Origin of the sequence: Pseudomonas sp. PA-6-3C, from assembly GCF_021605825.1 — a bacterium.
Taxonomy (GTDB): Bacteria; Pseudomonadota; Gammaproteobacteria; order Pseudomonadales; family Pseudomonadaceae; genus Aquipseudomonas; species Aquipseudomonas edaphica.
Map to the genome: position 1 here is coordinate 1 of NZ_WKDV01000018.1, position 56,068 is coordinate 56,068.

At 60.3% G+C, this 56,068-nt stretch carries 53 protein-coding genes (1 of these 53 cut by a window edge); 37 read left to right on the forward strand and 16 right to left on the reverse strand.

The window, feature by feature from the left end:
• Window positions 1-203 precede the first annotated feature (203 nt).
• The gene (locus GIW48_RS14055; protein ID WP_003213894.1) at window positions 204-1,580 is read right to left on the reverse strand and encodes a glutamine synthetase family protein; all 1,377 of its coding nucleotides are present in this window, start codon (window positions 1,578-1,580) and stop codon (window positions 204-206) included.
• Between the two features lie 278 nt (window positions 1,581-1,858).
• Here GIW48_RS14055 and GIW48_RS14060 point away from each other — a divergent pair, with 278 nt between their 5' ends.
• The 8 genes from GIW48_RS14060 to GIW48_RS14095 all read left to right on the forward strand — a co-directional run bounded on the left by GIW48_RS14060 (window position 1,859) and on the right by GIW48_RS14095 (window position 11,015).
• Entirely contained in the window at window positions 1,859-2,638 is a 780-nt protein-coding gene (locus GIW48_RS14060) for a gamma-glutamyl-gamma-aminobutyrate hydrolase family protein (RefSeq protein WP_017139535.1), read from the forward strand.
• A 39-nt stretch (window positions 2,639-2,677) separates the two neighbouring features.
• Complete coding sequence (locus GIW48_RS14065) at window positions 2,678-4,036, forward strand: glutamine synthetase family protein (RefSeq protein ID WP_017139534.1); 1,359 nt, start codon at window positions 2,678-2,680, stop codon at window positions 4,034-4,036.
• A 59-nt stretch (window positions 4,037-4,095) separates the two neighbouring features.
• Window positions 4,096-5,460 (forward strand): aspartate aminotransferase family protein, encoded by a 1,365-nt coding sequence (locus GIW48_RS14070; RefSeq protein WP_236460568.1) that lies wholly within the window; start codon window positions 4,096-4,098, stop codon window positions 5,458-5,460.
• Between the two features lie 195 nt (window positions 5,461-5,655).
• A complete protein-coding gene (locus GIW48_RS14075; protein WP_026013874.1) occupies window positions 5,656-6,750 on the forward strand; it encodes a polyamine ABC transporter substrate-binding protein in 1,095 nt (364 codons plus the stop codon).
• 164 nt (window positions 6,751-6,914) lie between these two features.
• The gene (locus GIW48_RS14080) at window positions 6,915-8,009 is read left to right on the forward strand and encodes a polyamine ABC transporter substrate-binding protein (RefSeq protein ID WP_017139531.1); all 1,095 of its coding nucleotides are present in this window, start codon (window positions 6,915-6,917) and stop codon (window positions 8,007-8,009) included.
• Between the two features lie 65 nt (window positions 8,010-8,074).
• On the forward strand, window positions 8,075-9,217 hold the full coding sequence (locus GIW48_RS14085; RefSeq protein WP_236460566.1) for an ABC transporter ATP-binding protein: 1,143 nt from the start codon (window positions 8,075-8,077) through the stop codon (window positions 9,215-9,217).
• Complete coding sequence (locus GIW48_RS14090; protein WP_017139530.1) at window positions 9,214-10,134, forward strand: ABC transporter permease subunit; 921 nt, start codon at window positions 9,214-9,216, stop codon at window positions 10,132-10,134. The genes GIW48_RS14085 and GIW48_RS14090 overlap by 4 nt, the downstream gene beginning before the upstream one ends.
• Window positions 10,131-11,015 (forward strand): ABC transporter permease subunit, encoded by an 885-nt coding sequence (locus GIW48_RS14095; protein WP_056860728.1) that lies wholly within the window; start codon window positions 10,131-10,133, stop codon window positions 11,013-11,015. The genes GIW48_RS14090 and GIW48_RS14095 overlap by 4 nt, the downstream gene beginning before the upstream one ends.
• Window positions 11,016-11,146: 131 nt before the next feature.
• Here GIW48_RS14095 and GIW48_RS14100 read toward each other — a convergent pair whose 3' ends face one another.
• On the reverse strand, window positions 11,147-11,788 hold the full coding sequence (locus GIW48_RS14100; protein ID WP_053258547.1) for an HD domain-containing protein: 642 nt from the start codon (window positions 11,786-11,788) through the stop codon (window positions 11,147-11,149).
• A gap of 256 nt (window positions 11,789-12,044) precedes the next feature.
• On the opposite strand from GIW48_RS14100, the gene GIW48_RS14105 reads away from it, so the two are divergent.
• Entirely contained in the window at window positions 12,045-13,010 is a 966-nt protein-coding gene (locus GIW48_RS14105; protein ID WP_017139527.1) for a GlxA family transcriptional regulator, read from the forward strand.
• On the opposite strand, the gene GIW48_RS14110 is transcribed toward GIW48_RS14105, so the two are convergent.
• Window positions 12,988-13,341 (reverse strand): carboxymuconolactone decarboxylase family protein, encoded by a 354-nt coding sequence (locus tag GIW48_RS14110; protein WP_017139526.1) that lies wholly within the window; start codon window positions 13,339-13,341, stop codon window positions 12,988-12,990. The genes GIW48_RS14105 and GIW48_RS14110 overlap by 23 nt on opposite strands.
• Before the next feature lie 99 nt (window positions 13,342-13,440).
• On the opposite strand from GIW48_RS14110, the gene GIW48_RS14115 reads away from it, so the two are divergent.
• Window positions 13,441-14,349: an AraC family transcriptional regulator gene (locus tag GIW48_RS14115; protein ID WP_236460565.1), complete on the forward strand. Its 909-nt coding sequence runs from the start codon at window positions 13,441-13,443 to the stop codon at window positions 14,347-14,349.
• A gap of 106 nt (window positions 14,350-14,455) precedes the next feature.
• Here the strand turns inward: GIW48_RS14115 and GIW48_RS14120 are convergent, their stop codons facing one another.
• Window positions 14,456-16,810: a penicillin acylase family protein gene (locus tag GIW48_RS14120; protein WP_236460564.1), complete on the reverse strand. Its 2,355-nt coding sequence runs from the start codon at window positions 16,808-16,810 to the stop codon at window positions 14,456-14,458.
• 158 nt (window positions 16,811-16,968) lie between these two features.
• Between GIW48_RS14120 and GIW48_RS14125 the strand changes: the two genes are divergently transcribed.
• Window positions 16,969-18,075: a GNAT family N-acetyltransferase gene (locus GIW48_RS14125; protein ID WP_236460563.1), complete on the forward strand. Its 1,107-nt coding sequence runs from the start codon at window positions 16,969-16,971 to the stop codon at window positions 18,073-18,075.
• Window positions 18,072-18,950, forward strand: a complete 879-nt coding sequence (locus tag GIW48_RS14130; RefSeq protein ID WP_236460562.1) for a hypothetical protein — start codon at window positions 18,072-18,074, stop codon at window positions 18,948-18,950. The genes GIW48_RS14125 and GIW48_RS14130 overlap by 4 nt, the downstream gene beginning before the upstream one ends.
• Here the strand turns inward: GIW48_RS14130 and GIW48_RS14135 are convergent.
• The 4 genes from GIW48_RS14135 to GIW48_RS14150 form a co-directional block, all read right to left on the reverse strand.
• A complete protein-coding gene (locus GIW48_RS14135; RefSeq protein WP_236460561.1) occupies window positions 18,928-20,145 on the reverse strand; it encodes a DegT/DnrJ/EryC1/StrS family aminotransferase in 1,218 nt (405 codons plus the stop codon). The genes GIW48_RS14130 and GIW48_RS14135 overlap by 23 nt on opposite strands.
• On the reverse strand, window positions 20,142-20,555 hold the full coding sequence (locus GIW48_RS14140) for a DMT family transporter (RefSeq protein WP_017139520.1): 414 nt from the start codon (window positions 20,553-20,555) through the stop codon (window positions 20,142-20,144). The genes GIW48_RS14135 and GIW48_RS14140 overlap by 4 nt, the downstream gene beginning before the upstream one ends.
• On the reverse strand, window positions 20,555-20,911 hold the full coding sequence (locus GIW48_RS14145; protein WP_026013873.1) for an EamA family transporter: 357 nt from the start codon (window positions 20,909-20,911) through the stop codon (window positions 20,555-20,557). Before GIW48_RS14145 ends, GIW48_RS14140 begins: the two co-directional genes overlap by 1 nt.
• Window positions 20,912-21,005: 94 nt before the next feature.
• Window positions 21,006-21,584, reverse strand: a complete 579-nt coding sequence (locus tag GIW48_RS14150) for a DUF6436 domain-containing protein (RefSeq protein ID WP_017139518.1) — start codon at window positions 21,582-21,584, stop codon at window positions 21,006-21,008.
• A 99-nt stretch (window positions 21,585-21,683) separates the two neighbouring features.
• On the opposite strand from GIW48_RS14150, the gene GIW48_RS14155 reads away from it, so the two are divergent.
• The gene (locus tag GIW48_RS14155; RefSeq protein WP_170037056.1) at window positions 21,684-22,625 is read left to right on the forward strand and encodes an alpha/beta hydrolase; all 942 of its coding nucleotides are present in this window, start codon (window positions 21,684-21,686) and stop codon (window positions 22,623-22,625) included.
• 133 nt (window positions 22,626-22,758) lie between these two features.
• On the opposite strand, the gene GIW48_RS14160 is transcribed toward GIW48_RS14155, so the two are convergent.
• Window positions 22,759-23,511, reverse strand: coding sequence for a DUF2059 domain-containing protein (locus tag GIW48_RS14160; RefSeq protein ID WP_138449639.1), 753 nt, complete (start codon window positions 23,509-23,511; stop codon window positions 22,759-22,761).
• Between the two features lie 131 nt (window positions 23,512-23,642).
• Here GIW48_RS14160 and GIW48_RS14165 point away from each other — a divergent pair, with 131 nt between their 5' ends.
• The gene (locus GIW48_RS14165) at window positions 23,643-24,275 is read left to right on the forward strand and encodes a 2OG-Fe(II) oxygenase (protein WP_176991648.1); all 633 of its coding nucleotides are present in this window, start codon (window positions 23,643-23,645) and stop codon (window positions 24,273-24,275) included.
• A gap of 2 nt (window positions 24,276-24,277) precedes the next feature.
• On the forward strand, window positions 24,278-24,760 hold the full coding sequence (locus GIW48_RS14170; protein WP_017139514.1) for a DUF523 domain-containing protein: 483 nt from the start codon (window positions 24,278-24,280) through the stop codon (window positions 24,758-24,760).
• A gap of 117 nt (window positions 24,761-24,877) precedes the next feature.
• Here the strand turns inward: GIW48_RS14170 and GIW48_RS14175 are convergent, their stop codons facing one another.
• Window positions 24,878-25,351, reverse strand: coding sequence for a transporter substrate-binding domain-containing protein (locus GIW48_RS14175; protein WP_169987604.1), 474 nt, complete (start codon window positions 25,349-25,351; stop codon window positions 24,878-24,880).
• 133 nt (window positions 25,352-25,484) lie between these two features.
• On the opposite strand from GIW48_RS14175, the gene GIW48_RS14180 reads away from it, so the two are divergent.
• Entirely contained in the window at window positions 25,485-25,925 is a 441-nt protein-coding gene (locus tag GIW48_RS14180) for a DUF4399 domain-containing protein (protein ID WP_017139512.1), read from the forward strand.
• 62 nt (window positions 25,926-25,987) lie between these two features.
• Here the strand turns inward: GIW48_RS14180 and serA are convergent, their stop codons facing one another.
• Window positions 25,988-27,217, reverse strand: coding sequence for a phosphoglycerate dehydrogenase (serA, locus tag GIW48_RS14185; protein WP_017139511.1), 1,230 nt, complete (start codon window positions 27,215-27,217; stop codon window positions 25,988-25,990).
• A gap of 225 nt (window positions 27,218-27,442) precedes the next feature.
• Here serA and GIW48_RS14190 point away from each other — a divergent pair, with 225 nt between their 5' ends.
• The 4 genes from GIW48_RS14190 to GIW48_RS14205 all read left to right on the forward strand — a co-directional run bounded on the left by GIW48_RS14190 (window position 27,443) and on the right by GIW48_RS14205 (window position 31,743).
• Window positions 27,443-28,837 (forward strand): FAD-binding oxidoreductase, encoded by a 1,395-nt coding sequence (locus tag GIW48_RS14190; RefSeq protein WP_017139510.1) that lies wholly within the window; start codon window positions 27,443-27,445, stop codon window positions 28,835-28,837.
• Between the two features lie 21 nt (window positions 28,838-28,858).
• Window positions 28,859-29,524 carry a fumarylacetoacetate hydrolase family protein gene (locus GIW48_RS14195; RefSeq protein WP_017139509.1) on the forward strand — a complete coding sequence of 222 codons (666 nt, stop codon included), beginning with the start codon at window positions 28,859-28,861 and terminating at the stop codon, window positions 29,522-29,524.
• A gap of 266 nt (window positions 29,525-29,790) precedes the next feature.
• A complete protein-coding gene (locus tag GIW48_RS14200) occupies window positions 29,791-30,714 on the forward strand; it encodes an SdiA-regulated domain-containing protein (RefSeq protein WP_177033809.1) in 924 nt (307 codons plus the stop codon).
• A 120-nt stretch (window positions 30,715-30,834) separates the two neighbouring features.
• Window positions 30,835-31,743, forward strand: coding sequence for an SdiA-regulated domain-containing protein (locus GIW48_RS14205; protein WP_236460560.1), 909 nt, complete (start codon window positions 30,835-30,837; stop codon window positions 31,741-31,743).
• Here GIW48_RS14205 and GIW48_RS14210 read toward each other — a convergent pair whose 3' ends face one another.
• Both GIW48_RS14210 and rpiA read right to left on the reverse strand, forming a co-directional pair.
• On the reverse strand, window positions 31,744-33,690 hold the full coding sequence (locus GIW48_RS14210; protein ID WP_236460559.1) for an autotransporter domain-containing protein: 1,947 nt from the start codon (window positions 33,688-33,690) through the stop codon (window positions 31,744-31,746). It lies immediately after the preceding gene.
• 364 nt (window positions 33,691-34,054) lie between these two features.
• Window positions 34,055-34,726 (reverse strand): ribose-5-phosphate isomerase RpiA, encoded by a 672-nt coding sequence (rpiA, locus tag GIW48_RS14215; protein ID WP_005792336.1) that lies wholly within the window; start codon window positions 34,724-34,726, stop codon window positions 34,055-34,057.
• Window positions 34,727-34,863: 137 nt separating this feature from the next.
• Between rpiA and ilvA the strand changes: the two genes are divergently transcribed.
• Genes ilvA through GIW48_RS14235 form a run of 4 tightly spaced genes read left to right on the forward strand, consistent with a single transcriptional unit; the run spans window position 34,864 to window position 38,583 of the window.
• Window positions 34,864-36,378 carry a threonine ammonia-lyase, biosynthetic gene (gene ilvA / locus GIW48_RS14220; protein WP_017139505.1) on the forward strand — a complete coding sequence of 505 codons (1,515 nt, stop codon included), beginning with the start codon at window positions 34,864-34,866 and terminating at the stop codon, window positions 36,376-36,378.
• Window positions 36,379-36,419: 41 nt separating this feature from the next.
• Window positions 36,420-36,833 carry a DUF2269 family protein gene (locus GIW48_RS14225; RefSeq protein ID WP_017139504.1) on the forward strand — a complete coding sequence of 138 codons (414 nt, stop codon included), beginning with the start codon at window positions 36,420-36,422 and terminating at the stop codon, window positions 36,831-36,833.
• Window positions 36,834-36,837: 4 nt separating this feature from the next.
• Window positions 36,838-38,091 (forward strand): SDR family oxidoreductase, encoded by a 1,254-nt coding sequence (locus GIW48_RS14230; RefSeq protein ID WP_169987596.1) that lies wholly within the window; start codon window positions 36,838-36,840, stop codon window positions 38,089-38,091.
• A 24-nt stretch (window positions 38,092-38,115) separates the two neighbouring features.
• Window positions 38,116-38,583 (forward strand): DUF2269 family protein, encoded by a 468-nt coding sequence (locus GIW48_RS14235; protein ID WP_056857660.1) that lies wholly within the window; start codon window positions 38,116-38,118, stop codon window positions 38,581-38,583.
• Between the two features lie 102 nt (window positions 38,584-38,685).
• Here GIW48_RS14235 and GIW48_RS14240 read toward each other — a convergent pair whose 3' ends face one another.
• On the reverse strand, window positions 38,686-39,342 hold the full coding sequence (locus GIW48_RS14240; RefSeq protein WP_099550314.1) for an HAD family hydrolase: 657 nt from the start codon (window positions 39,340-39,342) through the stop codon (window positions 38,686-38,688).
• 143 nt (window positions 39,343-39,485) lie between these two features.
• Between GIW48_RS14240 and GIW48_RS14245 the strand changes: the two genes are divergently transcribed.
• Both GIW48_RS14245 and ptsP read left to right on the forward strand, forming a co-directional pair.
• A complete protein-coding gene (locus GIW48_RS14245) occupies window positions 39,486-39,965 on the forward strand; it encodes an RNA pyrophosphohydrolase (RefSeq protein ID WP_003176750.1) in 480 nt (159 codons plus the stop codon).
• 22 nt (window positions 39,966-39,987) lie between these two features.
• On the forward strand, window positions 39,988-42,267 hold the full coding sequence (gene ptsP, locus GIW48_RS14250; protein WP_017139499.1) for a phosphoenolpyruvate--protein phosphotransferase: 2,280 nt from the start codon (window positions 39,988-39,990) through the stop codon (window positions 42,265-42,267).
• Between the two features lie 97 nt (window positions 42,268-42,364).
• On the opposite strand, the gene GIW48_RS14255 is transcribed toward ptsP, so the two are convergent.
• Window positions 42,365-43,111, reverse strand: coding sequence for an NRDE family protein (locus tag GIW48_RS14255; RefSeq protein ID WP_017139498.1), 747 nt, complete (start codon window positions 43,109-43,111; stop codon window positions 42,365-42,367).
• Window positions 43,112-43,323: 212 nt separating this feature from the next.
• Between GIW48_RS14255 and lgt the strand changes: the two genes are divergently transcribed.
• Window positions 43,324-44,136: a prolipoprotein diacylglyceryl transferase gene (lgt, locus tag GIW48_RS14260; protein ID WP_017139497.1), complete on the forward strand. Its 813-nt coding sequence runs from the start codon at window positions 43,324-43,326 to the stop codon at window positions 44,134-44,136.
• 53 nt (window positions 44,137-44,189) lie between these two features.
• Window positions 44,190-45,023 carry a thymidylate synthase gene (locus GIW48_RS14265; RefSeq protein ID WP_017139496.1) on the forward strand — a complete coding sequence of 278 codons (834 nt, stop codon included), beginning with the start codon at window positions 44,190-44,192 and terminating at the stop codon, window positions 45,021-45,023.
• 125 nt (window positions 45,024-45,148) lie between these two features.
• Here the strand turns inward: GIW48_RS14265 and cadR are convergent, their stop codons facing one another.
• A complete protein-coding gene (gene cadR / locus GIW48_RS14270; RefSeq protein ID WP_017139495.1) occupies window positions 45,149-45,598 on the reverse strand; it encodes a Cd(II)/Pb(II)-responsive transcriptional regulator in 450 nt (149 codons plus the stop codon).
• Window positions 45,599-45,683: 85 nt separating this feature from the next.
• On the opposite strand from cadR, the gene GIW48_RS14275 reads away from it, so the two are divergent.
• The 9 genes from GIW48_RS14275 to GIW48_RS14315 form a co-directional block, all read left to right on the forward strand.
• On the forward strand, window positions 45,684-47,990 hold the full coding sequence (locus tag GIW48_RS14275; protein ID WP_236460558.1) for a heavy metal translocating P-type ATPase: 2,307 nt from the start codon (window positions 45,684-45,686) through the stop codon (window positions 47,988-47,990).
• A gap of 16 nt (window positions 47,991-48,006) precedes the next feature.
• The gene (locus tag GIW48_RS14280; protein WP_017139493.1) at window positions 48,007-48,870 is read left to right on the forward strand and encodes a LysR family transcriptional regulator; all 864 of its coding nucleotides are present in this window, start codon (window positions 48,007-48,009) and stop codon (window positions 48,868-48,870) included.
• 224 nt (window positions 48,871-49,094) lie between these two features.
• A complete protein-coding gene (locus GIW48_RS14285; protein WP_017139492.1) occupies window positions 49,095-50,159 on the forward strand; it encodes a putative 2-aminoethylphosphonate ABC transporter ATP-binding protein in 1,065 nt (354 codons plus the stop codon).
• 1 nt (window position 50,160) lies between these two features.
• Window positions 50,161-51,885 (forward strand): putative 2-aminoethylphosphonate ABC transporter permease subunit, encoded by a 1,725-nt coding sequence (locus GIW48_RS14290; protein ID WP_236460557.1) that lies wholly within the window; start codon window positions 50,161-50,163, stop codon window positions 51,883-51,885.
• 22 nt (window positions 51,886-51,907) lie between these two features.
• On the forward strand, window positions 51,908-52,933 hold the full coding sequence (locus tag GIW48_RS14295) for a putative 2-aminoethylphosphonate ABC transporter substrate-binding protein (RefSeq protein WP_236460555.1): 1,026 nt from the start codon (window positions 51,908-51,910) through the stop codon (window positions 52,931-52,933).
• A gap of 128 nt (window positions 52,934-53,061) precedes the next feature.
• Window positions 53,062-54,198, forward strand: a complete 1,137-nt coding sequence (locus GIW48_RS14300) for a TIGR03364 family FAD-dependent oxidoreductase (RefSeq protein WP_236460553.1) — start codon at window positions 53,062-53,064, stop codon at window positions 54,196-54,198.
• Complete coding sequence (locus GIW48_RS14305; protein ID WP_017139488.1) at window positions 54,195-54,755, forward strand: phosphonate degradation HD-domain oxygenase; 561 nt, start codon at window positions 54,195-54,197, stop codon at window positions 54,753-54,755. Before GIW48_RS14300 ends, GIW48_RS14305 begins: the two co-directional genes overlap by 4 nt.
• A 97-nt stretch (window positions 54,756-54,852) precedes the next feature.
• Complete coding sequence (locus GIW48_RS14310) at window positions 54,853-55,383, forward strand: hypothetical protein (RefSeq protein WP_017139487.1); 531 nt, start codon at window positions 54,853-54,855, stop codon at window positions 55,381-55,383.
• A 314-nt stretch (window positions 55,384-55,697) separates the two neighbouring features.
• Window positions 55,698-56,068 carry the 5' portion of a hypothetical protein gene (locus tag GIW48_RS14315; RefSeq protein WP_099550319.1) on the forward strand. 184 nt of this gene lie beyond the right edge of the window, so the window shows 371 of its 555 coding nt (coding positions 1-371); its start codon is at window positions 55,698-55,700; the stop codon falls past the right edge of the window.

The window sequence follows — 56,068 nt, forward strand, 5'->3', positions numbered from 1 at the left end:
GCAGAGCGCATTGTATGAGCAGGAGGGTGTGTTGTCTGCCAGGGCCTCATCGCAGGCAAGCCAGCTCCCACACTTTGATCTGTGAACGCATTCAAGTGTGGGAGCTGGCTTGCCTGCGATGAATACAACGCGGTCTACCGGAATAAACTCAAAAAAATGCCGCAGGCCATAAAGCCTGCGGCATTTTTTAAAGCAGCAACGGCTTACACCGTATGCAGATACCAGTTGTACTCAAGGTCGGAGATGGAGTGTTCAAACTCTTCCAGCTCACTTTCCTTACAGGCGACGAAGATATCGATGTATTTAGGATCGATGTACTTGGCCATCACCTCGCTGTCGTCCAACTCACGCAATGCATCGCGCAGGTTGTTCGGCAGGCTCTGTTCGTTCTGCTCGTAGCTGTTGCCTTCCACTGGAGCGCCAGGCTCGATCTTGTTGGTAAGACCGTGGTGCACGCCCGCCAAGACCGAAGCCATCAGCAGGTACGGGTTGGCGTCGGCACCGGCCACGCGGTGTTCGATACGCACGGCATCGGACGAGCCGGTGGGTACGCGAATGGCCACAGTGCGGTTATCCAGGCCCCAGCACGGCGAGTTCGGCACGTAGAACTGTGCGCCGAAACGACGGTAGGAGTTGACGTTGGGGCACAGGAACGCCATTTGGGCGGGCAGGGTCTCGAGCACACCGCCGATCGCGTGACGCAATGCGGCGTTCTGCTCGGGATCCTCGCTGGCAAAAATATTCTTGCCGTCCTTGTCCAAAATGGAGATGTGTACGTGCAAACCGTTGCCTGCCTGGCCTGGGTAAGGCTTGGCCATGAAGGTGGTGTCCATCTCATGGTCGTAGGCGATGTTCTTGATCAGGCGCTTGAGCAGTACCGCGTAGTCGCAGGCCTTGATCGGGTCGGCGACGTGGTGCAGGTTCACTTCGAACTGCGCCGGGGCACTTTCCTTGACGATGGCGTCAGCCGGGATGCCTTGCTCTTTGGCACCTTCCAGAATGTCCTGGAGGCAGTCGACGTATTCGTCGAGGTCGTCGATCAGGTACACCTGTGTCGAGTGCGGGCGTTTGCCGGAGATCGGCGAGCGGGGCGGTTGTGGGCGGCCGTTCACGTTCTCCTGGTCGATCAGGTAGAACTCAAGCTCGAAGGCGGCGCAGATGGTCAGACCGAGGTCGTCAAATTTGCTTACAACTTGGCGGAGCACTTCGCGAGGATCGGCGAAGAAAGGTTCACCTTCAAGTTCGTGCATGGTCATCAGCAGTTGCGCGGTTGGGCGCTTTTGCCAGGGTTCATTGCACAGGGTGTCGGGGATTGGATAACAGATTCGGTCAGCATCACCGATGTCCAGACCCAGGCCGGTGCTTTCCACCGTCGAGCCGTTGATATCCAGGGCAAATAAAGAGGCAGGCAGGTTAATGCCCTTCTCGTAAACCTTGTGGAGGCTGGTGCGTTCGATGCGCTTACCGCGCACCACACCATTCATATCCGCAATTAGAAGGTCTACGTACAGAACCTCAGGATGATCCTTAAGGAACGCGTTCGCTTCGTTAAGCTGAACGGCACGCGGGGGTACCGACATGATGCAACACCTTTGTTGTTAAAAATATCAATCATTGATCTTTTCTGGTTTCAGTCAACCCGAACGGCATGCCGAAGTCAAGCGAGGCCTTTTTTGCCCTAAAAAAGCGCCTTGAGGCCTTTTTTGGGGCTTTTTGGGGCGGTTTTTTGGGTTTGAAGGGCTTGGGACTAGCAGGCTAAAGCGGGCCGTGTTGTATTTTTTACGGGGGTGTTGTGTAAAAAAATGAACAAGGCTAAGCTCGATTCAAACCCATAACAGCAATAATACCGGGGTGCTTCATGTCTCGCCTGCCGTTAATCGGCGTCACCGCCTGCTCCAAACAGGTCGGTTTGCATGCTTATCACATCAGTGGCGACAAATACGTCCGTGCAGTCGCAGTCGCTGCCAAGGGCTTGCCATTGATCATTCCATCCTTGGGTGATCTGCTCGACCCGGCCAATATTCTTGACGGCCTGGATGGCATTCTCTTTACCGGCTCCCCGTCCAATATCGAACCCTTTCACTACGATGGTCCGGCCAGCGCGCCCGGGACTGCTCATGATTCTGCACGCGACCAGACCACCCTGCCGTTGCTGCGCGCCGCGATTGCGGCCGGCGTGCCGGTGCTGGGCATCTGCCGTGGCTTTCAGGAAATGAACGTGGCGTTCGGCGGCAGCCTGCACCAGAAGGTTCATGAAGTACCGGGCATGATGGATCACCGCGAAGACGAGACCCAGCCGCTGGAAGTCCAGTACGGCCCGGCGCACGCCGTGGCGATTACCCCCAATGGGGTATTGGCAGGCCTGGGTTTGCCGCCGACGATCCAGGTCAACTCGATTCATAGCCAGGGCGTTGATCGCCTGGCGCCGGGTATGCAGGTCGAAGCGACCGCACCCGATGGGTTGATCGAAGCTTTTTCTTACACGTCGGGCAAGGCTTTTGCTTTAGGAGTGCAATGGCACCCCGAATGGCAGGTAAGCTCTAACCCGCACTACCTCGCGATCTTCCAGGCCTTTGGCTCGGCTTGTCGAAAGCGGGCGATGCAACGCGACGCGGATGCTGCGTCAACCAACGCCTGACCTTTAATGGATGTCAGGAAACACAGCCCAGAGGCATTTATGAGTAACAACCTCGACCAGCTCACCGATTGGTTGAAAGACCACAAGATCACAGAAGTCGAATGCATGATTGGCGACCTCACGGGCATCACCCGGGGCAAGATCTCGCCGACCAACAAGTTCATCGCCGAAAAAGGCATGCGCCTGCCCGAGAGCGTTCTGTTGCAGACCGTGACCGGCGACTATGTCGAAGACGACATCTATTACGAATTGCTCGACCCGGCCGACATCGACATGATCTGCCGCCCCGACCAGAACGCGGTATTCCTGGTGCCTTGGGCCATCGAGCCCACCGCCCAGGTGATCCACGACACCTACGACAAACAAGGCAACCCCATCGAGCTGTCGCCGCGCAACGTGCTCAAGAAGGTACTCAAGCTCTATTCCGACCGGGGCTGGCAGCCGATCGTGGCGCCGGAGATGGAGTTCTACCTGACCAAGCGCTGCGAAGACCCGGACTTCCCGTTGCAACCGCCGATTGGCCGTTCCGGTCGCCCGGAGACGGGCCGTCAATCCTTCTCTATAGAAGCCGCCAACGAATTCGACCCGTTGTTCGAAGACGTCTACGACTGGTGCGAACTGCAGGAGCTGGACCTCGACACGCTGATTCACGAGGACGGCACGGCGCAGATGGAAATCAACTTCCGTCACGGCGATGCTTTGTCCCTGGCCGACCAGATTCTGGTGTTCAAGCGCACCATGCGTGAAGCCGCGCTCAAGCACAACGTGGCCGCCACCTTTATGGCCAAGCCGATGACCGGCGAGCCGGGCAGCGCGATGCACCTGCACCAGAGCATCATCGACATCGCCACCGGCAAGAACGTCTTCTCTAATGAAGACGGGACCATGAGCCAGCTGTTCCTGAACCACATTGGCGGCCTGCAGAAATTCATCCCTGAATTGCTGCCGCTGTTTGCCCCCAACGTGAACTCGTTCCGCCGCTTCCTGCCCGACACCTCGGCGCCGGTTAACGTGGAGTGGGGTGAAGAGAACCGCACCGTGGGCCTGCGTGTACCGGATGCCGGCCCGCAGAACCGCCGTGTCGAAAACCGCCTGCCAGGCGCCGATGCCAACCCGTACCTGGCGATTGCCGCCAGCTTGCTGTGTGGCTACATCGGCATGGTCGAAGGCCATAACCCCAGCGCACCTGTAGTGGGTCGTGGTTACGAGCGCCGCAACCTGCGCCTGCCGTTGACCATCGAAGACGCCCTGGAGCGCATGGAAAACAGCAAGACCATCGAGAAGTACCTGGGGCAGAAATTCATCACAGGCTACGTCGCGGTCAAGCGGGCCGAGCATGAAAACTTCAAGCGCGTGATCAGTTCGTGGGAGCGGGAATTCCTGCTCTTCGCCGTCTGATGCGCCGGGCGCGCGGGGCAACCCGCGCGCCCTTCACCGAAAAAGTCTAGGAGACCGGTATGTCCAGCAACAACCCGCAAACCCGTGAATGGCAAGCCTTGAGCAATGATCACCACCTGGCGCCGTTCAGCGACTTCAAGCAATTGAAAGAGAAAGGCCCACGGATCATCACCAAAGCCCACGGCGTTTACCTGTGGGACAGCGAAGGCAACAAGATCCTCGACGGCATGGCCGGCCTGTGGTGCGTGGCGATCGGTTACGGTCGCGATGAACTGGCTGACGCCGCCGCCAAGCAGATGAAAGAACTGCCGTACTACAACCTGTTCTTCCAGACCGCGCACCCGCCGGTGCTGGAGTTGGCCAAAGTCATTGCCGATGTCGCGCCTGCCGGCATGAACCACGTGTTCTTTACCGGTTCCGGCTCCGAAGGCAACGACACCATGCTGCGCATGGTCCGCCACTACTGGGCGGTCAAGGGCCAGCCGAACAAGAAAACCATCATCAGCCGCAAGAATGGCTACCACGGTTCCACCGTGGCCGGCGCGAGCCTGGGCGGCATGACCTATATGCATGAACAGGGCGACCTGCCGATTCCGGGCATCACCCACATCGCCCAGCCGTATTGGTATGGCGAAGGCGGCGACATGAGCCCGGAAGAGTTCGGGATCTGGGCTGCCAATCAGTTGGAAGAAAGGATTCTGGAACTGGGCGTGGACAACGTCGGTGCCTTTATTGCCGAGCCGATCCAGGGTGCCGGTGGCGTGATCGTGCCGCCTGAGACCTACTGGCCGCGCATCAAGGAAATCCTCGCCAAGTACGACATCCTGTTCGTCGCCGACGAAGTGATCTGCGGTTTTGGCCGCACCGGTGAGTGGTTTGGCAGTGATTTCTACGACCTCAAGCCCCACATGATGACCATCGCCAAAGGCCTGACCTCGGGTTACATCCCCATGGGCGGCTTGATCGTGCATGACGACGTGGTTGCCGTGCTCAATGAAGGCGGCGATTTCAACCACGGCTTCACCTATTCCGGTCACCCGGTGGCCGCCGCCGTGGCCCTGGAAAACATCCGCATCATGCGTGATGAAAAAATCATTAAGCGGGTGCACGAAGAAGCGGCACCGTATTTGCAGAAACGTCTGAGGGAACTGGCTGATCACCCGCTGGTGGGTGAAGTGCGCGGTGTGGGCATGCTCGGGGCGATTGAGCTGGTGCAGGACAAGGCCACGCGCAAACGTTACGAAGGCCGTGGTGTGGGCATGATCTGCCGCACGTTCTGCTTCGAGAATGGCCTGATCATGCGCGCCGTGGGCGACACCATGATCATTTCGCCGCCGCTGGTGATCAGCAACGCGGAAATCGACGAGCTGGTGACCAAGGCTCGCCACTGCCTGGACCTGACTTTGGCGGCATTGCAGGGCTAAGTGCTAGGCTCAGAACGCAGCGGCTTTCGGGCGCTGCATTCTGAGCAGCTATAAATGAGGCTTTGGTTGAAAGCCGGCCTCGGAACTTGCCAGACTGTCGCCCTGTTTTGTTGCCCTTTAGACGGGCCGCTTAACACTGTAAGAACGTGGCCCAAAAAAGAAAAATTGGAGCATCACCAAATGAAGGCATTAGGTTTGAAGAACGCTGGCAAGACCCTCCTCGCCTTGTCCCTGTTGGGCGCAATGGCGGGCGCGGCCCAGGCAGACGATAAAGTCCTGCACGTGTACAACTGGTCCGACTACATTGCACCGGACACCATCGCCAACTTTGAAAAAGAGTCGGGCATCAAGGTGGTGTACGACGTTTTTGACAGCAACGAGACCCTCGAAGCCAAGTTGCTGGCAGGCAAGTCCGGTTACGACATCGTCGTGCCGTCGAACAACTTCCTCGCCAAGCAGATCAAGGCCGGTGTCTATCAGGAGCTGGACAAGTCCAAGCTGCCTAACTACGACAACCTGAACAAATCCCTGCTCAAAGCCGTGTCGATCAGCGACCCGGACAACAAGCACGCCTTCCCGTACATGTGGGGCTCGATCGGCATCGGCTACAACCCGGAGAAGGTCAAGGCTGCACTGGGTATCGACAAGATCGACTCGTGGGACGTGCTACTCAAGCCTGAAAACATCGCCAAGCTGAAAAGCTGTGGTGTGAGCTTCCTTGATTCGCCAACCGAAATGCTCCCGGTGGCACTGCACTACCTGGGCCTGCCGACCGACACCCAGAAGAAAGCTGACCTCAAGCAAGCTGAAGACCTGTTCCTCAAGCTGCGTCCATCGATCGGCTACTTCCACTCGTCCAAGTACATCTCGGACCTGGCCAACGGCAACATCTGCGTAGCCGTGGGTTACTCGGGTGACATCCAGCAGGCCAAGTCCCGCGCGGCTGAAGCCGGTGGCAAGGTCAAAGTGGCCTACGACATTCCGAAAGAAGGCGCCGGCAGCTTCTTCGACATGGTCGCCATCCCTAAAGATGCCGAAAACGTCGACGCCGCCTACAAGTTCATGAACTACCTGCTCAAGCCGGAAGTCATGGCCTCGATCACCAACAGCGTGCGATTCCCGAACGGTAACGAGAAGGCTACCGCACTGGTCGACAAAGACATCACCAGCGACCCGGGCATCTACCCGCCAGCCGATGTGCAGGCCAAGCTCTACGCCATTGCTGACTTGCCGGCTGCAACCCAGCGTGAAATGACACGCAGCTGGACCAAGATCAAATCGGGTAAATAAACGTTGAAACCTGTGGGAGCGGGCTTGCCCGCTCCTGCACAAACCCGTTCACAAAAATTAAATGACAGAAAGTTTTGCCGGATCGGTTTATCGAGGGTAAGTTGCGCGCCGGTTTTGTTGCCGGGCAACAACTTTAAGGCCCAACTATTTAAGAGGACCTCCACTTGCCAATTTCTTTATTTCGCAAAGCCATGCTGGTGGGTGCAGGTATCACGCTGGCTGTGAGCGTGCAGGCCGCACCGACGGTGCATATTTATAACTGGTCGGACTACATTGGCCCGGACACCCTGGCCAACTTTGAAAAGGCGACAGGCATCAAGCCCGTGTATGACGTGTTTGATTCCAACGAAACCCTGGAAGGCAAGTTGCTCGCCGGTCGTACCGGTTACGACGTGGTGGTGCCGTCCAACCATTTTCTCGGCAAGCAGATCAAGGCTGGCGCGTTCCAGAAGCTCGATAAGTCATTGCTGACAAACTATGCCAACCTCGACCCGGCGCTGCTGAAGCGCCTGGAAAAGAACGATCCAGGTAACCAGTATTCCGTGCCGTACCTGTGGGGTACCAACGGCATTGGCTACAACGTCGATAAAGTCAAAGAAGTGCTGGGCGTCGACCATATCGACTCCTGGGCCGTGCTGTTCGAGCCGGAGAACATGAAGAAGCTCGCCACCTGTGGCGTTTCGTTCATGGACTCGGCCGATGAAATGCTGCCGGCGGTGCTCAACTACATGGGCCTGAACCCCAACAGCACCAACCCTGAAGACTACAAGAAGGCCGAAGAGAAGCTGCTCAAAGTGCGGCCCTACGTGACCTATTTCCATTCTTCCAAATACATCTCGGACCTGGCCAACGGCAACATTTGCGTGGCAGCCGGTTTCTCCGGTGATGTGTTCCAGGCCAAGGCCCGTGCGGCCGAGGCTGGCAAAGGCGTGAACATCGCCTACACGATTCCCAAAGAAGGCGGCAATTTGTGGTTTGACGTGCTGGCGATTCCCAAGGACGCCACCAACGTCAAAGAGGCCCACGCCTTCATCAACTATTTACTGCAACCTGAGGTGATCGCTCAGGTCAGTGATCAAGTCGGTTACGCCAACCCTAACCCAGGCGCGGACAAACTGATGGAGCAATCGATACGCACTGACGCAGCGGTTTACCCACCGCAGGCGGTTCTCGACCGGACGTTCGTCAACTTCGAGCTACCCCCGAAAGTGCAACGTTTAATGACCCGTAGCTGGACCAAGGTCAAGACGGGCAAGTAAAGCTCAAACTATCCAAGGTTTTGCCCGTCTTGGGCGAACCTCAAATTTTGTTGGGAGTTTCGTAAATGGCAGTTGCCTCCGGCGCCTATAAGAAAGCCCTCGAGGGCGACCAGACACCAAAAAAGGTGTTGGTCAAAATCGACCGGGTCACGAAGAAGTTCGACGAGACGATTGCCGTGGACGATGTGTCCCTGGAAATCAAAAAAGGCGAGATCTTCGCCTTGCTCGGCGGCTCGGGTTCGGGCAAATCCACCCTGCTGCGCATGCTCGCAGGCTTCGAGCGCCCAACGGAAGGTCGCATCTACCTCGACGGTGTGGACATCACCGACATGCCGCCCTACGAGCGGCCGATCAACATGATGTTCCAGTCCTACGCCTTGTTCCCACACATGAGCGTGGCGCAGAACATCGCCTTCGGCCTGCAACAGGACAAGATCCCCAAGGCTGAAGTCGACGCCCGCGTGGCCGAGATGCTCAAGCTGGTGCAGATGAGCCAGTACGCCAAGCGCAAGCCGCACCAGCTGTCCGGTGGCCAGCGCCAGCGTGTGGCGTTGGCACGTTCCCTGGCCAAGCGCCCGAAACTGCTGCTGCTCGATGAGCCGATGGGCGCATTGGACAAAAAGCTGCGTTCGCAGATGCAGCTGGAACTGGTGGAAATCATCGAGCGCGTCGGCGTGACTTGCGTGATGGTGACCCACGACCAGGAAGAGGCCATGACCATGGCCGAGCGCATCGCGATCATGCACCTGGGTTGGATCGCGCAGATCGGCAGCCCGATCGACATCTACGAAACCCCAACCAGCCGCCTGGTGTGCGAGTTCATCGGCAACGTGAACATTTTCGACACCCAAGTGGTGGACGACGCCGAAGGCCACGCGGTGCTCAAGTGCCCGGACCTGGACCGCGACATCTACGTGGGCTACGGCATCGCCACCTCGGTGGAAGACAAGTCGGTGACCTACGCGATCCGCCCGGAAAAGCTGCTGGTCACCACCGAAATGCCGACCTGCGAGCACAACTGGTCCAGCGGCAAGGTGCACGACATCGCCTACCTGGGCGGCCATTCGGTGTTCTACGTGGAACTGCCAAGCGGCAAGCTGGTGCAGTCCTTTGTGGCCAACGCCGAACGCCGTGGCCAGCGCCCAACCTGGGGTGACCAGGTGTACGTGTGGTGGGAAGACGACAGCGGCGTGGTACTTCGCTCATGAACATGAAGAAGTTCAAACGCCAACTGCAACGAATAACACCCGGTGGCCGGCATGTGGTCATCGGGATCCCTTTCCTCTGGCTGTTCCTGTTTTTTGCGCTGCCGTTCTTCATCGTCCTGAAGATCAGCTTTGCCGAAGCCGACGTGGCGATCCCGCCTTACACCGAGATCTACACCTTCGTTGAGCAAAAGCTGCAATTGGTGCTCAACCTGGGCAACTACGCGATGCTCGGCGACGATGAGCTGTACATCGCCGCCTACCTCGGCTCGCTGAAGATGGCGTTTTTCAGCACGATCTTGTGCCTGTTGATCGGCTACCCGATGGCCTACGCCATTGCCAGCGCGCGCAAAGAGATGCAGACCGTGCTGGTGCTGCTGATCATGATGCCGACCTGGACCGCGATCCTGATCCGCGTGTATGCGTGGATGGGCATCCTCAGCAACAACGGGTTGCTCAACGGCTTCCTGATGTCCATCGGGCTGATCAACGAGCCGCTGCAGATCCTCAACACCAACATTGCGGTGTATATCGGCGTGGTCTATTCGTACCTGCCGTTCATGATCCTGCCGCTGTACGCCAACCTGGTTAAACACGACCAGAGCCTGCTGGAAGCCGCATCGGACCTGGGTTCGAGCACCTTCAACAGCTTCTGGAAAATCACCGTGCCGCTGTCCAAGAACGGCATCATCGCCGGTTGCATGCTGGTGTTTATCCCGGTGGTGGGCGAGTTCGTGATTCCTGAACTGCTCGGCGGCCCGGAAACCCTGATGATCGGTAAAGTGCTGTGGCAAGAATTCTTCAACAACCGTGACTGGCCGGTGGCGTCTGCCCTGGCGGTGGTGATGCTGGCGATCCTGATCGTGCCGATCATCCTGTTTAACCGCAGCCAAGCCAAAGAGATGGAGGGCAAGATATGAAGCGCTTCAGTTTCTCGAGTTTCATGCTGGTAGCGGGGTTGCTGTTTATCTACCTGCCGATGCTGATCCTGGTGATCTACTCGTTCAACGAATCCAAACTGGTGACGGTGTGGGGCGGTTGGTCGATCAAGTGGTACGTGGGCTTGCTGGACAACACCCAGTTGATGGGCTCGGTGGCACGCTCTCTGGAAATCGCCTGCTACACCGCCGTTGCGGCGGTGGCATTGGGTACGCTGGCGGCGTTCGTGCTGACCCGTATCAGCCACTTCAAGGGCCGCACGCTGTTCGGCGGCCTGGTGACTGCGCCATTGGTGATGCCCGAAGTGATCACCGGTCTGTCGCTGTTGCTGCTGTTCGTGGCGATGGCGCAGATGATCGGCTGGCCCCAGGAACGTGGCATCGTCACCATCTGGATCGCCCACACCACGTTCTGTGCGGCGTATGTGGCGGTCGTGGTGTCGGCGCGCTTGCGTGAGCTGGACCTGTCGATCGAAGAAGCGGCGATGGACTTGGGTGCACGGCCATGGAAGGTGTTCTTCCTGATCACCATCCCGATGATCGCGCCGTCCCTGGCAGCGGGCGGCATGATGTCGTTCGCGCTGTCGCTGGACGACCTGGTACTGGCCAGCTTCGTGTCGGGGCCGGGTTCGACTACGTTGCCGATGGAAGTGTTCTCGGCAGTACGTCTGGGGGTTAAACCCGAGATCAACGCCGTGGCCAGTTTGATTCTGCTGGCGGTGTCGCTGGTGACCTTCCTGGTGTGGTTCTTCAGCCGTCGGGCCGAAGAGATGCGCAAGAAGGCGATCCAACAAGCCATCGAAGAAGCGGCGGCGGACGGTTGGCAGCAACCGGACAAGCGCCGGGCGCCTGCGCCGGTCTAACTGGCGCAACACGTAAACAATGTGGGAGCTGGCTTGCCTGCGATAGCGGTGTGTCAGTCGAAGGATGAGTCGACTGACATGGCCTTATCGCAGGCAAGCCAGCTCCCACATTTGATTGCATTTCAAGTCAGCTATGCAGCCCATGGCGATTTGCGAATCACCTCGACAAAATTCATCGGCTTGAACCCCGGCTCCTGGTCCACCAACACATCGGTCTTCACGTTGCCAAACGTGGTCTGCGGGCGATGGCGCAAGCCGTCGGCAAACGCGCAGATGATGCATTCCTTGAACCCTTCGCCGCGTGGATGCGCATGCACCACGGCCTCGCGCTGCACGCTGGAAAAGGCGGCGTAGTCCATGCCCAGCACATCCATCTCGACACCAGCGGTCACCAGCGCCACGGTCGGGCGCAAGTGCTGCGGTACACCCGGCGTGGTGTGCAGGGCAATCGACAGCCAGACTTGTTCGATATCGTCATCGCTCAGCCCGTAAGGCTTGAGGAATGCGGCCGCCGCGTTGGCGCCGTCCACTTCGAAACGCTCGTTGTTACTGCGATGGCCTTCGACCAGGCCCAGGTCGTGGAACATCGCGCCGACGTAAAGCAGTTCCGGGTTGTAGGCCAGTTGCTTGCGCTCACCGCTCAACGCACCGAACAGAAACACCCGGCGCGAGTGGTGGTAAAGCAAGTCGGACTCGACGTCGCGGATGTATTCGGTGGTGGCCTTGGCCAGAGCGCTGTCCGGGATCTGGATGCCTGCGATGGAGTTGCTCATGGTCGTTCTCCTCAACAAAGCGCCGGGGGTGGCGCCGATGAGTGAAGTCTGGTCGCGTGCCCGCGATGGGGCTATCGCGGCGAGGGTGCGATGTCGGCCAATGTGGCTCGATATCAAGCCACATGCGGTCAAATGTGGGAGCCGGCTTGCCTGCGATGCTGACGACTCGGTCTGTCAGTTAGACTGAGGGGAGGCCATCGCAGGCAAGCCAGCTCCCACAGGGGTTTATGTTCCTCCAGTAGAAGGTGTGTTGTTCATGGGCAAAACCGTCGCCATCCTGATCTTCCCCGGCGTCCAGTCACTGGACGTGACCGGCCCCATGGATGTGTTCTGCGAGGCCAACCGTTTCCTGCTGCCCGAAGACCATTATCAGCTTGAAGTGATCGGCCTGGGCCACGGTACGATGGCCGCCTCTAACGGCCTTTCATTGCAGGCCCATCGGCATTACCCCGAAGCTCTGCAAGCCTACGACTTGCTGCTGGTCGCTGGTGGCCCTCAGCTGCCCTTCGAGGATTTCGGCGCCCAGTTTGACGATTGGCTGCGCGGTGCCGCCGCCCGCGCACAGCGCTTTGGCTCGATCTGCAATGGCGCCTTCATGCTGGCGCGCGCCGGGTTGCTCGATGGCAAAACCGTCACCACCCATTGGAACGATGCCGCCGACCTGGCACGCCTGTGCCCCTCGGCCCAGGTGGATGCCGACCGTCTCTACGTGCAGGACGGTAATCTCTACACCTCGGCGGGCGTCACGGCTGGCATCGACCTGTCGCTGTACCTGCTGGCCCAGGATCACGGCCCGGAAGTTGCGCTGAGCGTGGCCAAGCGACTGGTGGTGTTCACCCAGCGCTCGGGCGGGCAGTCGCAGTTCAGCCCGTTCCTCACGCCCCACGCCGAAAGCACTTCGGCGGTGGCGTTGGTGCAGTTGTACGTGCTGGCGAACTTGACCGGGGATTTGACCATTGCCGATCTGGCCAAGGCGGCCAACATGAGTGCGCGTAATTTCTCTCGGGTGTTTGCTCGTGAGGCGCGCATAACGCCTGCCGAGTTTGTCGAGCGGGCGCGAGTGGACGCGGCGCGGGTGATGCTCGAAAGCAGCCCCGCACCGCTCAAGACTGTGGCCTATCAATGCGGTTTCCGTGACGCCCAGCACATGCGCAGTGTGTTCAACCGCCGGCTGGGCGTGACGCCGCAACAGTTCCGGCTTAACTTTGCGGCGCCGGTGTGAGCGTGTCGTAGGCTTCCAGCGCGCGCAGCGAATAGATGTACGCAGCACCGGCATTCAGCGAGATGGCGGTGGCCAGGGTGGCGGCAACTTCTTCTCGGGTCGCGCCGGCCTTGATCGCCGCGTCGGCATGCGCGGCGATACAGCCGTCGCAGCGCGTGGTGATGGCCACGGCGATGGAAATCAGCTCACGGGTCTTGGCGTCGAGTACTTGGTTTTCCTCGGCAGCCTCGCCCAGCGCCATGTAGGCTTTGACCATCTTCGGGTTGCTCTTGCCCAGCGCGCCAAAGGTTTTGTTTACGTTAGCAAGCAAGTTGGACCAGTTATTGAACATTGCGGTAACTCCTGAACGGGTTGGGTGTGAAGCCAGTCTGCGCGGTTCAGGTTTGGCGCTTTTGTTCGATCCACTCACCTTTTTGACCGATGCTCGCAAATGAACTCTATCGACACCCTGATTGCGTTGGCCAACCTGCGCGGCAGTCTGGATCTGCGCTGCCAGTTCCAGGGCGCGTGGGCCATGGACCACGAGCCTGAGCCGCTGGGCGTGGCGCCGTATCACATTGTGCTGGCGGGCACCTGCCACGCCGAGTTGTCGGGCGGCCAGCAGGTGACGCTGGAGGAGGGCGACATCCTGTTGATGCCCGGTGGCGCAACCCATTTGCTGCGCAGCCAGGGTGAGCGGATTCGGCCGGTGCAGCCCACCCTGATCGAAGGCGGTGTACTGCCGGTGTATCGCCTGGGTGGCGAACGGCCGGAAGTGGACATGCTCTGCGGCAACTTTCACTACAACCGCCAATCGTTGTTGCTTGGTGCGTTGCCGGAATTTTTGGTGGTATCGAGCCGTGAGTGGCAGGGCGATGGGCAGTTGGCCGCGTTGATTGCTTTACTGCGCAGCGAAGCGGACGGCCAGCAACTGGGCGCACGCTCGTTTATCGACGCGCTGTCGTCGGCCTTGTTCACTCTGATCCTGCGCACCTGGCTGACCCGCCAGGCGCCGGTGGCGGGCACCTTCGCTTTGCTCGCCGACAAGCGCCTGAGCAAAGCCTGGCAGGCGATGCTGGCCGAGCCCGGCCATGAGTGGACCATCGACAGCCTGGCGGCGGCCGCCACCATGTCGCGGGCCACCTTCATGCGGGCGTTTGTGAAAGTCGCGGGCGTGTCGCCGTGGGTGCTGCTGACGCAGCTGCGCATGGAGCTGGCATTCAACCTGCTGCGCCAATCGCGCCTGAGCCTGCTGGATATCGCGGCGCAGGTGGGTTACCAGTCCCAGGCGGCGTTCAGCAAGAAGTTCAAGGAAACCTATGGCGAGGCGCCGGGGCGGATGCGGGCGAACACAGACTAACTGCGATAGCATCAACTCGGTCTGCCTGATGGACCGAGTTGATGCTATCGCAGGCAAGCCAGCTCCCACACAAGCCAGCTCCCACATTGATCGGGTTTACAGGCTGTTACCGGGCAGGCAACAGCTTCAGCGTGCCACGGGTATTCGCCGTCACCTCTTCCTCACTGAAATGCGCCTGCTCGTACCCACCCTCGATATAGGTTTCCGCCTGGTCGCCATAGTGCGAGTCAAACGGCACCCCGCTTTGCCCCACGGGGTTGATGGTCAATGCATGGGCCGGGTCGGCAAAGTCGATCAGGCGCCGGGTCGACGGGCCATAGGTCACGGGCCACGGCGCAGGGCCGATCATGGCCGATTGGTTATTCGGCACTTCGTGGGTGCCGGGCGCCGGGAATGGGCCGACGTTGAAAATCTTGTCCAGTGGCTTCTGCATGCCCAACGGATGCCCATGGGTCAGGGTATGGGCCTTGCCCCACTGCCATTGCGACGGGTCATCGCCAAAGGTGGCCTTGAGGTGCGCGAGGCTGTTGTCCCAGGCGAGTTTTACCGTGTCCGCGCGCTTGCCGTTCCACCATGGCGAGTCCGCCGAGGCGGCCAGGCGTGGCAGTGCGGCGTCGATCACCCGCGTGGTGATCAGGGTTTTGAACATCGCATCGCCCAGTTTCGGGTGGAAGGCCGCGTCGGTGAGGTTGAACAGAAACTGGTTGAACAGCGTGGCGCTGGTGGAGTCCAGCGGGTAGTCGCCTTTCCAGCTTGCAAGCTGCTCCACCAGTTTCAACTGTGCCGGGTCCTTGACCACTTCACGCAGCACCGGCAACAGCGGCGCCAATAAGCGTGGGCCGTAGGCGGTGGTGGTGCCCAATTGCAAGGCCTGGCTGTTGTTCACGTCCCACTTCACGCTTTTGTCGCTCAACTGCGTGTTCAACTGCTGGCCGCGGTCGGCGAGGTTGTAGTAACCAGGAATCTCCATGCCAGTGGGCGAGGCCGGCTGGGCGTTGGCCGACACCACATAGCCACGGGCCGGGTTTTCTTCCTGTGGGTTGGCGCTGAACGGGTAGAAGCCCAGCTTGTCGGCTTGGGCGGTGCTGCCGTCGAGAATGAATGCCGGGTTCACGCCGGCCGGGCGGATTGGCAACTGCGCCGCCGCCCACCAGCCGATATCGCCCTTGGCATTCGCCCACACGATATTCAGGCCCGGCGCTGAAACCTTGGCAGCGGCGGCGCGCACTTTGGCCAGGGTGTCGGCGCGGTTGAGTTCGTAGAAACCTTCGAGGATCGGGTTTTCGGTGTCGAGGAACGCCCACCACATGGCAATCGGCGTGCTGCCGGCATTCTCGCCCAGCGCGTCATTGATGATCGGGCCGTGGGGCGACTGACGCAGGGTGAGCGTCACCGGCGCCTGGCCCTTGACCGCAATCTGCTGTTCGCTGCTGGTCATGTTGACCCATTGGCCGTGGTACCAGACCTGGTTGGGGTTGTCCGGGTTGACCTTTTCGGCGATCAGGTCGAGGTCATCGTTCTGGAACATGGTCAGGCTCCAGCCGAAATCCAGGTTGTGTCCCAAAAACGCCACCGGCACCAGTGCGTTGTGATAGCCGTACAGCTCAAAACCCGGCGCCGACAATTGCGCCTCGTACCACACCGACGGCACCGAGAAACGGATATGCGGGTCACCGGCCAGCAACGGTTTGCCGCTTTTGGTGCGGCTGCCGCTGATGGCCCAGGCGTTGCTGCCTTCGAACTGCGGCAAACCGTTGTCGGCCAGGGCCTTGTCGCTCAAGGTGGCAAGGGCGCCGAGGGATTTCCAGTCACTGGCGGCCAGGTTGAGGGCGCCCTTGGGTTGCCAGTCGAGGTCGAAGACTTTCAGGTAGTCGCTGCCGAGCTGGTCGCGCACGTAAGTCAGCAGCGGCTCGGTACGAAACGCGGCAGCAAAGCTGTAGGCCATATACCCGGCAACACTGATGGTGTCTTCGGCGGTAAACCGTCGTTTAGGAATGCCCAGCACGTCAAACTCCACGGGGCTGGCGTGGCTGTCCTGATATTGGTTGATGCCATCCAGGTAGGCTTGCAAGGCCTTCCAGGCTGCCGAGTCGTGGTCCATGTGCTCGACGTAACTCAAGGCGCGCTCGCGAATGCGCAGGCTGCGAAACAGCTTGTCGGTCTCCAGCACCTTCGGCCCCAGCACCTCGGCCAGCTCGCCACGGGCCAGGCGCCGCATGATTTCCATCTGGAACAGCCGGTCCTGGGCATGCACATAGCCCAGGGCGCGGTACAGGTCGGTCTCGTTCTCGGCGCGAATGTGCGGCACGCCACGGTCGTCATAACGCACCGTGACGGCGCCTTGCAGGTTGGCCAGTGTCTCGGTGCCCTGGCGGGTCGGTTGCTTGCTGTACACATACCAGCCAGCGCCGGCCAAGAGGGCGGCAATCAGGATAGCGAGCACGGTCAGGCTGCGTTTCATGGACGGTCCTTGAGTCAGTCACCTTGAAGGTCAACGGAGTCTAATCGGTTTGGCGAGAACTGCGGGAAATGCTGATATGCCGCAGCGACAGCCGAGGTTCAAGTGCCGAATGTGTCGAGTACGCTACTATTGCGCCGGTCATCTTTGAGCTTTTTTCCATGACTTGCGCCACGCAACCTACCCCAGACTCCAGCCGCCCCGAGGTTGCCTACGCGTGCTGCCTGGAAGCGCCCTCGTTGATCGGCCGGTTTTTGCAGCACCCGCCACAGGGCTTTGACGCCCGGCTGTCCGCCCAGGGCCTGCCGTACTTCTTCACGCCATTTGACCTGCTGACGACGGCTGAAGACGAGTTCGTGAACCGTGTGCGCGGTTGGCCCGGGTTTGGTCTTTGGAATGCGTGGCTGCGCATCGACAGCTGCTTTGTCGGCACCACGGTCAGCGAATATTCGCCATTGCCCCGCAACGTGCCACCCGAGGACCTCGCGCAGTGGCTGCAAGAAGAGTGCGCGCCGCAGCGCAAACTCACAGTCGTCAAAGATCTGCCCTGTGACTCGCCGCTGCTCAGCGATGCAGACAACCGCTACGCCCAAGCCTTGATCGAGGACTGTACCCGGCGCGGCTTTATCTGCCTCGAAGGCCAGGCGCTGGCCTATGTGCCGATCAACTTCAGCACCATCGACGAGTACCTGGCGCGTTTGTCCCACAGCCGTCGACGCAATATCCGACGCAAACTGCGCAGCCGCGAGGCGTTGCGGGTGGAAGTCCTGGACACTGGCGATGCGCGCTTCAACGATGAGGCGTGGCTTGCGCAGTTGTACGGCCTGTACAAGGCGGTGTACGACCAGAGCGAGATTCACTTTGACCTGCTGACCCCGGCGTTTTTCCGCAGCTTGTTGCAGGACGCCGCCAGCAACGGGCGGGTGTTCTGCTACTGGCACTGCGACGAACTGATCGGCTACAACCTGTGCTACGTAGAGGGCGACAAGCTGCTCGACAAGTACATCGGGCTCAACTACCCACAAGCGTTGGAATTCAACCTGTACTTCGTCAGCTGGTTTGTGAACCTGGAATACGCCGTGGCCAATGGGCTGAAATTTTATGTGGCGGGTTGGACCGACCCGCAGGTCAAGGCCAGCCTCGGCGCCGACTTTACCTTCACCCGTCATCTGGTCTGGATCCGCAACCCGCTGCTGCGCAAGCTCGGCAACCGTTTCCGTCATCACTTTGAAAGCGATGCGCAGTGGCAGCAGGAGAAACCCGAATGAGCCAGGACCGCGCGCCGCTGATCCTCGATTTCGACAGTGCCGTGAGTGATATTCCCGGCGCGATCACCTTGCCCATGCAGGCCTGGCAGGAAAAAATCCGCTTCGGTTGCCGCTGGGCGCAGTTCAAGGAGCTGGAAGCCGCTCTGCACGCGCAGATGCCCAGCGATTACGGCTGTGTGTTCACCGGCAGCGGCGATTATCACCACCTCAGCCAGCTGTTGCTGAACCGCCTGCCGACGCAGCAGAAATTCCAACTGATCATTTGCGACAACCACCCTGACAACATGCGCTACCCGTTCGGCATCCATTGTGGCTCATGGGTTTACTGGGCCAGCCGTTTGCCGCAGGTCGAGCATGTGCATGTGTTGGGCATCGGTTCCCAGGATATCGGCCTGGGCCATGCCTGGGAGAATCACTGGTCGCCGCTGCTCAAGCGCAAGCTGACTTACTGGAACGTCAACGTCGACACGCGCTGGATGAACTGGATCGGCGCCGGGCGCAGCAACCGTGCGTTCGGCAACGCCGATGAGCTGATGCGTGCATTTCTCGCGCAGTTTGACCCGTCACTGCCGGTTTACCTGTCCATCGACAAAGACGTGCTGAGCCCCGAAGTGGTCAACACCAATTGGGACCAGGGCGAGTTTCTGGAGCAGCATTTGAACGATCTGATCGACGCTTGCCAGGGCCGGATCATCGGAGCGGACATCACCGGCGATGTGTCGGCTTACCACTATGAGAGCAAGTTCAAACGCTGGTTGAGTGCCTCCGATGGCCAGGAAGAACTGCCGCCGGCGCAGGTGCAGATCTGGCAAGCACAGCAGAACGAGCTGAATGGCCGGTTGGTGGCGCGTATCAATCAGGGGTGGCGACAATAGCTTTTAGCTGGGCGAATACGCGTTCGAAGTGTTCGTCCGTCAGCCAATGGCTGTTGCTGATCGACAGTGTGCGGCTGGCAAACGCCTGGGCCTGGCTAATGTCGCCGCCCGGTTGCAGCAAAGGGGCGACGGCGGGGTAGTCCGGCAAGGTGTGGATAAACAGGCGGGTCACGCCGAGCCCGGATGTCCACAGTTGCGCCATGGCGGCATCACGCGCCTGCGCGGTCGGCATCAGCACCATCAAAAACGGCCAGGTGCCTTGCTGCCCCAGCCGGTCCATGATCACCGCGACGCCGGGTAAGTCATTCAAGCGCGCCGCCCGGCGTAAGGCGCGGGTACGGCCTTGTTGCAAGTAGTCAGGCAAGCGCGCCAGTGCGGCAGCACCGACCTTCTGCCGATAACCGCCGAGGCGGTGCAGCGGGATATCGTTGACCGAAAAATCATCACCCACGGCGGCCACTTCATCACCCTGTGCCAGCGCCGTGCGCAAGGCGTTGCCATACACGTAGTGCAAGCCGCGCGGTTGGTAAAGCAGCGCGTAACCCCAGAGTTCGGCACTGCGTTGCAGCTCCCAGCGCAGGCTCAAGGGCAGGTCTTGCGTGCACTGGCGGTGCAATGCCTGATGCAGCACCGGGTCGCGGCTGAACAGCACGCCGCCTTCGGCTGTGGTCAGGCCTTTGCCCAGCGCCAGGCTGAAAAACCCCACATCGCCTTTGAGCCCGACGCTGCGGCCATCGTCGAGGGCGCCGAGGGCTTGTGCGGCGTCTTCGATGACGGCGGCACCGACTGATTCGGCAATACGCTTGGCGGCGTCCACATCCGCCACGCGCCCGGCCAGGTGGGTGACCACCACGGCCAGGGTACTGTCGTCGCACAGCTGCTTGAGGTGTTGCTCGTCGAGGTCAATGCTGCCGGGCTGCAAATCACAGGGCACCACCCGCAACGGCGGGCAGTAATGCGCGGCCAATGCCACCAGCGGGCAGGTGTACGCCGGCACAATCAGCCGGGTGCGGCCGGGCATGCGCTGCTGCAACACGCGCAGGGCGATGATCAGCGCGGCGGTGCCGGAGCAGGGCAGTGCAGGCAGTGGAATCGAAAACTGGCGGGCCAGCGACTGGGCGAGGTCGCCCGATAAACTGAGCAAGTCCCGCCCGCGCAAGGGCAGGCCGGCGGTGGGCGGGATTTCTTTGTTCATGACACCAGTGGCTGCGAAGGTTCGGCCTCGACGGTTTTGCTCTCTTTGTCTTCACTGCGCGCCAGGCACAGGATGCCCGCGATGATCAGTGCGCCGCCGATGATTTTCGGCCAGGTCAGGGTGTCATCGAACAGCCAGACCGAGATCAGCGTCACGCTGATCAGCTCCAGGTGCGAGGCGGCAAATGCCGGGCCTACCGGCGCGTATTTGAGCAAGGTCATCCAGGTAAAAAACGCGCCGATATAGCCGACAAAGGCGCCGTAGATCCACGGTGCGCCAAACACCCGGGCCAGCCACGCGACGTCCATGGTCAACGGTTCGGCATGCACCGAGGCAAATTTGAAACTGACCTGCGCCAAGGTGTCGAAAATGATCAGCGCGAGAAAACCCAGGATATAAAAACGTTTCATCATTCAAACCCTACGACGGTCACGCCACAGGCGATCAGCATGATGCCGATCAACCGCCATTTGCTCAGGCTTTCCTTGAACAGGAAACGCCCGGCAATCATGATCACCACGATGTTGATCGAACCCAGCATCACGCCGACCGACAACGGTACCAGCGTCAGGAACGCCAGCCACAACACGAATTCGAAGACATAGCAGATCACCCCCAGCCAGATCCACGGGCGCTTGAGCATGTGTTTCCAGTGGGCGAGGCCGTCATGCTCGGCGCTGGCCGAGGCGGCGGCTTTGAACGCCAGTTGGCCGGACGTATCGACGATAACGTTGAGCATCCAGAGGATGATGGTTAACTGGCTCATGGAGTCTCGCGTCTGCTTGCAATGTCACTGGACGCTTACAATACAGGAGCCTGCCGGCGGGGTGACTGGAGTTTGCCGGTCGAACAGCCGGCGTTCAGTTTGACGCCTTGCTCCACTGGCAATAGCAGCCCACCGCCAGGGTGTGGGTGGCATCGACTTCGCGCCCGGCCTCCAGGGCTTTGAGGATAGGCTCGATAAAGCTGTTGCTCGAATTGCACGTCAGCCCTTCGCTGTACGGCCCGAAGTACGCGAGTTTGCCGCTGCGATCCCAAATGCCTACGGCCGGAGTCGCCGGCACTTGGTCGGCGCCGAGCAGGGCATTGAGCGGTTTCATTTTGCGCAAATTGTCGGGCAGTTGGCCGTGGCTGCCGGCCTTTTGCAGTGCATAGAACTCGACGCCCTGGGGCGCGTATTGCTCGATCAGTTCGCCCAGGTGCTGCTGGTTGCCGACGTTGCAGGGGCAGGCCGGGTCCCAGAAGTGCACCAGGCGAATCGGGCCTGGGCCTGCCAGTTCGGCGGGCAGGCGCAGGGCATCACCGGAAAACACCGCGGTGTGTTCGCTGAATGCGCGCAAATAGCGGCCCTGGAACCAGTCATAAGCCGCCCACAGCACGCCGGCGCAGATGACCAACAGCAGGCCGGCAAACAAGGCGGAGCGGTAGGGTTGTCGCATTCGGAACTATCCTCGAAGGTCGCGTAGCTTGCCATGCTTGCCCTGACAGATGAATATCGCAGCTCGATATTCATCTTCACCGTCAGTCTGGAAGCCTTTATGCCTGTGAGTTTTGACCCCGATCATCTGCGCGAGAGCTTGCGGCCACTGGTGGATGCGCAACCGCTCAGCGCCGAGGCGCGGGTCTACCAGCGTTTCTATGGGCTGGACCTGGCGGCGCGCAAAGTACCCGTCGTGAGCCGTTTGGGCCGTTTTGAAGTGGATGGCTTCCAGGTGGTAGCGCAGGTGTGGTGGCCGTCTGCGCCGGTGGCGACAATGTTCATGTACCACGGCTTCTACGACCATATGGGCCTGTACCGGCATGTGGTGGACTGGGCGCTGGATCAAGGTTTTGTGGTGATCGCCTGCGACTTGCCGGGCCACGGTCTTTCCAGTGGCGAGCGCGCCAGCATTGACGATTTTGCGGTGTACCAGGACGTGGTGCAGGCGCTGTTTGCGCAGGCCCACAGCTTGCAACTGCCGCAACCGTGGCACCTGTTCGGGCAAAGCACCGGCGGCGCGGTGGTGGTGGACCATTTGCTCAACCACGGCGCCGACAGCCCGGCCCAGGGCAAGACCTTCCTGCTCTCGCCCCTGGTACGGCCGCGTGCATGGGGTTGGTCGCAGGTCAGCTATTACCTGCTGCGCCCGTTCGTCAACGGCATTGCGCGGCGGTTCAGCGAGAACACCCACGATCCTGAATTCAAACCCTTTCTGGAAGCCGACCCGTTGCAGCCGCGCCAACTGCCGACCGCGTGGGTGGGCGCGCTGGCGCGTTGGATCAAACGCATCGAAGCTGCGCCGCAAAGCCCACGGCGGCCGGTGATCGTGCAGGGAGAGGAAGATATGACGGTGGACTGGCAGCACAACTTGCAGGTGCTGCGGAGCAAGTTCGACCAGCCGCAGGTGCTGATGCTGCCGCGTGGTCGGCATCACTTGGCCAATGAGATTCCCGAGATTCGCGAAGAGTACTTCAAATTCCTGACGGATCATCTGAAGTAACACCGTTCAAATGTGGGAGCTGGCTTGTCGGGTCGCCGCATCGCTGCGATGCAGACACCTAGCTGTATCAGGCACACCGGGTTGATGCCATCGCAGGCAAGCCAGCTCCCACACAAGCCTGTTTCCACATTACTTATTGCGTCAGGCTGGAAGTGCTTTGACCTACTGCAAGTCCGGCGCGAATCGCGGCCAGCGCCGCCTTGTAATACGCCCGACCTTCAGGTGACTCCGCAAACGTGGCGAATTCTTCCAGTTCCGGGTCGGACAAATCTCGATAGACGTACAACAGCGTGTTGTTCAAGTCATTGCCGATCTGCTGCATCAGCCGCTCACGTTGGCCGTTCAACATGCCTTGCGCCTGACCGCCGCCCAACAGGCCGGGAATCATCTGGCTCAAACTGTCGGCTGCTACGCCGGCAATCGCCAGGCTGACTTCTGCGCCGGCTTCACGGGCCGGCAGCGCCTGGGCCAGGTGGCCGATGATCAGGCTGCGGGTGGCGTCGGCTTCGATGTGCGGCAGGCCCTTGGCATTTTTTGCCAACTGGTCGCGGCGCGTGGCCAGCAATTCAGCTGCAACGATTTTGCGACCCAACGGCGACTGGAAAAACGCCAGGGCAGGTTTCGGGTCCGCCAGGTTTTTGCGCAATTGCGCCTCGGCCCGCTGGTCCACGGCCTGGGCGGCGAAGCGTTTATTGCTGTTATCCACCAGCGCCTGGTACACCGCCGGCGGCAGGCTATTGCGATAGCGTTGCTGTGCGGCACTCAGGGCGTCATTAAAATGCGCACGTTGTTCGGCCCAGCCGGCGACCTTGTACAACTGGTCATGGCCGTCTGCCCAGGCGGGCAAAACGCAGAACATCAGCAAGGAAAAAAACAAACGACGCATAGGGACTCCTGTCAGTCGGCCACTATTGTCCGTGTCGGGCGTAGGATTTGTCGAGAAATCCTATCAGTCACCTGACTAAAGTGTGTTCAGACGCTCGGCGGCTCTGTCGGATTCATAGGCGTATGGATACTATGCGCGCCATGCAAATACCCCTCGATCATCCGCTGCTGCAACGCATTGTCGACGACCTGGCCGAAAAAGGTTGGTCGCAGCAGAACGGCTTCCTGCCCCAGGCTCTGACCCTGGAGTTGGCGGCTGAGTGCCGTAAACGTGCGGCTGAGGGTGAATTGGCCCCGGCGGCTGTAGGACGCGGCCCGGCGCAGGAGATACGCGAGGGTATTCGCGGCGACCATATCCAGTGGCTGGAGGAGGGCGACGCCGCTGTCTGCGAGAGCTACATGAGCGTGATGGACAGCCTGCGCCTGGCCATGAACCGCAGCCTGTTCCTGGGCCTGGAAGATTTCGAAAGCCACTTCGCGATGTACCCGCCAGGGGCGTTTTACCTCAAGCACCTGGACCGTTTTCGCGACGATGACCGGCGCATGGTCTCGGCAGTGGTCTATTTGAATGACGCCTGGTTACCTGAGCATGGCGGCCAGTTGCGCATGTACCTCAAGGGCGGCGTGGAATACGATGTGGTGCCCACCGGCGGTAGCCTGGTGGTGTTCCTGTCCGGGGAGGTGCCCCACGAAGTCCTGCCCGCCACGCGCGAACGCCTGTCCCTGACCGGCTGGTTTCGCCGACGCGGTAACGAGCCGTTTTAACCATGCAAAAGATTCTGATCAGCCGCTGCCTGCTCGGGCACAAGGTGCGCTATGACGGTGGCGCCAGCGGCCCCTTCGATCAATTGGCGGCCTGGCAGGCCGAAGGCCGGGTGGTTGCGATTTGCCCGGAAGTATCAGGCGGTTTGCCGACACCGCGTCCCTCCGCCGAGATCCCGGGCGGGCAGGGCATTGATGTGTGGGAAGGGCGTGCGCAAGTGCTGACGGCCGAGGGCGAAGACTTCAGTGCCGCCTTCCTCGACGGCGCCCGCCAGGCACTGGCGTTGGCGCAGCGGCATAACATCCGCATCGCGATTCTCAAGGCCAATAGCCCGTCCTGCGGCAATCTGCTGACCTATGACGGCACCTTCAGCGGCGTGAAGGTCAGCGGCGAGGGCGTGACGGCGGCGCTGCTCAAGCGCCATGGCGTGCGGGTGTTCAGTGAGCTGGAGTTGCCTGAGGCGGCAATTGCCCTGGCACAACTTTGAGGTTCAACCCAGATCAAATGTGGGAGCTGGCTTGCCTGCGATAGCGGTGTCGACTGGCATGCCGCCATCGCAGGCAAGCCAGCTCCCACACAAGCCAGCTCCCACATCGACTGTGTTTCACTCAGGTGCAAACCACTTCTGCGTCAGCGCCTTCAAGCGACCATCGGCCTTCACCCGCTGTAATGCATTGTCCAGGCTGCTTTTGAATGCCGGGTTGCCTTTTTGGAATGGAATGGCCAGCTCAGGTGTTTGCTTATAGGCCTCACTGAAATCGAACCGATCCTGCAGCGCGGCAGTCATAGCAATATGGTTGATGGCCACGTCGAACTTGCCGCTTTCCACACCCGACAACAGGTCGGCGTCATCGACAGTGATGAACGAGGGGCGAACCTCCATTTCCTTGGCTAATTGTTCACCCAGCTCCACTTCAAAACCGGTTAGCTTGTCACCGTCCTTGAAGTTGTACGGCGGGGTGTTGGCCTCCAGGGCGATGCGCAGTTCGCCGCGATCAAACACGTCATCGATCAGTTCGGCGTGAGCCAGTGGGCTCAACAGGGGCAGTAAAAGTACAAGGCCAGGCACAAAGCGCATGGTCGCTCCTAAAGAATTTGTGCGTGCGAGGCGCCATTGAGCATCGCTTGCTATGGTGTTGAGTGCCTTGGACAGCAATTTGTCGCGAAGTTGTCATAACCCTACAGATTTCACCGTAAAACTGGAGAAGCGAATGAAAGCCCTTTTGTCCCGTGCAACCCTGGCCAGCCTCTTGCTGGGTGCTTCGATGTTGGCCACAGCCGCTGACGGTATCCCGCGCAGCGCACCACCGGAAGGCGCCAAAGTCTTTATCGTGTCGCCAAAAGACGGCGCCACCGTCGATAAAACCTTCACTGTGAAGTTCGGTATGGAAGGCCTGAAACTGGCGCCAGCGACCAGCCAGGACCCAGGCACCGGCCACCACCACCTGCTGATCGACCAGAAAGAACTGCCGGACGCCAGCGTGCCGATCCCGGCCACCGACACCGTGATCCACTACGGCAAGGCCCAGACCGAGACCGAGTTGACCCTCACCCCAGGCAAGCACACCTTGCAACTGGTAGCTGGCGACAAACTGCACATGCAGTTCAACCCGACTGTAGCCTCGAAAGTCATCACGGTTAACGTCAAGTAAGATTTGTTCAGACAAAAAAAGGGAGCCCCGAAGGCTCCCTTTTTTGTGCAGCGTTCAAAGCGTTAGAACAACACGCGGCTACGAATGGTGCCGTTGATGTGCTGCAGCTTCTCTTGCGCCAGGTCCGAGTACTCGGCGTCGACGTCGATCACCACGTAGCCAACCTTCTCGTTGGTCTGCAGGAACTGACCGGAGATGTTGATGCCGTTTTCTGCGAAGACCTTGTTGATCTCCATCATCACGCCAGGGATGTTCTGGTGGATGTGCAGCAGACGGTGCTTGCCAGGGTGAGCCGGCAGCGCCACTTCGGGGAAGTTGACCGAAGACACCGAGGTACCGTTGTCGCTGTACTTGACCAGCTTTTCCGACACTTCCAGGCCGATGTTGGCCTGAGCTTCAGCGGTGGAGCCGCCGATGTGCGGAGTCAGGATCACGTTGTCCAGGCCACGCAGCGGGCTTTCGAAGATGTCGTCGTTAGAGCGTGGCTCTACCGGGAACACGTCGATAGCGGCGCCGATCAGGTGCTTGTCCTTGATCGCGTCGGCCAGGGCGTCCAGCTTAACCACGGTGCCGCGTGCCGCGTTGATCAGGATGCCGCCCTTCTTGATGGCGCGGATTTCCTTCTCGCCGATCATCCACTGGGTTTCAGCGGTTTCCGGTACGTGCAGGGTGACGATGTCGGACATGCCCAGCAGCTCGGTCAGGCTCGCCACTTGGGTGGCGTTGCCCAATGGCAGCTTGGTCAGGGTGTCGTAGAAGAACACCTGCATCCCTAAGCCTTCGGCCAGCACCGACAACTGCGTGCCGATCGAGCCGTAACCGACGATACCCAGCTTTTTGCCACGGATTTCGAAGGAGTTGGCCGCGCTTTTGATCCAGCCGCCACGGTGGCAGGAAGCGTTTTTCTCAGGAATGCCGCGCAGCAACAGGATCGCCTCGGCCAGCACCAGCTCAGCAACGGAACGGGTGTTGGAGTACGGTGCGTTAAACACCGCGATACCGCGCTCGCGCGCAGCGTTAAGGTCGACCTGGTTGGTGCCGATGCAGAAACAGCCGACAGCCACGAGTTTCTTGGCGTGGTCGAAGATCTCTTCGGTCAGCTGAGTGCGGGAGCGAATGCCGATAAAGTGCGCGTCGGCGATCTTTTCCTTTAACTGGGCTTCCGGCAGAGAACTGGTGATGTACTCAATGCTGGAGTACCCAGCGGCTTTCAGTACGTCGACAGCCGATGGGTGGACGCCTTCCAGAAGAAGGAACTTGATCTTGCTCTTATCGAGAGAAGTCTTGCTCATCTGCGTAAACCTGTATCCCGGAGAAAAATGGCAGGGAATCGAGCAGTTAGTGCCTTGAATCAGTGCACAAGAGCTGACCCGGACGGCAGGAAAGCCGTCACCGCAGAACGCCCTTGGGCTCTGTCCTGCGGGGGCGGTATGCTAGCATACGTGCCCCGCTAAACACCCATTCCTGCGACGTGAAGCGTTCTCAGGATGACCATGAATTGTTCGAGAGTTCCGTCGATGACCCATCCTGCCCTGATTGATGAGCTGAAGACCCTGGTTGAGCCTGGCAAAGTGCTGACCGATGCAGACTCCCTGGAGGCTTACGGCAAGGATTGGACCAAGCATTTCGCCCCCGCGCCGACCGCTATCGTCTTTCCCAAGACCATCGAGCAGGTCCAAGCCATCGTCCGTTGGGCCAATGAACACAAGGTGGCGCTGGTGCCATCGGGTGGTCGTACCGGTTTGTCGGCCGCTGCGGTGGCGGCCAATGGCGAAGTGGTCGTCTCGTTTGACTATATGAACCAGATTCTCGATGTGAACCTCACCGACCGCACCGCCGTGTGCCAGCCGGGTGTGGTCACCAAGCAATTGCAGAACGTCGCCGAAGAAAAAGGCCTGTACTACCCGGTGGACTTCGCTTCGTCGGGTTCGAGCCAGATCGGCGGCAACATCGGCACCAATGCCGGCGGGATCAAGGTGATTCGCTACGGCATGACCCGCAACTGGGTGGCCGGCATGAAAGTCGTCACCGGCAAGGGTGACGTGCTGGAACTGAACCGCGACCTGATCAAGAACGCCACCGGCTACGACATGCGCCAGCTGTTTATCGGTGCCGAAGGGACGTTGGGCTTTGTGGTCGAAGCCACCATGCGCCTGGACCGTGCGCCGAAAAATCTCACCGCGATGGTGCTCGGTACCACCGATTTCGATTCGATCATGCCGGTATTGCACGCGTTCCAGAGCAAGCTGGACCTGACCGCCTTCGAATTTTTCTCCGACAAAGCCCTGGCCAAGGTCATGGGCCGTGGCGATGTGCCAGCTCCCTTTGAAACCGAGTGCCCGTTCTACGCGCTGCTGGAATTCGAAGCCACCACCGAAGAAGTTGCCAACCACGCCCTGGAAACCTTCGAGCACTGCGTAGAGCAGGGCTGGGTGCTGGACGGCGTGATGAGCCAGAGCGAAACCCAGCTGCACAACCTGTGGAAACTGCGCGAGTACATCTCCGAGACCATTTCCCACTGGACGCCGTACAAGAACGACATTTCGGTAACTGTCTCCAAAGTGCCAGCGTTCTTGAAGGAAATTGATGCGATCGTCGGCGAACACTACCCGGACTTCGAAATCGTCTGGTTCGGCCACATCGGCGACGGCAACCTGCACCTGAACATCCTCAAGCCAGAAAACCTGAGCAAGGATGAGTTCTTCGCCAAGTGCGCCACCGTGAACAAGTGGGTGTTCGAGACCGTCCAGAAGTACAACGGCTCAATCTCTGCCGAACACGGCGTGGGCATGACCAAGCGCGATTACCTGACCTACAGCCGTTCCCCGGTTGAAATCGAATACATGAAAGCAGTGAAAGCGGTGTTCGACCCGAATGGGATCATGAACCCTGGCAAGATCTTCGCTGTTTAACCGCCCTGAAGGAGTCGTTTCATGAGCTACCAGCACAAGTATGTCGACGGCACCAACATCCACTTTCCCCTGGGCAAAGTGGTGTGCATCGGGCGTAACTACGCCGAACACGCCAAGGAACTGGACAACCCGGTGCCGACCGAACCGTTGCTGTTCATCAAGCCGGGCAGTTGCGTGGTCGCGCTGGAAGGCGGTTTCGCCATTCCGACCGAGCGCGGTTCGGTGCACTACGAAGCGGAAATTGCGGTGTTGATCGGCAAACCGTTGTCGACCAAGCCCAGCCGTGAAGAAGTGCTGGATGCCATCTCCGGCTTCGCTCCGGCCCTAGATTTGACCCTGCGCGATAAGCAAGCCGAGCTGAAAGCCAAGGGCTTGCCGTGGGAAATCGCCAAGTCTTTTGACGGCGCCGCCGTGATTGCCCCCTTTGTGGTCAGCAGCACCTTTGCCGACGTGACCGACATCGGCATTCGCCTGACCATCAACGGCGAAGTGCGCCAGGACGGCAACAGCTCGCAGATGCTCAACCCGATCGTCCCGATGATCCAGCACATGGCCGGCTGCTTCTCGCTGCAGGCGGGTGATGTGATCCTCACCGGCACTCCAGCCGGTGTAGGCCCGTTGAATGTGGGCGATGAGCTGGTGCTGGAATTGGGTGGCGGTAGCCGTTTCGAAAGCGTCGTTCGCTAAGAACCAGGCAAAACGGTCAAAAATGTGGGGGCGGGCTCGTGTGGGAGCTGGCTTGCCTGCGATAGCCTCGCCTCGATCTAAATGAAAGACCGAGTCGTCTGCATCGCAGGCAAGCCAGCTCCCACACAAATCAGTTCCCACACTGGTTTACGCGCGCTTGGTTTTGCATTTTTTTCACACGCCATCCGGATAATCCCCAGCCTCCTGCGCGCGGGCCTGTTGATCCTGTGCTATCACCTAAAGCTGACTCTGCGGAAAAGCGCTCAATGGCCGTGTCCCTGCCTACCCTCACTTCCAAGCCCCGTTCACGTTTTGCCCTGCGCTGGTATTCCTGGCTGTTTCTGGTCGGGGCCATCGTGTATGGCGTTGCCTGGGCGATGCATTGGGACGACCGTGGGGTGCTGTGGATCGCTGAGCGGTTCGAAACCCCGGCCGAACGCCAGGCCAGCGTCTGGCTGCCGGATTACCACGCGGTGATCGATGGCAAATTGCTGCCCGGCATGGAAAAGGACGAGGCTTCGGACCTGTCCTACAACCCGCAGACCAAAACCCTGTTTTCCGTGATGGGCAAAAACCCTTTCCTGGTTGAGCTGAACCTGCAAGGCGATGTGTTGCGCAAGATGCCGCTCAACGGCTGGAACAACCCGGAAGGCGTGACAGTGATGCAAAACGGCCTGATGGCCATTGTCGACGAGCGCATGCACACCTTGAGCGTGGTGAACGTCGACGCCAGCACCCAGCAACTGAACTATGCCGACTTCAAGCACTATGACCTTGGCCCGTCCAAGGACCAGAACAAGGCATTTGAAGGTGTGACCTGGGACAAGCGCAACCAGCAGATCGTGCTCGGGGAAGAGCGCCCACCGGCGTTGTTCACCTGGAAAAGCGATGGCGCCACGCTGACCGGCGATAAGCAGAAGATCGCCAGCACCGAGCTGGACATGCGTAACCTCTCAGCCCTGGCCGTCGACCCGCGCACCGGGCATTTGCTGGTGCTGTCGGCCGATTCCCATCTGCTGCTGGAGCTGGACGCGCAGGGCGAGCAAGTCAGCTTCATGACCCTGCTCGGCGGCTTCAATGGCCTCAAGCACACCATCCCGCGTGCCGAAGGCGTCACCATGGACGAAGCCGGCACCTTGTACATGGTCAGCGAACCCAACCTGTTCTATCGTTTCGAGAAGCAGAAATAGCCGACGATTACGTCGGATACTTCGCTATCAGCGGCATTCGCCAGACAGTCGACTGCGTTTAAGTTTAAATTCAGACGGGCGTGATACTTATTCGCCACTTTTTGACTTTGAGCTTGCCTGATGCGTCGACTCGCCTGCCCCAAACCCGCGTTTTTTATCCTGTTGCTGCTCGCCCTGGTGATTGCCGGGGCGGTCGCGCAGAACTTTCGCTTGTTCGAGCGGGTCTGGTTCAACCTTCAACACTGGCGCCATCCTGCCGATGAACGCTCCATTGGCCTGAATGATTACCGGGTAAGCCTGGAAGCCAAGGTCATCGAAGGGCTCGACGATGATGTCTCGGCCCTCACGTACGACCCGATACGCAAAAGCCTGTTTACGGTCACCAATAAAAACGCCGAGCTGATCGAGTTGTCCCTGGACGGCAGGATCCTGCGGCGTATCCCGTTGGTGGGCTTTGGCGATGCCGAGGCGGTGGAGTTCATCAGTGACAACATTTATGTGATCAGCGATGAAGCCCAGCAGCGGCTGATCAAGGTGCACGTGAATGACGACACCCAATTTCTCGACGCCGCCGATGCGGAGCAGATGACCCTGGGCGTACACCTTGGCGGCAATAAGGGTTTCGAAGGGCTGGCCTATGACTCGGTGGGCAAGCGCCTGTTCGTGGCCAAGGAGCGCGACCCGATGCTGATTTACGAGGTGCACGGGTTTCCCCATTTCAAACCGGAAAAAACCTACTCGGTGCATGTGATCAACAACCCCAAGCGCGATGCCGGGCTGTTTGTGCGCGACCTGTCGAGCCTGCAATACGACGAGCACAGCGGGCATTTGCTGGCGCTGTCGGATGAGTCGTTCCTGGTGTTGGAACTGGACATCGATGGTCGCCCGTTGAGCAGTCTTTCCCTGCTCAACGGGCGCCATGGCCTGAAAAAACGCGTGCCTCAGGCCGAAGGGATCGCCATGGATGACGAGGGCTCGCTGTACCTGGTCAGCGAGCCGAACCTGTTTTACGTGTTCAAAAAGCCCTGATCAAAACATCCATTGCACGCCCAGGGAGTAGCCGGTCTGGCTGCCCTCGGCGTGCCCAAGGCGGCTGTTGACCTCGGCGTAAACGCCCAGCTGCGGGGTGATCGCCAGCTGGCTGCCGATTTGCGCGCGGCCAAAGCTTTTGTCCACTGAACCCAGCTTGGCGGTGCGCGCCTGGCCATCGGCGCGGGCGGTCAATTGCAGGTCATCGAGACGGCCATCGGCCAGCTCCTTGACCCAGGCGATGTCGCCGTAAGGCATCAGGCTCAGGCCATAGGGCAGGGCGACGGCACCGCGCACGCGCCAGCCGAGGCTGGCTTCCAGGGAGTCGAAAGACTGTTCTTCGTACTCCAGCGCGGTGCGCAGGTTCTGTTTCTCGTGGAACTTGTCGATACGCGAATGGCTGTAGTCCAGGCCGGCAAACGGCCCGCTTTTGATTGCGCCGAAGTCGAAGTCATAACCGCCGAGTACGCGTGCGCCTAGGGACAGTGCGTCGGTGTTGCCGCTCAGTTGTTGATTGAGCAGCACCGGGCCGCTATTGGCTTGGATCAGCAGGTTGCGCTTGGCCTCAAAACGCGTATGGCCAATGCTCAAATCGCCCGCCAGCCAGCTTGGGCCGCCATCGTTGAGCAAGGCATAGACCGCGGCCTGCCAGGTGTCGCTGTCGAGTTTTCCGCGCTGCTGCAGCTTGTCACGACCATTGAGGTAGCTGAGGCTGGCGCCGATATTCAGGCTGGAGGTGAGCTGATAGTCGCCCAAGGCGTGTACGCCCAGGCGTCGGGCATCGCGGTTGAGCGGGCTGTCGAAGCCGCTGTCCGGGGTGTATTCGCCGTCCATGCCGATTTCGCCATCGAAGCTTCCGACCTCGCGGCTGGCCGCTTGCAAGGTCAACCAACGGCGATCATGCAGGCGCACCATGGCCTGATGCTGGCGTTGCAGGTTGTCCTGCATGTTGCGCGCAACGGCGCCACCCGAGGCGGTCGAGGCCAGCAGGTCGGCGTTGGTCAGTTCCAACACCAGGCGGCTGAGCAGGCGCGAGTAATCGCGCAGGCGCTGGTCGATGCGTTCCTGGCCGAAGGCATTGGCCAGCACGGTTTTGTTGTCTTCTGCCGGGTCGTGCCAGGTGGAGCCGCCGGGTATTTTCGGGTTGTTGGTCTGGGTGTAGCCGTCCAGATCGCCCAGCTCCCAGTTGGTGGCTTCGATATACAGAATCGGGATCTTCAGCGGTTCGAACGGCTCGCCATCACTGCAGCAGCCGGTGCCCTTGGGGTATTGCGGGTCCAGGCCGGGGTTGGTGAACAACGGGATGTTCAATTCCCTGGCGATCTGGAAGGTGTGTTCGCGCAGCGATGCCAGCGCGGGGTTGGCGGTGCTGTTCTGGCCTGCGTGGGCGTACATCATGTCGCCGGTGATCAGGCTGTCGAGGTTGATCATCGCCAGCATATTCGCGCGTTGGCTGGCGCTGAGTGAATCGACAAAGGCTTTGGAGCCGCGCAGGCCTTCCTCTTCGGCGCCGAAGGCGACCACTTGCAGGCCGTTTTCCAGCTGCAAGCCGCCGAGGTTCTTCGCCACTTCGGTCAGCACGCTGGCGCCGGAGCCGTTATCGTCCAGGCCTTGCAAGGTCGGGCGGCCGAAGTAGGTGTCGAAGTGCGCGCCAATCACCACGTATTGCGGTTTAGTGCCCGCAGCATAGGCCACCACGTTTTGCGCAGCGCGAGTGCCGTTGTTCCAGGTGAAGTTCTGTCGACTGAGGCTGTAGGCCGAACCCATCTGGCTTTGCATCCAATCTGCCGCGCCGGCGAAATTGGCCGTGCCGCGATACCGGCCGGGGTAATCGTTGATCAGCTTTTCCAGGGTGGTATTGGCGTGCTGGCCGTAATCGTAGGCCTGGGTTTGCGCCGACAGCAGGCTGCCGACCACGCTGATCGCGAGGGCGAGGGGCTTTATCACAAGGTCTTCCTTGAGGTGATTGAAGTTTTTCAGCTCAGACCCTTTGCACAATGCGCGCCTCATTCCCTGGGCGAGCGCGAAGTGGCGCATTGTTAAACGCTTGGGTCGCCTGGCTGTCATTTGTAACGGATTTGATACCAATAACGGCGTGGGATGCCGTGACATGGCGCACGGTTTTGGGCGGGGGTGCTGCGAAAAGTAGCGGTTTTGTTACATGGATCTTCTAAACGATGAGGCCTCCTGTGGGAGCTGGCTTGTGTGGGAGCCGGGCTTGCCCGCGATGCAGACGCCTCGGTCTTTAAGTCAGACCGAGGTGATGCTATCGCAGGCAAGCCAGCTCCCACATAAAGCCAGGCCTTGAGTTTTAGGCCTTGAGGGTTTTAACGCCTTCAGAAGTACCCAGCAGCAACACATCCGCCGGGCGCGCCGCGAACAGGCCATTGGTCACCACGCCAACGATCGCATTGATCTGCGTCTCCAACTCCACCGGGTTGGTGATCTGCATGTTGAACACATCAATGATGATATTGCCGTTGTCGGTCAACACGCCTTCGCGGTACACCGGGTCGCCGCCCAGTTTCACCAGCTCGCGGGCCACGTGGCTGCGGGCCATGGGGATGACTTCCACCGGCAGCGGGAAGGCGCCGAGCACCGGCACCAGCTTGCTGGCGTCGGCGATGCAGATAAAGGTCTTGGCCACGGCCGCAACGATCTTCTCGCGGGTCAGGGCTGCGCCGCCGCCTTTGATCAGGTTCAGGTGCTCGTCGCTTTCATCGGCGCCGTCGACGTAGAATTCCAGGTCGCTCACGGTGTTGAGCTCATACACTGGAATGCCATGGCCCTTGAGGCGCGCGGCGGTGGCTTCGGAGCTGGCTACGGCGCCGTCGAAGGCACCCTTGTGCTGGGCCAGTGCATCGATAAAGCAGTTGGCGGTGGAGCCGGTGCCGACACCGACGATGCTTTTGTCGTCGAGTTTAGGAAGGATTAAATCGACGGCGGCCTGGGCCACTGCCTGTTTGAGTTGATCCTGGGTCATGCGGGCTCCGGAACGGGCGGGGAATTATCGAGGGCGGCGAGTATAACCCAACAAAACCTCGGGATTCGTGTGGTCGCCCGGCTAAACGCTGGGTTAGACTCCTTGGCCCTGCCCAACCCGCCCAGTGATGCTTTCCGATGCTTGAACAGTACGTCAAAAAGATCCTCACCTCGCGCGTTTACGACGTTGCCGTAGAAACCCCCTTGCAGACCGCGCGCCAGCTCTCCGAGCGGCTGGGCAACAAGGTCTGGCTCAAGCGTGAAGACTTGCAGCCGGTGTTCTCGTTCAAGATTCGCGGTGCCTACAACAAGCTGACCCAACTGAGCGCCGAAGAACGCGCGCGCGGCGTGGTCACCGCTTCGGCGGGCAACCACGCCCAGGGCCTGGCCCTGGCGGCCAAGGTGTTGGGGGTGAAAGCCACCATCGTGATGCCCAAGACCACGCCGGAGATCAAGGTCGAAGGTGTGCGCTCGCGTGGCGGCAAAGTGGTGCTGCACGGTGATTCCTTCCCGGAAGCCCTGGCCTACTCGCTGAAACTGGTCGACGAAAAAGGCTACGTTTACATTCACCCTTACGATGATCCACACACCATTGCCGGGCAGGGCACCGTGGCGATGGAGATTCTGCGCCAGCACCCTGGGCCTTTGGACGCGATTTTTGTACCCGTGGGCGGCGGCGGGCTGATCGCCGGTATTGCGGCGTATGTGAAATACCTGCGCCCGGAAATCAAGATCATCGGCGTCGAGCCGGACGACTCCAACTGCCTGCAAGCCGCCATGGCCGCAGGCGAGCGCGTGGTGCTGCCAACGGTCGGCATCTTTGCTGATGGCGTGGCGGTGGCGCAGATCGGCCAGCACACCTTTGATATCTGCAAAGACTATGTAGACGAAGTGATCACCGTCAGCACCGACGAAATCTGCGCGGCCATCAAGGACATCTACGACGACACCCGCTCCATCACCGAGCCTGCGGGTGCGCTGGGCGTGGCGGGTATCAAGAAATACGTGGAGACCCGTGGCGTGACCGGGCAGACCCTGGTGGCCATCGACTCCGGCGCCAACGTCAACTTCGACCGCCTGCGCCATGTGGCCGAGCGCGCCGAGCTGGGTGAAGGCCGCGAAGCCATCATCGCCGTGACCATCCCCGAGCAACCGGGCAGCTTCAAGGCGTTCTGCGAGGCCGTGGGCAAGCGCCAGATCACCGAATTCAACTACCGCTACCACTCCGGCCGCGAGGCGCACATCTTCGTGGGGGTGCAGACTCACCCGGAAAACGACCCGCGCAGCGCGTTGATCGCCAGCCTCACAAGCCAGGGTTTCCCGGTGCTGGACCTGACCGAAAACGAGCTGGCCAAGTTGCACATTCGCCATATGGTGGGTGGCCATGCAGCCAAAGTCAGCGACGAGCTGGTGTTTCGCTTCGAATTCCCCGAGCGTCCGGGCGCGCTGTTCAACTTTCTTAACAAATTAGGCGGGCGCTGGAACATCTCGATGTTCCACTATCGCAACCACGGCGCAGCCGACGGCCGTGTGGTCGCAGGCCTGCAGGTGCCGACAGACGAGCGCCACCTGGTGCCGGCCGCGTTGGCAGAAATCGGCTACCCGTATTGGGATGAAAGCGAAAACCCGGCTTACCAGCTGTTCCTCGGTTGAGCGACTAAGCTGACTGGGCGGCCTTTTAAGGAATCAAGACCATGGAAACGCTGACCACCCTCAAGGTTATTCACATCACCGCCACCGTGTTGCTGTTGCTCAGCGGCCTCGGCCTGGCGGTACTGGCCTGGCGCAAACGCAGCGCCGGCCCGGCGGTTACCGTGCAACGCCCGTGGGCGTTCGTGTGGTTGCTGATGGGCGTTTGCGTGGTCAGCATGCCGTTCACCGGCTGGTGGCTGGTGCATCTGCTCGGCTGGCCGCTGGGGCAAACCTGGATTTTGGGTTCCAGCATTCTCTACACCGTGGCGGCACTGGCGTGGTTCTGGCTGGTGGCGCGGCTTAATCGCCTGCGTAAGGGCGAGGGCGGTAGCCTGAATTTCACCCTGGTGCTGGCGGTGGTCAGCCTGGTGGGGTTTGTAGCGATTGCCGGGTTGATGGGCGCCAAGCCGGTTTAACCGTATGAATATTCTGCTTGTCGGCGCCACCGGCTTTCTCGGTGGCCACTTGCTGCGTGCCCTGCAGCAGGCTGGGCACAGTGTGATCGCGACGTGTCGCAAGCCTCGAAGTCAGGGCTGGCCAGGGGTGCAATGGCAGGCGCTGGATTTGGGCCGGTTGGCTGCCGACCCAGGTTGCTGGGTGTTTCCTGAGTCGGTCGATTTAGTCATCAATGCGGCGGGGTTGCTGAGCGTGGACGCGGCCGAGCTGAGCCGCGTCCAGGATCAGGGCGCCCGCGCGCTGTTTGATCTGGCCGCCCATCACGGTGTGCGAGTGTTGCAGATCTCTGCCCTCGGCGCCTCAGCGCAATCGGATGTGCCATTTCTGGCCAGCAAAGGCGCTGCTGACGACTATCTGCTGAGCCTTGGCGTATCCGCCGTGGTGCTGCGGCCTTCGCTGGTGGTGGGCGAGGGGGGCGCCAGCAGTGCCTGGTTGGCGGGGCTGTCGCCCTGGCCGCTGATTCCATTGCTGGACCTCAACGCTCAACTGCAGCCGGTGCATATCGACGACCTGGTCGGCGCGGTGCTGGCCGTGTTGCGCCAGTGGCCTGCCGAATCATTGGTACTGCCGTTGGTGGGGCCAGCACCGATGCGGCTCGCTCAAGTCATTGATCACCTGCGCGTCGCTCAAGGCTGGCGCGCAGGCCGATACTTGCAAGCGCCATTGCTGGGGTTGGGCGGCTGGCTGGGCGATCGCCTGGGCTGGCGCGCCTTGAACTCACAAAGCATTGCCCTGGCTCAGCGGGATAACGTCGCCGACCCCGAGGTGCTGGCGTCGGTCTGCGGCTACACTGCCGCGCCGTTAGCCTCACGCCTGCAAGGCTGGCCCACGGCGGCCCAAAGCAGCCAGCGCACCATTCGCCCGCTGATGCTGGCGGTATTGGTGCTGATCTGGCTGGGGACGGCGGCGGTCTGCGTTGGGCCGGGTTACGCCTGGGGCCTGCGCATCATGGCCGAGGCCGGTGTGCAGGGCACTTGGGCGACAGTGGCCGTGATCGCCGGGGCGGTGTGTGATGGCCTGTTGGGCCTGGGGTTGCTGGTTGCGCGCTGGCGCAGGTCGGCGCTGATCCTGCAATTACTGTTGATGGGCGGCTATACCGTGATTATCAGCATAGTCCTGGCCCATTACTGGTTTGATCCTTACGCGGCGGTCGCCAAAAATCTGGTACTCATGGTGGCGACCCTTTGGCTCCTCTGGACTGAACCTTCTCTGGACTGAACCTTTTTCGACCGAGCCCCGCCGATGAACGCTTACCTGCTGTTGAAAACCCTGCATATCCTGTCCTCGACCATCCTGTTTGGCCTGGGTGCGGGCTCGGCGTATTACGCCTTGCGCGCCTGGCGCAGCGGCAAGGTGGAAGTGATCGCGGTCACCTTCAAACACCTGGTGTTCGCGGATTGGGCATTTACCACGACCACGGCGGTTTTTCAGCCGTTGAGTGGCATCGGCTTGATGTACTTGGCGGGCTGGTCGATGCAGCAGAGCTGGTTGCAGTGGACGTTCGCGTTGTATGTGCTGGCGGGTGTCTGCTGGCTGCCGGTGGTGTGGCTGCAGATTCGTGTGCACAAGATGGCGGAGCAGGCGCTGCGCGATGGCACGGCGATGCCGATCAAGGCCGCGACCTATATGCGCTGGTGGTTTGGCCTGGGCTGGCCGGCGTTTCTGGCGTTTCTGGTGATTTTCTATTTGATGGTGGCCAAGCCGATGTAGGGCTTGGGACCGAGCCGGCTTCATCGCAGGCAAGCCAGCTCCCACATTTTGATCTGTGAATACATCTAAAGTGTGGGAGCTGGCTTGCCTGCGATGTCGTCATCAGCCGCGCAGGGTAATCACCGGCCAGCCACGCTTCTCGGCTTCGGCACGCAAATTCGGGTCCGGGTCCACCGCCACCGCATGCGCTACCTGCTCCAGCAACGGCAAATCATTCATCGAATCGCTATAGAAGTAGCTGTCTTCCAGGCTGTACCCGGTTTCTTCCAGCCAACGATTCAAGCGCGTCACTTTGCCTTCACGGAAGCACGGGATATCCGTGCTGCGCCCGGTATATCGGCCGTTTTCCATCTCGCATTCAGTGGCGATCAGGGTTTCAACCCCCAGCAGCTCGGCGATCGGCGCGGTCACGAAGCGGTTGGTGGCGGTGATGATCACCAGCTTGTCGCCAGCGGCGCGGTGTTTGTCCAGCAGTTCCAGGGCGAGCGGCAGCATCAGTGGGGCGATGCAGTCGCGCATGAAGTCGCGGTGCCATTCGTCCAACTGGGCCATCTCGGTGCGACCAAGGATTTCCAGGCTGAAGTTCAGGTAGGCGGCGTTATCCAGCTTGCCGGCCAGGTAATCCTGGTAAAACTCGTCGTTACGGGCTTTGTAGGCCACCGGGTCAAGAATCCCACGCTCACAGAGGTAATCGCCCCACGCGTGATCGCTGTCACCGCCGAGAAGCGTGTTGTCCAAGTCGAATAAAGCCAGGCGCATTGCAGTTACTCGCTGAAAAGTCTGTAAAAAGGCGTCCAGAATACGGTCTTTTCACAAGAGTGCACATAAGGTAAGAAGCCTCGTTGCCGCTGGAACAACCTTTGTGGAACAATGCGGCGACATGCGTTTGCGAGGTTGTTGCCGTGATCGACCCCGATGGTTTCCGTCCTAATGTCGGGATTATTCTTACGAATGATGCCGGACAGGTGCTATGGGCTCGCCGAATCAACCAAGATGCCTGGCAGTTTCCTCAAGGCGGAATCAACCCCGACGAGACCCCTGAAGACGCCTTGTACCGTGAGTTGAATGAAGAAGTCGGCCTTGAGCGCGAAGATGTGCAAATTCTGGCCTGTACCCGTGGCTGGTTGCGCTATCGTTTGCCGCAACGCCTGGTGCGTACCCACAGCCAACCGCTGTGCATCGGCCAGAAGCAGAAATGGTTTCTTTTGCGCCTGATCTCCAACGAGCAGCGGGTGCGAATGGATTTGACCGGTAAACCGGAGTTCGATGGCTGGCGCTGGGTCAGCTATTGGTACCCGTTGGGCCAGGTGGTGACATTCAAGCGCGAGGTTTATCGTCGCGCTCTCAAAGAGCTTGCCCCGCGCCTTTTAGCGCGCGACTGACGACGGAGTTCGACCCCGAGCCATGCTCAATACGCTGCGCAAGATCGTCCAGGAAGTTAACTCCGCCAAGGATCTCAAGGCGGCGTTGGGGATTATTGTGTTGCGCGTCAAGGAAGCCATGGGCAGCCAGGTCTGCTCGGTTTACCTGCTGGACCCAGAGACCAACCGTTTTGTGCTGATGGCCACCGAGGGCTTGAACAAGCGCTCGATCGGCAAGGTCAGCATGGCGCCCAATGAAGGTCTGGTGGGCCTGGTGGGGACGCGTGAAGAACCCCTGAACCTTGAAAACGCGGCCGATCACCCGCGTTATCGCTACTTTGCCGAAACCGGCGAAGAGCGCTACGCCTCGTTCCTCGGCGCACCGATCATTCACCACCGCCGCGTTGTCGGCGTGTTGGTCATCCAGCAAAAAGAACGCCGCCAGTTCGATGAAGGCGAAGAAGCCTTCCTCGTGACCATGAGCGCGCAGCTCGCCGGGGTTATTGCCCACGCTGAGGCGACCGGTTCGATTCGTGGTCTGGGCCGTCAGGGCAAGGGCATCCAGGAAGCCAAGTTCGTCGGCGTGCCAGGTTCGCCGGGCGCTGCGGTCGGTACGGCCGTGGTCATGCTGCCGCCAGCCGACCTGGATGTGGTGCCGGACAAAACCGTCGATGACATCGACGCTGAAATCAAACTGTTCAAGACCGCCCTGGAAGGCGTGCGCGCCGACATGCGCAACCTGTCGACCAAGCTGGCCACGCAACTGCGCCCCGAAGAGCGCGCGCTGTTCGACGTGTACCAGATGATGCTCGACGACGCGTCCCTGGGTAACGAAGTCAAAACCGTGATCAAGACCGGCCAGTGGGCCCAGGGCGCGTTGCGCCAGGTGGTCACCGATCACGTCAACCGTTTCGAACTGATGGACGATGCCTACCTGCGTGAACGCGCCTCGGATGTGCGCGACCTCGGCCGCCGTCTGCTGGCCTACTTGCAGGAAGACCGCACCACCAACCTGGTCTACCCCGACAACACCATCCTGATCAGTGAAGAACTGACCGCCACCATGCTCGGCGAAGTGCCAGAGGGCAAGTTGGTGGGTTTGGTGTCGGTACTGGGTTCGGGTAACTCCCACGTCGCGATCCTGGCTCGGGCCATGGGTATTCCGACGGTAATGGGCCTGGTGGACCTGCCGTATTCCAAGGTCGACGGCATCGACATGATCGTCGACGGCCATCGTGGCGAAGTCTTTACCAACCCCAGCGAGCTGCTGCGCAAGCAATACGCCGAGGTGGTGGAAGAAGAGAAGCAACTGGCGCTGGGCCTCGATTCGCTGCGCGAGCTGCCGTGCGTCACCCTCGATGGCCACCGGGTGCCGCTGCTGGTCAACACCGGCTTGCTGGCCGATGTGGCCCGAGCGCAACAGCGTGGCGCTGAAGGCGTGGGGCTGTACCGCACCGAAGTGCCGTTCATGATCAACCAACGTTTCCCGAGTGAGAAGGAGCAGCTGGCGATTTATCGCGAGCAACTGTCCGCCTTCCACCCGTTGCCGGTGACGATGCGCAGCCTGGACATCGGCGGCGACAAGTCACTGTCGTATTTCCCGATCAAGGAAGACAACCCCTTCCTTGGCTGGCGCGGTATTCGTGTAACCCTCGACCACCCTGAAATTTTCCTCGTCCAGACCCGCGCCATGCTCAAGGCCAGCGAAGGCCTGAACAACCTGCGTATCCTGCTGCCGATGATCTCCGGCACGCATGAGCTGGAAGAAGCGCTGCACCTGATCCACCGCGCCTGGGGCGAAGTACGCGACGAAGGCGCCGACGTGCCGATGCCACCGATTGGCGTGATGATCGAAATTCCGGCGGCGGTGTACCAGGCCAAAGAACTGGCGCGGCAAGTGGACTTCCTCTCGGTCGGCTCCAACGACCTGACCCAGTACCTGCTGGCCGTGGACCGCAACAACCCACGGGTGGCCGACCTCTACGATTACCTGCACCCGGCAGTGCTGCAAGCCCTGCAGCATGTGGTGCGCGACGCCCATGCCGAAGGCAAGCCGGTGAGCATCTGCGGTGAAATGGCCGGCGACCCGGCGGCAGCGGTGCTGTTGATGGCAATGGGCTTTGATAGCCTGTCGATGAACGCCACCAACTTGCCGAAGGTGAAGTGGATGTTGCGTCAGGTTGAGCTGAGCATGGCCAAGGACCTGCTGGCCGAGTTGATGACCATCGACAACCCGCAAGTTATCCACAGCTCGCTGCAACTGGCGCTGAAGAACCTGGGGCTGACGCGAATGATCAACCCGGCTTCTGCAAAAACCCTCTAGACCGCTATCGCAGGCAAGCCAGCTCCCACATTTGACTGTGTTCACAGTTCAACATGTGGGAGCTGGCTTGCCTGCGATGACGGCAGCCCAAGCGCCATCAAATGTTCAGTTCGACTTCACCCAACCGTCCACCCAACGGCCCAAAACTACGCTCCACCATCTGCCGCGACCCATCGGCATTCACAATCAGCGCCGTACTCGCCCGCGTCCCATAACTGGGGCTGGCGATAAACACGCTGGAGAGCAGGCTTTCGGTCGCCAAGCCCACGCCGGTGTCCGGCAAGTCGGCAAAAGGTGCGGTCTGCGGGTCGCTCAAGATTTCCAGCAAGGCCTGCGGCTGTGGGTGCTCCAGCAATTCACTCAACGCCGCCCTGGCCTTGAGCAATTTGGGCCAGGGCGTATTCAGGCCGGCATTCGACAGGCCATAAACCCCAGCCTCCAACCGCGTCGGCTCGGTCTCATTGGCGTTGTAATGCCACAGCTCATCCCGCGTGCCTACCAGCAGGTTAAAACCGGAGTATTCAATCGAACGGCCGTTAACATCGGCCAAATATTCGTCAATTGGCAGCGATCCACTGAGAAATCGCGCCACCAACTCCCCTCGGGACTTACGTGCAGGCGGCTGGTGCGGGTCGCGAATATTGGTCAGGGCAGCAAACCGCCCCTCGGCGTTCACCCCAAGCCAGGTGCCACCGGCTTCTTGGTCGCGACCAGCGTAGACATGTGGCGCATCCGGCCACTGAGCCAGCGGCAGGCTGGGGCGGGCGTAGAACTCATCACGGTTGGCCGCGACGATCAGCGGCTGGGCGTGGCCCGGCCGCCAGGCGAAAACAATCAGGCACATAAGGCGTTCCCTTTGTGTTTTGTTCACTCTACCCATACAGCGGATGGCTATCCATCGTATCGAAGTTGGGCCGAGCGCCTTCCATCCGTTAACATGCCGGGCTATTGGGCGTGTCTAACCTTCTTAATTTGAAATTGCGGCTGTAACGCAGGCTTAATCCCACACCGGCATGGTCCGGTGCGCCATGACTAATGATTTAACGAGGAGTCGCAATGCTGCCTTACCCGCAGATCAACCCGGTGGCCGTGGCCATCGGTCCGCTGCAAATCCACTGGTACGGGTTGATGTACCTGATCGGCATCGGCGGTGCCTGGCTGCTGGCTTCCCGGCGCCTGAACCGTTTCGACCCGACCTGGACCAAGGAGAAGCTCTCCGACATGGTGTTCTGGATGTCGATGGGCGTGATCGTCGGCGGACGCCTGGGGTATGTGCTGTTCTACGATCTTCCGGCCTATATCGCCAACCCGACGCTGATTTTCGAAGTGTGGAAGGGCGGCATGGCGTTCCACGGTGGCTTTGTCGGCGTGATGATTGCCGCATGGTGGTTCGGCCGCCGCAACGGCAAGTCGTTCTTCCAACTGATGGACTTCGTCGCACCGTTCGTGCCGATTGGCCTGGGTGCCGGGCGTATCGGTAACTTCATCAACGCCGAGTTGTGGGGCAAGCCGAGCGACGTGCCGTGGGCCATGGTGTTCCCACCCTTCAGCGACCCGGCGCAACTGCCACGCCACCCGTCGCAGCTCTACCAGTTCGCTCTGGAAGGTGTGGCACTGTTCCTGATTCTTTATATCTTCTCGCGCAAGCCACGCCCAACCATGGCGGTTTCCGGCATGTTTGCGTTGTTCTACGGGATCTTCCGCTTCATCGTCGAGTTCGTCCGCGTGCCGGATGCACAGCTGGGCTACCTGGCGTGGGGCTGGTTGACCATGGGGCAGATTCTCAGCATGCCGATGATCCTGGCGGGCCTGGGCCTGCTGTGGTGGGCGTACAATCGCCCGCAAGGCATCAAGAACGCCGCGCTTTAAATTCGAATGCCGAGGCTTTTGCGAGCCTCGGCTTCTTTGATACGGGTAAAAACATGAAGCAATATCTCGAACTACTGAACGACGTCGTGACCAATGGATTGACCAAGGGCGATCGCACCGGCACCGGCACCAAAGCCGTGTTTGCCCGTCAGTATCGGCATAACTTGGCCGACGGCTTCCCGCTGCTGACCACCAAGAAGCTTCATTTCAAAAGCATCGCCAACGAATTGATCTGGATGTTGAGCGGCAATACCAACATCAAGTGGCTGAACGAAAACGGCGTGAAAATCTGGGACGAATGGGCCACCGAAGACGGCGACCTCGGCCCGGTGTACGGCGAGCAGTGGACCGCCTGGCCAACCAAGGACGGTGGCACCATCAACCAGATCGACTACATGGTCGACACGTTGAAAAACAACCCCAACAGCCGTCGCATCCTGTTCCACGGCTGGAACGTCGAATACCTGCCGGACGAAACCAAGAGCCCGCAGGAAAACGCGCGCAACGGCAAGCAAGCCCTGCCGCCGTGCCACCTGCTGTACCAGGCGTTTGTGCATGACGGCCATCTGTCGATGCAGTTGTACATCCGCAGCTCCGACGTATTCCTCGGCCTGCCGTACAACACCGCCGCGCTGGCGTTGCTGACCCATATGCTGGCCCAGCAATGCGACCTGATCCCGCACGAGATCATCGTCACTACCGGCGACACCCATGCCTATAGCAACCATATGGAACAGATCCGTACGCAGCTGGCGCGCACGCCGAAGAAGCTGCCGGAACTGGTGATCAAGCGTAAGCCGGCGTCGATCTATGACTACAAGTTCGAAGACTTCGAGATTGTGGGCTACGACGCCGATCCGAGCATCAAGGCTGACGTCGCCATCTAAAGCCTGTCTCGGTTAAAAATGTGGGAGCTGGCTTGCCTGCGATAGCGAAGTGTCAGGCGATACAAATGCCTCTGATCCACCGCTATCGCAGGCAAGCCAGCTCCCACAGTTGTTTTGTATACACCTTAATGCCCGTGGCTTCTGCCCACATGCGAAGGCTCCGCCTCGCTGGCCGCCACACTGCCGCTGACCTCCAGCCGCTGCAAAATCCCGCACTGGTCCAGATCCGGCCCACCGCCGCAGCGTTGGCGCAGGTCGAGCAATTGCGCCTGCAACGCCAACAGCCCATCGATCCGCGCTTTCACATGGTGGATATGCTCGTCGATCAACGCATTCACACTCTCGCACTGGTCCTGCGGGCTGTCGCGCAGCCCCAGCAGGCTGCGGATTTCTTCAAGCGTCATGTCCAGGCTGCGGCAGTTGCGGATAAAGATCAGCCGTTCGGTGTGCGCCTGGGTGTACACGCGATAATTGGCATCGGTGCGCGCCGGGGGCGGCAGCAGGCCTTCTTTTTCGTAATAACGGATGGTTTCCACCTGACAATCGGTCAGTTTGGCCAATTCACCGATCTTCATCGCAGCAATCTCCAAATGGGTGCTTGACCCTATAGTGGCTACAGGGTCTTTACTTGGCAACAGGCACCTTTACGGACGCGACAGAATGAGCGATTCCATCCACACCCCGAAAAAACATGATCACAAGCACGACCATGATCATGACCATAGCCACGAACATAGCCACGAACATAGCCACGACCACGGCGCCACGCTGACCCCGGTCAGAAAACATGAGCATGGCAGCCATGGCGATTCCTGCTGTTCCAGCAAGGTAGCGCCTGCTGTGGTTACGCTCAGCGAAGCGCCGACGGCCGGCTCGCGCCTGAGCACTTTCCGCATCGAAGCTATGGACTGCCCCACCGAACAGACGCTGATCCAGAACAAACTGGGCAAGCTTGCCGGTGTGCAGCAGCTGGAATTCAACCTGATCAACCGCATCCTCGGCGTCACCCATGACCTGCCGAGCACTGCGCCGATCATCACGGCGATCAAATCCATCGGCATGCAAGCCGACCCTATCGAAGAGGGGACACCTGCTGCCGCGCCGCCTGCCAAGAAACATTGGTGGCCGTTGGCGGTGTCGGGCGTAGGTGCATTGGGCGCCGAAGTGTTGCATTTCACGGGCGTGGCACCGACCTGGGTAATTGCCTTGGTGGCGCTGGTATCGATCCTCAGCGGCGGCCTCACCACCTATAAAAAGGGCTGGATCGCCCTGAAAAACCTCAACCTGAACATCAACGCGCTGATGAGTATCGCGGTAACTGGTGCGATCCTGATCGGCCAGTGGCCGGAAGCGGCCATGGTGATGTTCCTGTTTACGGTGGCCGAGTTGATCGAAGCCAAGTCTCTGGACCGTGCGCGTAATGCCATCAGCGGCCTGATGCAAATGACGCCGGAACAGGCCACGGTGCAGCAGGCCGATGGTTCGTGGCTTGAACAGGAGGTAAAAAGTATTGAATTGGGCGCGATCGTGCGGGTAAAACCCGGCGAGCGCATAGGCCTGGACGGTGAAGTTACTGCCGGCCAATCCACCATCGATCAGGCGCCGATCACCGGCGAAAGCCTGCCGATTGAAAAAACCGTAGGCGATAAGGTCTTCGCCGGCACCATCAACCAGGCCGGTTCCCTTGAGTACAAGGTCACCGCAGCGGCCAACAATTCCACCCTGGCGCGCATCATTCACGCGGTGGAACAGGCCCAGGGCGCACGGGCGCCGACCCAGCGCTTTGTCGACAGCTTCTCGAAGGTCTACACCCCGGCAGTCTTCCTGTTTGCCTTGGGCGTGGCGATTATCCCACCGTTGTTCATGGCCGGCGTGTGGTTCGACTGGATCTACCGCGCCCTCGTATTGCTTGTGGTCGCGTGCCCCTGCGCCCTGGTGATTTCCACCCCGGTGACCATCGTCAGCGGCCTGGCGGCTGCGGCGCGCAAAGGCATCCTGATCAAGGGCGGCGTGTACCTGGAGGGTGGTTACAAGCTCGACTACCTGGCCCTCGACAAGACCGGCACCATCACCCACGGTAAACCGGTGCAAACCGATTACCTGGCGCTGTTCCCCAACGTCGAAGACAGCGCACCCGCCTTGGCGGCCAGCCTGGCCGGGCGCTCCGACCACCCGGTGTCGCTGGCCATCGCCAAGGCAGCTGTGGATAAAAACTTGCCAAGCCACGTTGTGGATAACTTCGAGGCCTTGCCAGGTCGCGGTGTGCGTGGCGACATCAACGGCGAAACCTACCACTTGGGCAACCACCGTCTGGTGGAAGACCTGGGCCTGTGCTCGCCGGCGCTGGAAGAAAAGCTGTTCGCCCTGGAAAAACAAGGCAAGTCCGTGGTGTTGCTGCTCGACAAGTCCGGCCCGCTGGCGTTGTTCGCCGTGGCTGACACGGTAAAAGACAGCAGCCGCGAAGCCATCCAGCAACTGCACGCGCTGGGCATCAAGACCCTGATGCTCACCGGCGACAACACCCACACCGCCCAGGCGATTGCGGCGCAGGTTGGCATTGATCAGGCCCAGGGCGATCTGTTGCCCACCGACAAGCTGCAAGCCATTGAAACCCTCTACGGCCAAGGCCGCCGGGTAGGCATGGTCGGCGACGGCATCAACGACGCCCCGGCCCTGGCCCGCGCCGAAATCGGCTTTGCCATGGCCGCCGCCGGCACTGACACGGCAATCGAGACTGCCGACGTGGCGCTGATGGACGATGATCTGCGCAAGATTCCGGCATTCATTCGTCTGTCGCGGCAAACGTCGAGTATCCTCAAGCAGAACATCGCCCTGGCGTTGGTGATCAAGGCGATCTTCCTGGCAGTCACCTTCCTGGGCATGGCGACCATGTGGATGGCGGTGTTCGCGGACATGGGCGTGAGCCTGCTGGTGGTATTCAACGGTCTGCGCCTGTTGCGCAAATAGAGGATGAGAGGGCGGTGTGCTGAGTGCTGAGTTAAAGGCGTTTTTTATGGTCGCCCGCCTGGGCAGCATTACCCAGGCGGCGAAAAAACTCGGCTTGAGCCAGCCCACCGTCACCACCCAGATTCGCAACCTGGAAAGCCAATACGGCGTTGAACTGTTCTACCGCGGCGGGCGGCGCCTCACCGTCAGTGACGACGGCGCGCGCCTGCTGCCGATGGTCAAGGCGCTGTTGCAGCAAGAGGCCGATATCGAGTTTTTCCTGCGCAATACTGGCCAGGTCCAGGGCGCTTTGAGGATTGCCGCCACGGCGCCGTATTACATCCTCGATCTGGTCAAAGCCTTTCGCGAACGCCTGCCCCATGTGGACGTCTCGGTGGAAATCGGCAATTCCCAACAAGTGCTCGAAGCACTGGACGATTACCGCGTCGATGTCGCGGCCTCCTCGCAACTGCTCGAAGACCCACGCCTGATCCGCCGCGTGCTGGGCACCGACCCGCTGGTACTGGCGGTGCATCGCAATCATCCCCTGGCCAAGCTTGAACATGTGCCACTGAGTGCGCTGGCCGGGCATACGCTGCTGATGCGCGAAGCCGGTTCCACCACGCGGCGGTTGACTGAAGAGATGTTGCAGGGCGCCGGCGTGAGTTACGGGCCGTTGCTGGAAATCGGCAGCCGTGAGTCGATTCGCGAGGCGGTGCTGCGCAACATCGGCATCAGCATCATTGCCCGCCAGGAAGTGCCCCATGACCCACAACTGCGGGTGCTGACCATCGAGAATGCACCGCAGATTCCCGAGTATTTGTACTGCCTCAAAGAGCGCAAAGGCGCGCGGTTGCCGGCGGCGTTTCTGGGGTTGGCGCAGGAAATGTCGCCGCTCTGATCGTTCCCACGCTCCGCGTGGGAATGCCGCCCTGGACGCTCCGCGTCTGCGCTTGAATGTCGTGACGCGGAGCGTCACAAGATGCATTCCCACGCAGAGCGTGGGAACGATCGCCTTACACCCAAATCCACCAATACCACTATCACTGCCTTTTGCCTTTCTGCCACAAGAGGGACGCATTGCCCGCCTAGCATGGCCTTCATCAGTTTGATGAGGTGCCTTGCATGAACACAGCCCTGACCCAACCCGGTGCGCCAATGAAGGTGCGCGGTATCCAGAAACGCTTCGGCGCATTCACCGCGCTGGACAACGTGTCCCTGGAGGTCGCGGCCGGCGAGCTGGTGTGCCTGCTAGGCCCGTCCGGCTGCGGCAAAACCACCTTGCTGCGCTGTATCGCCGGCCTGGAGCGCCAGGACAGCGGGGAGCTTTACCTGGGCAACCGCGATGTTTCCTTGCTGCCGCCGCAGGCGCGGGACTACGGCATTCTGTTCCAGTCTTACGCGCTGTTTCCCAACCTGACCGTCGAAGCGAACATCGGCTACGGCCTCACCGGCAGTGGTCGCGACGAAGTGCGCAAGCGCGTCGGGCAGATGCTCGAACTGGTCGGCCTGGTCGGCAGTGAAAAAAAGTACCCCGGTCAACTCTCCGGCGGCCAACAACAGCGCGTGGCCCTGGCCCGTGCCCTGGCGCCGGCGCCGTCATTGCTGTTGCTGGACGAACCCATGTCGGCCCTCGACGCCCGCGTGCGTGAGCATCTGTGTACCGAGCTGCGCCAATTGCAACGGCGCCTGGGCATCACCACGCTGATGGTCACCCACAACCAGGACGAGGCCATGCTGATGGCCGACCGTATTGCCGTGATGAACAACGGCAAGGTCGAGCAATACGCCACGCCCCAGGAAATCTACGACCGCCCGGCCACGCCGTTTGTGGCGGAATTTGTCGGCCAGGGCAACTGGCTGCCGTTCAGCCGCAGCAGTGACAGCCATGCCCAGGTCGGCGGCTTGCACATGCGGCTGGATGACAGCGCCAGCAAAGCCAAGTCCGGCCGCTTGTTCTGCCGCCCGGAAGCCATCAGCGTCAACCCGCTGGTGCATGAAGAAAACCTGTTCCCGGCCAAGGTCCGCGAGATCACTTTCCTCGGCAACCGCTGCCGCATGAGCTTTGAGCTGGAGCAATTGCCTGGCCACCCGCTGTTGGCCGAACTGGCCCCCGAAGCCATGCCGCGCCTGGGCGCGCAGGATATCTGGGTGGCCCTGCCGCCGCGCAGCCTGCAGGTGTTTGCCTGAGATGGCTGCTGATATGAGTCTGCCGATACCCGACCACGTGGCTCGTCAGGTTTCCCGCGCTGAGCTTGGCGACCGCATTTTTGTGGTCGGCGGCAAACTGCTTTGGTTACTCCTGTTGGGCATTGCGGTGTTGTTGCCGTTGCTGGCGATCTTCTGGCGCGGCTTCAGCAGCGAAGCCGGGCAGGGCGGCGGGCTGGTCGCGGCGCGGGAGCTGATGACCAGCGCCAACTTTCATTGGTTGTTAGGCAATAGCCTGAAAGTGTCCCTCAGCGTGGCGGCCATCGTCGTACCGCTGGCCTACCTGTTTGCCTACGCACTGCAACGCACGCTGATCCCCGGCAAGCCGATCTGGCGCGGCCTGTCGCTGCTGCCATTGATGGCCCCGTCGATGTTGCCGGGTATTGCGCTGGTCTATCTGTTCGGCAACCAGGGCATGTTGCGTGGTTTGCTCTCGGACAATATCTACGGCTTCTGGGGCATTGTGCTGGGTGAAGTGATCTACACCTTCCCACATGCCCTGATGATTCTGCTGTCGGCGCTGTCCCTGGCGGATGCGCGCCTGTTCGATGCCGCCTCCAGCATGGGCGCCAGCCCGGCCCGGGCGTTTCGCAGCATTACCTGGCCGGCCACGCGTCAGGCGGTATTCGCGGCGTTTTGCCTGGTGTTCACCCTGACCATCACCGACTTCGGCGTGCCCGTGGTGGTGGGTGGCGATTATCAGGTGTTGGCGCTGGAAGCCTACAAGGCGGTGGTCGGCCAGCAACAGTTCGGTCGCGGCGCCTTGATCGGCATGGTGTTGTTGCTGCCGGCGCTGTTCAGCTTTGCTGTGGACGCCTGGCTGCGCCGTCGTCATGGCGATGCCATGAGCGGCCGCGCCCAGGTGTTCCAGCCGGCGCCATCGCGCTTGAGGGATGGCTGCTACCTGGCGATTGTGTTGTTGATCTGCGCCGTGTTGCTGCTGGTGTTCGGCATGGCGGTGTATTCCTCGCTGGTGAAGTTCTGGCCGTACAACCTCTCTCTATCGCTCAATCACTACCAGTTTGAAGACACGGCCGGCGGCGGCTGGCTGGCGTATCGCAACAGCCTGACCATGGCGCTGTGCACCGCGCTGATCGGCAGCGTACTGATCTTCACCGGCGCCTACCTGATGGAAAAGACCAAGGGCCAGAAAGGCCTGAACCTGGCGCTGCGCATGCTCAGCTTTGTGCCGATGGCTGTGCCGGGCTTGGTGCTGGGCCTGGGTTACGTGTTCTTCTTCAACCTCAACGGCAACCCGCTGCATGTGTTCTACGGCACCATGACGTTGCTGGTGGTGTGCACCATTGCGCACTACCTGACCACCGCGCAAATGACTGCAACCACCGCGCTGCGCCAGTTGGATGCCGAGTTCGAAGCTGCCGCGCTGTCCCTCAAGGCGCCGCTGTACCGCCACTATCTGCGTGTCACCGTGCCGATCTGCCTGCCCGCGCTGCTGGACATCGTGCGCTACTTGTTCGTGTCGGCGATGACCACCGTGTCCGCCGCGATCTTCCTCTACAGCCCCGACACCATCCTCGCCGCCGTCGCCGTGTTGAACATGGACGACGCCGGCAATGTGGGCGGCGCTGCGGCCATGTCGACCCTGATCCTGTTCACGTCGGCCGGCGTCTCGCTGCTGCTGGCGTGGGCCTCACGTGGCGCTTTACGCCGCTCTCAAGCCTGGCGCCAAACCGCGCCCGGCCAATAAAAGTCCCTGAAGGAGGTGCTCCATGTTCAAGCCCTTGGCCCTGGCCGCTGCTCTACTCAGCGCATTCAGCCTGAATGCCTTTGCCGCCAAAACCGAGTTGACGGTGTACACGGCCCTCGAAGCCGAGCAGTTGAAGACCTACAAACAGGCCTTCGAAAAAGCCAACCCGGATATCGATATTAAATGGGTGCGAGACTCCACCGGCATCATCACTGCCAAACTGCTGGCCGAAAAAGCCCGCCCGCAGGCGGATGTGGTGTGGGGGCTGGCTGCCTCCAGCCTGGCGATTCTCGATCAGCAGGGCATGCTGGATAACTACGCACCCAAGGACTTGGACAAGATCGGCAAAAACTACCGTGACGCCGCCAACCCACCGGCCTGGGTCGGCATGGACGTGTGGGCTGCGACCATCTGCTTCAACACTGTCGAAGCCGAGAAACAAGGCCTGACCAAGCCGGTGAGCTGGCAAGACCTGACCAAGCCTGAGTACAAGGGCAAGATCGTGATGCCCAACCCGGCGTCGTCCGGCACCGGTTTCCTGGATGTGAGCGCCTGGCTGCAGACCTTCGGCGAGAAGCAGGGCTGGCAGTACATGGACGACCTGCACCAGAACATCGGCCAGTACGTTCACTCCGGCTCCAAGCCGTGCAAGCTGGCGGCTTCCGGGGAATTCCCGATTGGTATTTCGTTTGAGTACCCGGCCGTGCAGCTCAAACGCCAAGGCGCGCCGCTGGACATTATCTTGCCCAAAGAAGGCTTGGGCTGGGACATCGAAGCGACTGCCGTGATCAAGGGCACTGCTCACGCCGATGCGGCCAAAAAACTTGCCGACTTCTCCGCCAGCCCCGCTGCGATGGAGCTGTACAAGGACAACTTCGCCGTCCTCGCCCAGCCGGGTATCGCCAAGCCGCAGACCGAATTGCCGGCTGATTACGAACAACGCTTGATCAAGAACGACTTCGCCTGGGCCTCGAAAAACCGCGACAGCATCCTGACCGAATGGCGCAAGCGTTATGACGGAAAGTCGGAGAAGGTAGCGGGTCAGTAAGGTTTTCGTTAGGGCTGATGGCCTCTTCGCAGGCAAGCCAGCTCCCACATTATTTGATCGGGTTCGCAAATCAAAATGTGGGAGCTGGCTTGCCTGCGATAGTGGCTTCACATTCAGGACATATCTTCATGACACAACACAGCGACCTGCTGGTCATCGGCGCCGGCATCCTCGGCCTGTCCCACGCCTACGCCGCCGCCAAACGCGGCCTAAAGGTCAAGGTCTTCGAGCGCAGCGCCACACCGCTGGGGGCCTCCGTGCGCAACTTCGGCCAGGCACTGGTCACCGGCCAACCCCCCGGGCCGATGCTTGATCTGGCGCAGGAAAGCCGTGATATCTGGGCGCACTGGGCACAGGTGGCCGGTATCCAGCTCAAGCGCAACGGCTCCTACCTGTTCGCCCGCACCGAAGCCGAAGAACATCTGCTGGAAGCCTTCTGCGCTGGCCGGGCGCAAGAACACGACTACAACGTCGAGCTGTTGCAAGGCGCGGCGATGAAAGACCTGTACGGCGGCCAGTTTCGCCATCACCGTGCCGCGCTGCATGGCAAGGATGATCAGCAACTGTATTCGCGCGAAGCGATCCCGGCGCTGATCAATTACCTGGCCCAGGAATTGAAGGTGCAGTTCTATTTCTCCACGCTGGTGCGCGACGTTGAGCCTGGTCAAGTACACACTACAGCGGGCAGCTTTCGCGGTGAGCAGGTCATCGTATGCTCCGGTCATGACTACCAAACCTTGTTGGCGGAGTCGATTGCCGGGCTCAACCCGAGCATCTGTCGCCTGCAAATGCTGCGCGCCCGGCCTGCGCTCAACCTGAACCTGCAACACGCATTGCTCACGGGCCTTAGTTGCGTGCACTACGGCGCGTTTGCCGACCTGCCGGAAGCTGCGCCAGTGCAGGCGCAGATCCTGCGCGAAGCGCCGCATTTGCAAGAGCACGGCATTCACTTGCTGATCAGCCCGACGCCCCATGGCGAGCTGATCATCGGCGACTCCCACGATTACGGCAGCGATGCATCACCGTTCAATGCCGAGCAAGTTGATGACTGGCTGATCGAGCTGGCGGAGCAGACGCTGGGCTGCAAAATCCAGGTGGTGGAACGCTGGCAGGGTGTGTATGGCTCACGCGGCCCGGCGCCGTTTTCATTCCTGCGTGCGGCGCCGGGCGTGAGCGCGGCGTTGATGCACTCCGGCGTAGGCATGAGCGTTGGCCCGGCGATGGCCGAGCGAAATATCACAGCATTGTGGGGAGACGCATCATGAATCCGGAACAGGCAATCGCCGAAGTCTTCGGCTTATACGAACAGCACGGCGCGGCCGATTACATCGGTGAGCCGGTGTCGCAGATCGAACATATGTCCCAGGCTGCGCAGCTCGCTATGGCCGAAGGCTTCGACGATGAGGTGGTGCTGGCGGCGTTTTTCCACGACATAGGGCATCTCTGCGGGCAGGGCGGTGAGAACATGGGCGGCTATGGCGTGGTCAGCCACGAACGCCTGGGTGCGGACTATTTGCGCCGCGCAGGCTTCAGCGAGCGCATGGCCAAACTGGTGGAGTACCACGTGCAAGCCAAACGCTACCTGACCTTCAGCCAGCCGGACTACTGCGCGCGCTTGAGTGAAGCCAGCCGCCGTACCCTGGGTTACCAGGGCGGTGTGATGACGGCCGAAGAGGCTCGGGCTTTTGAGCAAGATCCGCTTTGCGAGGTCAGCCTGCGCCTGCGTGATTGGGATGAGCAGGCCAAGCAAATGCACGTGCCTGTACTGGACTTGGAGGTATTAAAGTTCAAGGCTCGGCGGCTACTGACGTTGCCTTCATAAGAATGGCGTGATTCCGACCGATGACACGGACGCAGCGCATGGAGTCAATGTCCACGCACTCTGTAAGGTACGCCCTCTGATTAAGGGAGCGATTTAGATGCGTTATTTGAGAGTTGCCGTGAAGGATCAAAGTGCTAATGCTTTGGCGGATACCGTGGACCTTCTGTTTTTTCAACGCACGCCAAAGCTGCCGGATGAGCTGGTGCGCCAGGCCACAGCTGTCGACTTATCTGCGGATGGCCTGGTCGATTACCAGATCACCGGTGACATCGACGGCAATGGTGTCTCGGGGGAGAGGGACAGGGCGTTACTCAAGGATTTTGCCAATGCTGTATTGAAAGTGAATTGGCTCTGCCGTCCACCCATGCCCAACCGCTCGATCAACTTTTATGTGAGCCGTTTCACCGTCGCAGGCGACCCCGCCGAAGTTCGCTTGGATCTCTATCAGAACGAAAAACCCATGATTGAAAAACAGCGGCTGAAGTTCAGCGTCACCGCGTGCGATAGCCTCGGCATGGGCGTAATGCAACTGGATGACGAAGCGCTGCCTCTTGAGCTGTTCGACACCATGGATCTAAAGGCACTGCAATCAATGGCCAATCTGTATCTGAAGTTCAACTGGCGTTAAGGGGCGACACATGTCGAGCCTTCTTACAGCGGGCATCGACTGTGTGCGCTGGTGAGCGCACGAGGCATGAATTAGCTTTTCAGGAAACCTCCATGCGCTATTCACCCTTGCGATAACACCCCGCTGATATGGAACGCCGCCTATGACTTTGATAGTGACGGGGCGTTGGAGTGGAATATTCACTTCGATATTAACCGTGACGGCGTCACCAATGACGTCGACAAGGGCTTGGTGCAAGTGCTCGCCGATACGGTTTTGAAGTTCAATTGGTTTACTGACGACGAGGGATGTCCAGTATGAAACGAGAGTCTGTGATGCGTTACTTGAAAGCCACCGCTCAGGACAGAAGCGGTAATGGCAAACCCGACATGGCGGTGTTGCAGTTTTTTCAGCGGGCCGACAACGACCCTGACGAGCTGGTGCATGAAGCCGTGGCCGTGGATATTACGGCTGACGGTGCTGCCGATATCCTGCTACCCGGCGATATCAACGCTGATGGCTATAAATCAGCGGAAGACAAAGTGTTGCTCAAGGCCTTTGTCGATACCTTTTTGAAGCAAGGCTGGTTTAACCCCGGCGATACCTGGCGGCGTTACTTGACGATGCACGTCAGTCACTGGGCGAAAGATGGCGTGCCCAATGCGATCAAGCTGAATTTTTACCAGTGCTGCTCACTGCAGGGTAA

What these genes read in the sequence shown, in the direction of transcription:
- GIW48_RS14055 (WP_003213894.1), bottom strand. Translation starts at nt 1,580, where the DNA reads ATGTCGGTACCCCCGCGTGCCGTTCAGCTTAACGAAGCGAACGCGTTC.
- GIW48_RS14060 (WP_017139535.1), top strand. Translation starts at nt 1,859, where the DNA reads ATGTCTCGCCTGCCGTTAATCGGCGTCACCGCCTGCTCCAAACAGGTC.
- GIW48_RS14065 (WP_017139534.1), top strand. Translation starts at nt 2,678, where the DNA reads ATGAGTAACAACCTCGACCAGCTCACCGATTGGTTGAAAGACCACAAG.
- GIW48_RS14070 (WP_236460568.1), top strand. Translation starts at nt 4,096, where the DNA reads ATGTCCAGCAACAACCCGCAAACCCGTGAATGGCAAGCCTTGAGCAAT.
- GIW48_RS14085 (WP_236460566.1), top strand. Translation starts at nt 8,075, where the DNA reads ATGGCAGTTGCCTCCGGCGCCTATAAGAAAGCCCTCGAGGGCGACCAG.
- GIW48_RS14090 (WP_017139530.1), top strand. Translation starts at nt 9,214, where the DNA reads ATGAACATGAAGAAGTTCAAACGCCAACTGCAACGAATAACACCCGGT.
- GIW48_RS14095 (WP_056860728.1), top strand. Translation starts at nt 10,131, where the DNA reads ATGAAGCGCTTCAGTTTCTCGAGTTTCATGCTGGTAGCGGGGTTGCTG.
- GIW48_RS14100 (WP_053258547.1), bottom strand. Translation starts at nt 11,788, where the DNA reads ATGAGCAACTCCATCGCAGGCATCCAGATCCCGGACAGCGCTCTGGCC.
- GIW48_RS14105 (WP_017139527.1), top strand. Translation starts at nt 12,045, where the DNA reads ATGGGCAAAACCGTCGCCATCCTGATCTTCCCCGGCGTCCAGTCACTG.
- GIW48_RS14110 (WP_017139526.1), bottom strand. Translation starts at nt 13,341, where the DNA reads ATGTTCAATAACTGGTCCAACTTGCTTGCTAACGTAAACAAAACCTTT.
- GIW48_RS14115 (WP_236460565.1), top strand. Translation starts at nt 13,441, where the DNA reads ATGAACTCTATCGACACCCTGATTGCGTTGGCCAACCTGCGCGGCAGT.
- GIW48_RS14120 (WP_236460564.1), bottom strand. Translation starts at nt 16,810, where the DNA reads ATGAAACGCAGCCTGACCGTGCTCGCTATCCTGATTGCCGCCCTCTTG.
- GIW48_RS14125 (WP_236460563.1), top strand. Translation starts at nt 16,969, where the DNA reads ATGACTTGCGCCACGCAACCTACCCCAGACTCCAGCCGCCCCGAGGTT.
- GIW48_RS14130 (WP_236460562.1), top strand. Translation starts at nt 18,072, where the DNA reads ATGAGCCAGGACCGCGCGCCGCTGATCCTCGATTTCGACAGTGCCGTG.
- GIW48_RS14135 (WP_236460561.1), bottom strand. Translation starts at nt 20,145, where the DNA reads ATGAACAAAGAAATCCCGCCCACCGCCGGCCTGCCCTTGCGCGGGCGG.
- GIW48_RS14140 (WP_017139520.1), bottom strand. Translation starts at nt 20,555, where the DNA reads ATGAAACGTTTTTATATCCTGGGTTTTCTCGCGCTGATCATTTTCGAC.
- GIW48_RS14145 (WP_026013873.1), bottom strand. Translation starts at nt 20,911, where the DNA reads ATGAGCCAGTTAACCATCATCCTCTGGATGCTCAACGTTATCGTCGAT.
- GIW48_RS14150 (WP_017139518.1), bottom strand. Translation starts at nt 21,584, where the DNA reads ATGCGACAACCCTACCGCTCCGCCTTGTTTGCCGGCCTGCTGTTGGTC.
- GIW48_RS14155 (WP_170037056.1), top strand. Translation starts at nt 21,684, where the DNA reads ATGCCTGTGAGTTTTGACCCCGATCATCTGCGCGAGAGCTTGCGGCCA.
- GIW48_RS14160 (WP_138449639.1), bottom strand. Translation starts at nt 23,511, where the DNA reads ATGCGTCGTTTGTTTTTTTCCTTGCTGATGTTCTGCGTTTTGCCCGCC.
- GIW48_RS14165 (WP_176991648.1), top strand. Translation starts at nt 23,643, where the DNA reads ATGCGCGCCATGCAAATACCCCTCGATCATCCGCTGCTGCAACGCATT.
- GIW48_RS14170 (WP_017139514.1), top strand. Translation starts at nt 24,278, where the DNA reads ATGCAAAAGATTCTGATCAGCCGCTGCCTGCTCGGGCACAAGGTGCGC.
- GIW48_RS14175 (WP_169987604.1), bottom strand. Translation starts at nt 25,351, where the DNA reads ATGCGCTTTGTGCCTGGCCTTGTACTTTTACTGCCCCTGTTGAGCCCA.
- GIW48_RS14180 (WP_017139512.1), top strand. Translation starts at nt 25,485, where the DNA reads ATGAAAGCCCTTTTGTCCCGTGCAACCCTGGCCAGCCTCTTGCTGGGT.
- serA (WP_017139511.1), bottom strand. Translation starts at nt 27,217, where the DNA reads ATGAGCAAGACTTCTCTCGATAAGAGCAAGATCAAGTTCCTTCTTCTG.
- GIW48_RS14190 (WP_017139510.1), top strand. Translation starts at nt 27,443, where the DNA reads ATGACCCATCCTGCCCTGATTGATGAGCTGAAGACCCTGGTTGAGCCT.
- GIW48_RS14195 (WP_017139509.1), top strand. Translation starts at nt 28,859, where the DNA reads ATGAGCTACCAGCACAAGTATGTCGACGGCACCAACATCCACTTTCCC.
- GIW48_RS14200 (WP_177033809.1), top strand. Translation starts at nt 29,791, where the DNA reads ATGGCCGTGTCCCTGCCTACCCTCACTTCCAAGCCCCGTTCACGTTTT.
- GIW48_RS14205 (WP_236460560.1), top strand. Translation starts at nt 30,835, where the DNA reads ATGCGTCGACTCGCCTGCCCCAAACCCGCGTTTTTTATCCTGTTGCTG.
- rpiA (WP_005792336.1), bottom strand. Translation starts at nt 34,726, where the DNA reads ATGACCCAGGATCAACTCAAACAGGCAGTGGCCCAGGCCGCCGTCGAT.
- ilvA (WP_017139505.1), top strand. Translation starts at nt 34,864, where the DNA reads ATGCTTGAACAGTACGTCAAAAAGATCCTCACCTCGCGCGTTTACGAC.
- GIW48_RS14225 (WP_017139504.1), top strand. Translation starts at nt 36,420, where the DNA reads ATGGAAACGCTGACCACCCTCAAGGTTATTCACATCACCGCCACCGTG.
- GIW48_RS14230 (WP_169987596.1), top strand. Translation starts at nt 36,838, where the DNA reads ATGAATATTCTGCTTGTCGGCGCCACCGGCTTTCTCGGTGGCCACTTG.
- GIW48_RS14235 (WP_056857660.1), top strand. Translation starts at nt 38,116, where the DNA reads ATGAACGCTTACCTGCTGTTGAAAACCCTGCATATCCTGTCCTCGACC.
- GIW48_RS14240 (WP_099550314.1), bottom strand. Translation starts at nt 39,342, where the DNA reads ATGCGCCTGGCTTTATTCGACTTGGACAACACGCTTCTCGGCGGTGAC.
- ptsP (WP_017139499.1), top strand. Translation starts at nt 39,988, where the DNA reads ATGCTCAATACGCTGCGCAAGATCGTCCAGGAAGTTAACTCCGCCAAG.
- GIW48_RS14255 (WP_017139498.1), bottom strand. Translation starts at nt 43,111, where the DNA reads ATGTGCCTGATTGTTTTCGCCTGGCGGCCGGGCCACGCCCAGCCGCTG.
- lgt (WP_017139497.1), top strand. Translation starts at nt 43,324, where the DNA reads ATGCTGCCTTACCCGCAGATCAACCCGGTGGCCGTGGCCATCGGTCCG.
- GIW48_RS14265 (WP_017139496.1), top strand. Translation starts at nt 44,190, where the DNA reads ATGAAGCAATATCTCGAACTACTGAACGACGTCGTGACCAATGGATTG.
- cadR (WP_017139495.1), bottom strand. Translation starts at nt 45,598, where the DNA reads ATGAAGATCGGTGAATTGGCCAAACTGACCGATTGTCAGGTGGAAACC.
- GIW48_RS14275 (WP_236460558.1), top strand. Translation starts at nt 45,684, where the DNA reads ATGAGCGATTCCATCCACACCCCGAAAAAACATGATCACAAGCACGAC.
- GIW48_RS14285 (WP_017139492.1), top strand. Translation starts at nt 49,095, where the DNA reads ATGAACACAGCCCTGACCCAACCCGGTGCGCCAATGAAGGTGCGCGGT.
- GIW48_RS14290 (WP_236460557.1), top strand. Translation starts at nt 50,161, where the DNA reads ATGGCTGCTGATATGAGTCTGCCGATACCCGACCACGTGGCTCGTCAG.
- GIW48_RS14295 (WP_236460555.1), top strand. Translation starts at nt 51,908, where the DNA reads ATGTTCAAGCCCTTGGCCCTGGCCGCTGCTCTACTCAGCGCATTCAGC.
- GIW48_RS14300 (WP_236460553.1), top strand. Translation starts at nt 53,062, where the DNA reads ATGACACAACACAGCGACCTGCTGGTCATCGGCGCCGGCATCCTCGGC.
- GIW48_RS14305 (WP_017139488.1), top strand. Translation starts at nt 54,195, where the DNA reads ATGAATCCGGAACAGGCAATCGCCGAAGTCTTCGGCTTATACGAACAG.
- GIW48_RS14310 (WP_017139487.1), top strand. Translation starts at nt 54,853, where the DNA reads ATGCGTTATTTGAGAGTTGCCGTGAAGGATCAAAGTGCTAATGCTTTG.